A 57671-nucleotide genomic window follows, 5' to 3' on the forward strand; every position below is an offset into this window, starting at 1 on the left:
CGATCGAGCGGATGCTGCAATCGGCGGACGTGCCCTCGTCGAAGCTGGTCGGCATCGGCGTCGCCGTGCCCGACGACCTGGAGTTGGTTGCGCTACCGGGGCGCCCTCCGGAATATGCCGCCTGGAACGGCATCGACATGGCCTCGCTGTTTACAGAGCCGTTCGACCTCCCGGTCTTTGTCGAGAATGACGCAGCGGCTGCGGCGAGCGGAGAGATGCAGCTGGGCCTTGGCCAGAAGTACAACAGCTTCTTCTACGTGCTGCTTTCGTCGGGACTCGGCGGGGGCTTCGTGGTGGATGGGGCCTATGTCCGCGGCGCCAACGGGCGCAGTGGCGAACTCGGCTTCATGCTGGCCCCGGACGGGAACGGCGGACGGGAGACGGTGCAGACCCTGGTCTCCCTGTCAGGCTTATCGCGGCATCTGGAGGCCGCCGGCTTCAGCCTGGCGGACATCATGCATCGCACCGAGCGCGCGCCCGAGGTGCAGGCCTGTGTCGACGCGTGGATCGAGGCGGCGGCACGGCGGCTGTGCACGCCGATGGCGGCGATCTGCTGCCTCATCAATCCGGCGACGGTGCTGGTAGGAGGGCGGCTTCCGACCGCCGTGGTGGAGCAGCTGGCAAACCGGGTGAACGCCCTGATGGAGGATCAGGCCGACGTGCTCCCGGCGATCGCGCCGGTCGCGCGTGCCGCCCTTTCCGAAGACGCGCCTGCGGTCGGGGCGGCGGTGCTGCCGTTCAGCCACTTCCTGCTGCCCAAGCCCGGCGCCTTGTGGAAGACGCCGGCCCTGGTCGGGGGAGAGGCGGCGACGGCGTTTTAGTCGCCAATCGCCGGCGAGCCCGGCACGTAGATCAGCGAAGGCGCTTCGGCCACGAACCGGTCGAGCACGTCGTCGGCGACCTTGATCGGCCCCTGCGGGCGCGTGGTGCCGGGGATCGTCTGCAACTTCTCGGCCTGGGCGGCGAGCGCCCGTGCCTGGGCGAAGAAGCCGGACGCGCGCGGGCTGCCCTGGTTCGCGGCCGAAAGCCCGCTCGTGGTCGCCTGGAGCGAACGTCCCCACAGCTGCAGCGCATCGAGCCAGGGCTGGCTCTGCGCAACGAACCCTTGGTCCGCTACCCCGGCCCGGATCGTGTCGGAGGCGGTGGCAAGTGCGTCCGCCGTCGCCTTCAACCGCTCCAGAGCCGCCTCACGCGCAGACGCATCGTCGCTGGTGATCGCATCGGTCACTTCGTCCAGCGTCGCCTTCAGGCGAGGCGCGGAGGGCTGCCAGGGCTGGCTGCCGAAGGTGGGGGCCAGGTGCTGCGCGTCGAAGAACACCATCAGCGCCTCGGTGGTGGCGGCATCGCCCGACGCCAGCATCCGTGCCGCCGCCTTCCAAGCCCGGTCGGCATCATAGCCGCGATCGTTCCACGCGAATGCGGCGCTGCCGAACACCGCGACGCGGCTCGGCGCCTCCTGGTTCATCGGGTTGGCCAGGATCCCGCTCAACTCGCCCGAAAGCCCCGCCTCGCGCCGCGCATAGGGTGCCATCAGCAGACGGCCGGTGGACTCGCCATAGTCGTTGACCGGATAATTGTCCCACAGCAGCGTCTTGCGGCCGAACGCCTTCGTCGCCGCCTTGGCGTCACCGATGGAGATCGCCGGCGGCACCACGTCGGTGCCCGTCCACTGCACGAACACGGCCGGGTCGACCTCCCGCAGCGCCGCCTTGTAGGGCGATTCGGTCGTATTGAAATATTCCGTGGGCACGATCATCAGTTCGGCCTGGTCGCCGTCCTTGGTCTTCAGCCAGCGGTAGATGGTGTTCGACAGGTTCGCCTGCGCCAGGCCCGCCGCACGCTGGCCCGGCTCGCCCAGCGCTGCGCGATCCTCGTCGCAATTCCACTTGGTATATTCGATGTCGTCGAACGCGATGTAGAAGGACCGCACGCCCATGGAGCTGAACACCTCGAACTTGCGCTGGAGCGCCTGCACGTCGGACGGCCGCGAGTAGCAGATCGATGGACCCGGCGAGATTGCATAGGTGAAGCGGACATGGTGACGCCGCGCCTGATTGATCAGCGTCTTGAGCGAATCGAGCGTCGCCTGCGGATAGGCCTCGCGCCACTTGTCGCGCGCGAAGGGGTCGTCCTTGGGACTGTAGACGTACGTGTTCGCCTTCACGCTGCCGAGGAAGTCGAGATGCCGGGCGCGGTCCTCCATCGACCAGGGCGCACCATAGAAGCCCTCGATCGTGCCCCGGATCGCCATTGCGGGCCGGTCGGTAATGGAGACCGCGGGCATGGTCCCACGCGCGGTCAGCTGCCGCAGCGTCTGCGCCGCATAGTAGAGGCCGTCCGCGTCCTGCCCGGCCAGCACGACCAGCGCGCCGTCTCCGTGCGCGCCGCTCAGCAAGGCATAGCCCTCGCGCTGATCCGGCAGGGTGCCGCCAAGGCGCGAGATGGCCGTGCGGACGGGAGCCGAGCGGGCGGTGCCGATCACCACGACGGTGCCGTCGGATTTCGTCGGGAGGGCGCGGGCGGTTCCGACCTTCTCCACACCGGCAGCGGCCAGTGCGCTGCGGACCAGCGCCAGCGTTTCCGCATCCGCCGTATCCGCGCCCACGATCGTCGCGTCCTTACCAAGCTCCAGCGCTGCGCCCGTCAGGCGCATCGAGACCGGCTGCGGGAAAACCGCAGGAAGCGTCCCCTGGGGCGCAGCCGATGCGGCAGCCGGAAGCAGCGCGGCGGCTGCGGTGGCGAGGAAAATCGATCGGGGGAGGCGGGTCTGAGGCACTTTGGTCTCCGAATGGTCACCAAAAGGTCTCAGATCATGCCGCGTCTGTCTAGGGGGCCGGTGCCTCCAGGGTGCGCCTTTGCTCTTCCCTCTGGTCCCGGCCGCCCTCGGCCCGGAGCTTTGCCGCGGCGGCGCTGCGAACCAGCACCGCCGTCGACAGGAGGATCGAGGAGACAAGGCCGCCGATCGCGAGCAACCCGGCCGGGGTCACCTCCACCGTCGCACGCAGTCCCCGACGCCGGCCCAGCTTCACGAACACGGCCGCGCGCTGGGGGCTGTTCGCCAGTGCCTGCGGCGCGGCGGGCGGGTTGCTCTCCACGATCATGACTCCGCGCTCTCCTTGAAGTCGAACAGCGCGCGGTATTGGCGCGGCTGTGAGCGGAGATACTGGTTGGCGGCGCGCACCCGCGCCCCCAGGTGCGCGGCTGCATGCCACGGCCAGCGCGGATCGTAGAGGATGGTGCGGGCAAGGCCGACGAAGTCCGCGTCGCCCGTGCCCACGATCGCCTCGGCCTGTTCGAAATCGGTGATCAGCCCGACCGCCACGACCTGAAGACCCGTCGCCTGCTTCACTGCCCGGGCGAGCGGCACCTGATAGCTCGGACCGACCGGTATCTGCTGGCGCGGATCCAGGCCACCGCTCGAGACGTGGATCAGCCCGCAGCCGCGCGCTTCCAGCGCCTTGGCAAAGGCGATCGTCTGCTCGGCGTCCCAGCCGCCCTCGACCCAGTCGGTGCCGGACACCCGCACCGTCACCGGCTTGTCCGCCGGGAAAGCGGCGCGCACCGCGTCATAGACTTCCAGCGGGAACCGCATGCGGTTCTCCAGACTGCCGCCGTAGTCGTCGGTGCGCTGGTTGGAGAGCGGCGACAGGAACTGGTGCAGCAGATAGCCGTGCGCCGCGTGGATCTGGATGGCGTCGATCCCCAGCCGGTCGGCGCGCCGCGCGGCATCGGCAAAGGCGTCGCGCACCCGGTCCATGCCGGCGCGGTCGAGCGCGGTCGGCGCATTCTCATGCGTCTCGAACGGGAGGGCCGAGGCGGAGACGGTCTGCCAGCCATTCGCATCGTCCGGCGGCAGCTGCGCGCCGCCCTTCCACGGCACCTCGGTCGATGCCTTGCGGCCGGCGTGGGCGAGCTGGATCGCGATCGGCATCGACGAGTGACGGCGGATGCTCTCCAGCGTGCGCGCCATCGCCGCCTCGGTCGCATCGTCCCACAGGCCAACGTCGGCATAGGTGATGCGCCCTTCCGGCACGACGGCGGTCGCCTCGATCGTCAGGAGCCCGGCGCCGGACAGCGCGAGCTGCCCCAGGTGGATCTGGTGCCAGTCGGTCATGCAACCGTCGACCGCGGAATATTGACACATCGGCGCGATGACGATGCGGTTGTCCATCTTCAGCGAACCCAGGGTCGCCGGCTTGAAAAGGGCTGGGGTGGTCATGGGAACTCCGTCAGGCGTCGGGAAAGTCGGTGGCGAGGCTGATGTCGCGATAGCGTTCGATCTCGGCGAGCCGCTCCTTGAGCCGCGCGACCACGGCCTCATGGCCGAAGCGGCCGAGCACCAGGTGGCGCGGCGGGTCGGGCTGCTCGGAAAGGGCGATCATCGCGTCGGCGGCGCGCGCCGGGTCGCCGGCCTGGGTTCCGCTCACCCCCCGGGTATCGTCCATCCGCTTGCCCGCAGTCTCGGCATAGTCGGCGATGCGGCTGGGCGTCTGGCGCAGCGAGCGGCCGGCCCAGTCGGTACGGAACGGCCCTGGCTCGATGCAGGTCACGTGGATGCCGAGCGGCGCGACCTCTGCCCGCAACGTATCGGACCAGCCTTCGACCGCATGCTTAGACGCGGCATAATAGCCCGAGGCCGGAAAGCCGATCAGCCCCGCGACCGAGGTGATGTTGAGGATGCGGCCGCTGCGCTGCGCGCGCAGGATCGGCAGCACGGCGCGGGTGAGGGCGAACAGGCCAAAGACGTTGGCGTCGAACTGGGCGCGGATCTCCGCCTCTTCGCCCTCCTCGATGCTGCTCTGATAGCCATAACCGGCGTTGTTCACGAGCACGTCGATGCGCCCGAACTTGTCCTCGGCGGCTGCCACTGCCCTGGTGATCTGGGCCTGATCCGTCACGTCCAGCGCCAGGGCCAGTGCGCGATCCTCGCGGCCTTCCACCAGATCGGCCACGCTGTCGCGGTTGCGCGCCGTCACCACCGCTCCCCAACCGCGCTCGAGCACGCGGGTTGCGAGTTCGCGACCGAAGCCGGTGGAACAGCCGGTGATGAACCAGACGGGGGAGGATGGGGGCATGGGGGCGTCCGCGTCGGGGAGGGGACCCGGTAGGTAGGCACCACCGCCCGCTCCGCAACCCACGACCCGCGTCGCGCATGCGCAAAAAAAGGGCCCGTGCTCGAAAGAGCGCGGGCCCAGGTCATGGGAACTTGGACGTCCGGATGGACGGGATCAGAAGTTGATCGTCGCTCCGACCGCGATCTGGCGGCCGAGGATATCGTACCGCGAAGAGATCGTGTTGTTGCGGAACAGGCCGGTCACGTCGCGCGAGTTCGGGAACACCGGCGGCGACTTGTCGAGGAGGTTGTTCGCAGCCACTCGCCACGAGAACTGCTCGTTCACGCGGAACGCCAGCGCCAGATCGAAGTAGCTGACCGCCTTGACCTCATAGAAGGTCGTACGATCATCGCCCGGCTTCCAGCCGAGGTTGGTGTCGCCCGAGTTCGACACGTTCGTCAGCGGGCCCAGGTAGCGCCAGTTGAGCGACGCGCTGAACACGCCGTCGTCGGTGGTGTAGGTGCCGCGCAGGTTGTGCGTCCACTTCGGGATGAATTGGCCGCAGCCGGCGCCACCATAATAGCCCACGCAGTTGCGCTTGTTGAGCGTCGGCGCGTCCTGTGCGCCGAGCAGCGTGGTCAGCGAGCCCGAGAAGTCGAAGTCGAGCTTGCCGGCCGAACCCATGCGCAGGGCATACTGGCCCTGGAAGTCCCAGCCGTACGACTTGCTCTTGTAGTAGTTGGTCGTGCCGCTGCGAACATAGCCGCTCTGCGCATTGGTGGTCGTCGGGCTGTAGAGCGTGCCATCCGCGTTGCGGACGAACATCGAGCAGAAGAAGTCGTTGCCGCTCGACAGGCAACCGTCACGGAAGAAGTCGTAGTTGTTGTAGCCGATCGAGTCGTTCAGGTCGATCATGTAGCGGTCGACCGACACGGTCAGGCCCGGCAGGAACCGCGGCTTCAGCACGATGCCGAAGGTCTTGGTGTAGGCGGTTTCCGGATCGACGGTGAAGCCGCCGCTGCGCGTGGTGCAGCCGACGTCCGTCGGGCAGAGCAGGGTCTCGCTGCCATAGAGATTGTCGGCCAGGCCGGTGGCTGCGCAGACTTCACGCGATGCCTGCGGGGCGCCGAAGACCGGACGCTGCTGACCCGAGCCATCGTTTTCGTAGCGCAGGATGGTCGGCGCGCAGAAGTCGTTGAACGACTGCGGGTCGATACGATCGTAGCTGCTGTTGCTCGCCTGGAACGCCTCGACCACCGTGGGTGCGCGCTGCGCGCGGTTCATCGACGCGCGGAAGGTGATATCCGGGATCGGGGCCCAGATCGCTTCCGCCTTCCAGGTGGAGAAGGTCTTGGGATTGCTGCTGTACTTCGACAGGCGATAGGCGCCGTTGAACTGCAGCAGGTCCGCGAACGGCTTGTTTTCGACCAGCGGCACCTGGACTTCGATGTTGCCTTCCCAGACGTGCTGCGAAAGGTGCTGGTCCGTGCCGCCGTTCTGCTCGCGCCACACTGCGTTCGCCGTGGAGTCGAGCTGGTCCTCGCGATATTCGGCGCCGATCGCAATCGCGACGCCCTGCTCGGCCCAGGGGCTGGTGATGCCGTGCTGGCCCAGGTCGCCCTGCACGGTGGCGATGGCGTTATAGAGCGTGTTGACGGTCTTCTGGGTGCCGTAGCCGCCGACCATCAGATAGTCGAACAGCGCCTGGTCGTTGACCGCGGAGTTCGGGCTGAACGGGTTGAACGGCACGCAGCCGTCGCTGGTGTCGCGGCAGATGATCGAGCCGTTGCTGCTGACGGTGTCGAGCGCGTTGTTCACGCGATCGAAGTCCGGCATGCCCCAGGTCATGTTCATCTGGTTGCGCGCGTAGACGCCGCCGACGTCGTAGCTCCAGCCCTGCGCGATTTCGCCACGCACGCCGCCGGTGATGCGGAGCCCCTTGTTGATGTACGTGTCTTCGATGGGGTCCGCGCCGTTGGCGCGATACCGCAGCTCCACCGGGGCGGTGGTCGCAGTGCCCGCGGCGCCGCCGCAGATGATCTGCGCCTGAGCGGCCGACATGAACGGATTGTTGCAGCTCACCGTATAGGGCGTCGTGCCGTCGCCGTAAGCGGTCGAGCTGAGCACGCGCGCCGGGAACGGGTTCGACGACTTGTCGCGGAACCACATCGTGCTCGCATAGACTTCGGCCGCAGGCGAAATCTCGAACGATGCGAAGCCGCCGGCATTCCAGCGCTTGTTCGCGCGCTGGAAGGCGTAGCCGTCATACGGGTTGGCTGCGTACTCGGTCGAATAGGGCAGCAGCGTCCCCGAGCCGTCGGGGTTGTTCACATAGGTGTTGCCCTTGTTCGGGCCGCTGCCGGGCGAGATGTAGCCGAACGGCGTGTAGGTGGAGGTCGTGCACCCCAGCGCGCCGTCCTTGACCGGCTGGGTCAGTTCGCAAGCGGCGATCTCGCGAGCGCTGAACGGTACCAGCTCGGCTTCGCGGTAGTTGACGTAGCCGGAGATGTGGAAGCGATCGTCGAACAGCTTCTTGCCGGCCGTGATCGAAACGTCGGTGCGGCCACCGTCGAACGCATTGCCGCGTGCCGGCTGCGCGAAGTTGTAACCGTTGGCGACCTCAGTCGCCAGGCCCGGCTTGTTGTTGTGCGCGTAGAAGTTGTAGTTGCCGTTGATCTGCACGCCTTCGAAATCGTCGTCGAGGACGAAGTTCACGACGCCCGCGATCGCGTCCGAACCATAGACGGCCGATGCGCCGCCGGTCAGAACGTCGACGCGCTTGATCAGCGACGTCGGGATCATGTTGGCGTCGAGGCCGTTCACCGTGCCCAGACGCTTGCCGTCGACCAGGACGAGCGTGCGCTCGAAGCCCAGGTTGCGCAGCTTGATGCGCTGGCGGCCGTCGGAGTCCGCGTAGTTCTGCTGGCTGTCGGGGGCGACCTGCGGGATGCGGTTGAGCACTTCCTCGATGTTCACCGCCGCCTGCGCACGGATGGACTCCGAGGTGACCGAGGTGATCGGCGCTGCTGCGGTGACGTTCGGGCGGCTGATGCGCGAGCCGGTGACGACGATGGCGCCGCCGCTGTCGGCAGGGGCTTCTTCATTCGCCTGGGGCGCTTCAAGCGCAGAGTCGGTCGCAACCGGGCCACCGGTGACATTGGCTTCCTGAGCCATCGCCGGCATCGCTGCAACGCCCGCGATACAGGTGGATGCCAGCAACAAACGCGTCATCGTCTTCATCAATCGTCCCTTTAGTTCTTTGCGCCCGCCGGCCCTTTGAGGCTCTGTGCGGCGTGGATGCTGGTCCTGCCTGAGGTGTCGGTAACGGCGTAGGTGAAGCCCGGCAGGTGCGCGAAGGCCCCGACCTGGCCCCTGGCGTCGATCGCCAGGAACGCGACCTGCGCGTCCCGGACGGCCTCGCCGCGAAGCTTTGCAATGTGCTGCACGGCCTCGCGGCAGGCAGCCTGCGGGGTCATGCCCATCCGCATCGAGCTGGTGATCCGGGCGGTGCCGGCGATGCGGGTGACTTCCTCGCCCACGCCCGTCGCGGTCGCAGCACCAACGCCCGGCTCGACCATCAGCCCGCAGCCGGCCTGCGGGGAATCACCGACACGGCCGCGCAGCTTGAACGCCATGCCCGACGTCGTGCACGCGCCCGCCAGTCGCCCGTCCGGGCCGCAGGCGATGATGCCGATGGTGTCGTGGTCGAGTGCGGAGCCGCGCTGGTTTTCGATGTTGGCGACCGGCTGGTACTTGGCGGTCTTCAGCCAGTCGCGCCACGCCGCCTCGGCTTCCGGCGTCAGCAGCTTGGTGCGTTCGAAGCCTTCGGCAACCGCGAACTGGCGCGCGCCTTCGCCCACCAGCATCGTGTGCGGCGTCTTCTCCATCACGCGCCGCGCGACCGAGATCGGGTGGAGAATGTCTTCCAGCGCCGCAACCGCGCCGACTTGACCCCGGTCATCCATGATGATGGCATCGAGGGTTACGTGTCCGTCGCGGTCCGGATAGCCGCCATAGCCGACCGAATGGTTGGTGGAGTCCGCCTCGGGCACCTGCGCCCCGGCCTCGACCGCGTCGATCAGCGTGCCGCCTGCCTGGAAGCGGGCAAAGGCAGCGGCGTTGGCCGCGGCACCGAAGTCCCAGGTGGAGACGATCAGAGCGCGGCTGGCGGGCGCTGCCCGCGCCACCGAGGCGGACGCCATGCCGGCAAGACCGATAGCAAGCGTATCCCTGCGCGAAACGATCACGACATGGCCTCCCCGATGCCCCGACCGCGTTCTGATCTCGGTCGGCCCATATGAGCGCTACCATCTTTGGTACCGCTGATCTGAAACAAACCTGTCATAGGCGACAGATCAATACAATACCAAAAACGTTAAAGGTTCTAATCGCCCCGCACTGAAGGCGGCAGGTATTGGACACAAGAGAAAGGCCGCGGACTCAGCGTCCGCGGCCTTTGCGAAGTAGGATTGTGCCAGCGCTACCGCGTTGCAGTGAATCCGCCGATCCCGGCGATCGCCAGGCGCGGCGTGGGCAGCGCCGTCTCCGCGAAGCGCAAACGCAGGTAGCGGGCATTGCGCGGCGCGTCGAAGGTGATGCGCTGGGTGGAGAGCGCATAGGCGATGTTGCTGAACTCGCCGGTGGCCGCCGGCTGCCATTGCTTGCCGTCGACGCTGGTCTCCGCGACGTAGCCCCGCGGCGGCGCCGCATTGGTCATCACCTGGCGCGACGGGGTCAGGCTGAAGCCTGCGAGCAGCACCGTCTCGGGCAACGCCACGGTGACGCCGGCGGGTTTCCCAGCGCCCGGCGCCGGCTGCGCCCAGATGGTGCCCGCATCATTGTCGAGCAGCTTCTCCGCTCCCGGTGCGCTCGCCTCGACGATCTTCCAGCCTGCCGTGTCGAGCACGGTCGGGTCGGAAGAAACGATCGCCGGCACGTCCACGGGCGCCACGGACCGAAACAGCGCGAACTCGCTGATCGCAGGAGCCACCGGCGCCTCCAGGATGCGCAGCCGCACGCGCCGGGCGGCGATCGGCTTTTCCAGCCGCACGATCCGCTGGGCGGAGATGCACGCGTGCTCGGCCAAGGTCTGCCAGCGTCCATCAACCTCCGCGTCGATCGCGAAGCGCGTCACCCGGACGCCCAGCGGCAGATACTCGCGCAGCCGGATCACGTCGAAGCTGCGGCCCGGCGGTAGGTCCAGCGTCAGGCTGGGCGTGGTGACGCCATCGGGCGCCGACCAGTAGCTCTCGCGGTCGCCGTCGAGCACCCGCGCCGGCTCGAATCCGCGGCCGCGGCTGTGGCTGGCGCTCGCCACGGCGCCCTTGGCGAGATCCTGCGCAAAGGTCGCGCGGATCGCATCGCCGAACGACTTCAGGATCTTCATGTCCTGGTCGGCGATGCGCCCACGGCGGTCGGGTGGGATATTGAGGTTTAGATTGGTTCCGCGGCCTACGGACTCGTCGTACAGCCGGATCAGCCGCTCCGGGCTCTTCACCTTGGAGTCCTCGTCCGCGTGGTAGAACCAGCCTGGCCGGATCGACACGTCGGTTTCGGCCGGCCACCACAGCTCTGCCCCGCGCACCCCGCTGTTGCCGTCCTTCTGGTCATACGGCTTGTTCGGCATGGTCGGCCAGCAGGGATCGCCCGCCACGCCATCCTCATTGCCCACCCAGCGGATGTCGGCACCCAGCGGATCGAAGGTGCAGGCATTGGGCTGGAGCTTGTGCACCAGCGCGATGATCGAGGGCCAGTTGTAGTAGCGCGGCGCGTCGATCTTCCGCGCCTCGCGCGCGCCGCCGTAATATCCGTCGCCGCCGTTGGCGCCGTCGAACCACACCTCGAACAGCTCGCCATAGCGCGTGCACAGCTCGGTCAGCTGCGCGCGATAATAGGTGATGTATTCCGGCCGGCCGTACTGCGCGTGGTTGCGGTCCCAGGGCGACAGATAGAGGCCGAAGGGAAGATTGGCGCGGCGGCAGGCATCCGCCATCTCGCGCACGATGTCGCCCTTGCCGTCCTTGTACGGGCTGTTGCGGATGCAATGCTCGGTCAGGGTCGTCGGCCACAGGCAGAAGCCGTCATGGTGCTTGGCGGTCAGGATCAGCCCGCGCAGGTCCGCCGCCTTGGCCGCGGCGACGATCTGGTCCGCGTCGAAGTCGGTGGGGTTGAACAGCTTCGGGCTCTCGTCGCCGAAGCCCCATTCCTTGTCGGTGTAGGTGTTGATCGAGAAATGGACAAAGGCATAGGCCTCGCGACCATGCCAGCGCCATTGGCGGGGCGAGGGGACGGCACCCCAGGGCTGCGGCGCCCGCGGCTTGGTTGCGGCACGGGCGCCGGCGGGAAGAGTGCCTGCCACCAGGGTGGTGGCGAGCAGCGTACGCCGCGAAACATCGGTCATGGGATACTCCGAAGGGGCAGGTCAGGCAGGCGTGCTGCCGTAGGAGGGCGGACGGTCGGCCGGCGCCCGGCCGAAATCGCGGTTGGGCGTCGCGCTCATGGTGAAGCGCAGGGTGCCGCCCTTGGCGAGTTCGCGGTGCGCAATCCAGCTGCGGGTCCAGGGGCGACCGTTCCAGTGGACGGCCGCCACATAGGGCGTGTCCGCGCGATTGCCCGGCGCCTCGACCACCAGCTTGGCGGCCCCGCCCAGCTTCACCTCGGCCCGCTCGAACAGCGGCGATCCGAACACATAGGCCGCCTCGACCGGATCGACCGGATAGAAGCCGAGCGCACTCATCACGAACCAGGCGCTCATCTGCCCGCAATCGTCGTTGCCGATGACGCCGTCGGGATCCGCCTTGTACATCTCGTTGAGCAGCCGGCGGACCATGGCCTGCGTCTTCCAGGGCGCGCCGGTATAGGCATATAGATAGGCGACGTGATGGCTCGGCTCGTTGCCGTGCGCATATTGCCCGACCAGACCCGAGATATCCGGCGGCGCATTGTCCGGCAGCGTCGACGGTGCCGAGAACAGCGCATCGAGCTTCGCCTCGAACGCGGCCTCGCCGCCGAAGTGCGCGATCTGGCCATAGATGTCGTGCTGGTTCAGGAAGGTCGCCTGCCAGCCGTTCGCCTCGGTATAGTCGCGATACTCCGACACCTTGTGGCCGATCTGGATCGGATCGTAGGGCGTGATCCAGCTGCCGTCGGCAAGCCGCGCGCGCGCGAAGCGGATCTTGGGATCGAGCACGTTGCGGTAGTTCAGGCTGCGCTTGCGCAGGGCCGCCGCATCCTCATCCGCGCCCGCCGCCTCGGCCAGGTGCGCCATCGCCCAGTCGTCATAGGCATATTCCTGGGTGCGGCTGACGGACTCGTCCACGCGGTCGGCCGGCAGATAGCCGAGCTTCGCATAGTCGCCGCGCGCGCGGGTGCTCGCGACGTCCGGCGTGGTCGGCTCGAACGCGCGGGCACGGATCGCCGGCCAAGCGGCGGCATAGTCCGCCTGGATGCCCTTGGCATGCGCCTCCGCCAGCACCGCGACCGCGTGCCAGCCGATCATGGTGCCGGTCTCGACACCCTGCAGCGGCCACACCGGCGGGCCGAAGGGGCTTTCGATGCTCTGGCGCAGCAGGTCGTGGGTGAACTCGGTCGCCCGATCCGGCGCGATCAGGGTCAGCAGCGGGTGCAGCGTGCGGTACGTGTCCCATAGCGAATAGGTGCTGTAGGCGCGCTCCTTGGCTGGAAGCTGATGCACCTTCTGGTCCAGCCCCATGTAGCGCCCGTCGACGTCCGAGAAGAGCGTCGGCGCCAGCTGCGCATGATAGATGGCGCTCGCCAGGATCGTTCGCTGCTCCGGGGTGCCGCCGGACACGCGCACCGTGCCGAGCGCCTTGTCCCACGCCTTGGTGGCCGCGCGGCGATGCGCGTCGAAATTCCAGCCGCGGCCTTCCGCCTCCAGGTTCGCACGCGCGCCCGCCACGTCGACGCCCGACAGGCCGCACTTGGTCAGGATCGGTGCCGAGCCGGCATCGTCATAGTGCAGCACCAGCTTGAGCTTGTCGCCCGACACGGTGCGGGTGCCGTCCGGCTGCGCCTGGTCGTTGACATAGAAGGTCACGCGATCGGGCGTCCGCGACAGCTTCAGCGCGAAGTGGATCTTGCGTCCCTTGGCCCAGCGGTAGACCGAGCGGCTGCCCGTGATGGTGCCATCGGCGGCGATCGTCAGCGTCGCGTCGCGCACCAGCCGGTAGGTCGGCGGCTGCACCGGCGGCATGTGCCAGAAGTCGAGCAGCACATGGCCCGGCCCCTGCGGGAAGCGGTGGCGCTGCCAGCCGGTCCGCTCGGTGGCGGTCAGTTCCGAAAAAACGCCGCTTTCCAGCCGCACGCGGTAGTAGCCGGGCTCCGCATGCTCCTCGGAGAAGCGCTGGCGATAGCCCTTGTCCGGGTCCTCGCGCGGTCCGGGAACGAGCTCGACCGGGCCACGGGTCGGCACCACCAGCACGTCCATCAGGTCACCGATGCCGGTGCCCGACAAATGGGTGTGCGAGAAGCCCATGGTCGAGGTGTCGGTGCGGTGGTAGCCCGAGCATCCCCCCCATCGCGTGTTGTCCGTATCGGGGCCGACCTGGACCATGCCGAACGGCATCGTCGGTCCCGGATAGGTATGGCCGTCGCCACCGGTGCCGACGAACAGGTCGGGCGGCGTCTTCTCGACCCGGCGCGCCAAGGCGGAGCCGGGCAGGCCCGCAGCGGCTGCGGCCATGCCGGAGGTGGCGAGCAGGGTGCGGCGAGTGATCGCGATCATGTCAGAATGTCTCGGCAAGCAGCTTCGGGCGACGGTCGGCCAGGGTGACGAGCAGTTCGCCGAACAACCCGTTCGCCCAGGCGAACCAGTCACGGGTGAACTTCGTGGGATCGTCCTGGTCGAAGGCCTCGTGGATGAAGCCGGTGCCGCCATCGGTGTCGCGCAGCATCTTCAGGCAGCTGCGGATCGTCGCGTCATCCTGGGCGACGAACGCGCGCTGGATCAGCGACATCGGCCAGATCTGGCCCAGGCCGACGTGCGGTCCGCCGATCCCTTCTGCCGCGCGTCCACGCGACCAATAGGGGTTCGCGTCGCTCCACGCGGCGTCGGCGGTACGGCGGAACAGCGGATCGCTCGCCGGCATGCAGCCGAGATAGGCGAGGCTCGAGAGCGACGGCACATTGGCGTCGTCCATGAAGATCGCGTTGCCGAAACCGTCCACCTCGAACGCCCAGACCTCTCGCCCGTCGCGTAGCCGCATCTTGCCATATTCGTGGAGCGCCGCCTCGACCTCTGCTGCCAGGGCGACGGCATCCTGCGCCAGCGCGGTATCGCGCCGCGCCTCGTTCGCGACCACCGCCAGCTCGCGCAGCGCGGTCACCGCAAACCAGTTGGCCGGGATCAGGAAGGGATAGACGCAGGCGTCGTCCGATGGCCGGAAGCCGCAGTGGATCAGCCCCACCGACTTGGAGGGCGGCCCCCAGCCGTCGAGCATCATCGTCTCGGTCGTACGGTTGCTCACCCGCTGAAAGCGATAGGGGCCGCGATCGGTCTTGCGCTGCTGCTCGCGGAAGGTGCGGACGCTCGCACGCGCCGCTTCCGCCCATTGCGCGTCGAACGGCGTCGGGTCGCGGGTCGCCTGCCAATAACCGTGCGCCAGCCGCATCGCGTAGCACAGGGAGTCGATCTCCCACTTTCGCTCGGCGACGCCCGGCTTCATCTCGGTCTGGTCGGTCAGCGCCCAGCTGAGCTCGGTCTTGCCGTTCGGATCCTCCAGGAACGCGTTGGCGTAAGGGTCGATCAGGATGCAGCGCGCCTGGCGGTGGATCAGCCCCTGGAACAGCGTGCGCAGCTTGGGGTCCTGCTTCACCAGGTGCAGGTACGGCTTCACCTGCGCGGCGGAGTCCCGCAGCCAAAGCGCGTCGATGTCGCCGGTGATGACGAAGCTGTCGGGCTTGCCGTCGACGGTGCCCATCTTCACGGTGGTGTCGAGCGTGTTGGGATAGCAGTTGGCGAACATCCAGCGCAGCTTCGGATCGGCGATCTTGGCCGAAACCCGCGCGATCTCGCGCTCCACCGCCTTGCTGGTGAAGCGGCGCTCGGCAAGCGCCGGCCGCTTGCTGGCGAGCGTCGGTGCGGCGCGCGCGAAGGCGGGCGTGGCGGCGAGCGCGACGCCTGCGCCCAGGACGGTACGACGACCGATCATTTCGCAAGCTCCCGGGCGTCGCCCGTCAGGGTGAAGTCGGTCCAGGCGCCGACGCCGTCGCCCGGCTGGCCGCCGCCGACGTAGAGGCGATAGGCGCCCGGCTGGACGGTGCGCGTGCCGTCGCGCGCGACCGTGCTGAGGCTGCGCGGATCGATCTCGAAGCGCACCGTCTCGGTCTTGCCCGGCTTCAGCGACACGCGCCGGAAAGCGACCAGCTGGCGCTGGAGGACCGGCGTGGTGAGCCCGCTTCCCTTGCCCGCGGCTGGCGGCACCAGATAGGCCTGCACCACCTCGTCGCCGGCACGCTGGCCGTCGTTGCGCACGGCCACGCTGACGGACACATTGCCCGTCGTATCGCCTGCCTTCGCAACCGGCGTTCCATAGCCGAAGCGGGTGTAACTCAGGCCATGGCCGAAGCCCCACAGCGGCTGGCCCGTGAAGAAGCGATAGGTCCGCTCCTTCATGCCATAGTCGGTAAACGCCGGCAGGTCGCTGACCTGACGGTAGAAGGTGACGGGCAGGCGCCCCGACGGATTGTTGAGGCCCGCCAGCGTCTCGGCAATTGCGGTGCCGCCGGACTGGCCGGGGTACCACGCGGCCAGGATCGCATCGGCCATGTCCGGATCAACGGAGACCGCGCTGCCGCTGGTCAGCACCACCACGACCGGCTTGCCGGTTTCCCGCAGCGCTGCGAGCAGCTTCTGCTGCGCGAACGGAAGTGCGATGTCGGTGCGGTCACCGCCGACGAAGCCAGGCACGCTCACCTGCAGCGCCTCGCCCTCCAGGTCCGGCGACAGGCCGAGCACCGCGACCACGACGTCCGCGTCCTTGGCCGTGGCGACTGCCTCGGCGAGCAGCGGCTCGGCGGGCGGCATCCACATTAGGCGGATGCCCTCGTCCTCGCTCTGGTGGTCGAGCTCCAGGCGAATGTCGACGGCGCGCCCGTCGCTGGTGAACGGCACCTCGACGCGGCCTTTGGCGATCTCGCCCGCGGTTAGCGGCTTGCCGTCGACCCACAGCCGCACGGCATCATGCGACTTGCAGTATTTCCAGCAAGCCGGCGCGTCGATCGCGAGCCGGTACGTGCCCGGACCCGGCGGCACCAGCTGCCCGGTCCAGCGGACCGCAAAGCCCTCGGGCGAAAGCTGGGGCAGGGGCGCGGCACGGTTGTAGTCGAAGTCGATGCGACGATCCTGCCGTACCGCCACCGGCGTCCCGGTCACCGTGCGGCTCGCGAAATACTCGCCGCGCAAGCCCGGCTTGCCATCGGCACGCAGCGCGGTCTCCGGGACCACCACCGGCGCACCATCGGCCAGTACCGATCCCTGCGCATAGCGGACGTTGCTTGGCCCGAACTGCTTGCGAATGCCGTCGAGCGGGGTCACCGGCTCCCCGGCGGTGCCGTGATAGTTCGCCTGAAGCACGCCAAGGTCGTCGGCATTGGTGCCCACCACCGCGATGCGGCTGCCGGCCTTCAACGGCAGGCGATCGGCATCGTTCTTCAGCAGCACGATCGCCTTGCGTGCTGCTTCCAGCGCCAGCTTGCCATGCGCCGGCGCGCCCAGTGCCGACGACTTGATCTTCGACCAGCGGCTGTCCGCGCCGAACGCGATGCCCAATGCGCGACGAGCCTCCAGCGAGCGGATCAGGGCGGTGTCGACTTCCGCCTCCGTCACTAGGCCCTTGGCAACCGCCTCCGGCAGTGCGGAGAAGGTCGTGCCGCAGTTCAGGTCGGTGCCGCCCTTGATCGCCGCTGCCGAGGCCGATGCCGCGTCGAGGCGATAATGATGGAACAGGTGGATGTTCGCAGCCGCATCGCAATCGGTCACGGTGAAGCCGCGGAAGCCCCAGTCGTTGCGCAGCCGATCGATCATCAGCGACGGCAGCGCGCAGGCGGGCGTGCCCCCGATCGAGTTGTACGCGCACATCAGCGACTGCGCCTTGCCCTCGGTGATCGCCATGCGGAACGCCGGCAGGTAGGTCGACTCCAGGTCCTGCGGGCTCACGTCCACGTCGAAGCTGTCGCGTCCGGCCTCCGGTCCGCTGTGCACCGCGAAGTGCTTGGGCGTGCCGATTACCTTGGGGTGCGCGGCATCCGGTCCTTGCAGTCCCTGGATGAAGGCGGTGCCGAGCTTGCCCGTCAGATACGGGTCCTCGCCATAGGTCTCCTGGCCGCGGCCCCAGCGCGGATCGCGGAAAATGTTGATGTTGGGCGACCAGATCGTCAGCCCTTCATAGATGCGGCGGTCTGCGCTCGCCGGCTTGCGGTTGAAGCTCGCCCGCGCCTCGGTCGCCACAACGTCGCCTACGTCCTGCAGCAGCTCGATGTCCCAAGTGGCGGCCATGCCGATCGCCTGCGGGAACACGGTGGCGACGCCGTTGCGCGCCAGGCCGTGCAGCCCCTCGTTCCACCAGTCATAGGCGGGCAGCTCCGCCTTGGGATCGGCGGGTGCGCTGCTCTGGAGCTGCGCCGCCTTCTCCTCGATCGACATCTGCGACACCGTGGCCACGACCGGATCGGCAGGCGCCTCGACGCCGGCGAGAAGCAGGGGAAGAAAGATCATGGCTGGGTGCTCAGGGTCCGGAGGGTAAGGGCGCGCGCGAGCGCACGGGCGGAGGCTTCGGACGCCACCTCGATGGTCACGCTTTCACCGGGCAGCAGGTCGAAGCCGTCGTCGCTCGGCTGGGCGGCCACCGCGCCGAAGTCGAGCATCACCGCGCGGGCAAGGTTCTTGGCGGTGATCGTCACCCGCTTGTCCTCCCAGCGGGCAGTCAGGCCCGGCGCCGGATAGGCCACGTCCTTGGGCAGCATGCGCTCGAACACCTGTCGAGACGCGGTCTTGCCGTCGATCACCAGCTCGGCGACGGCATAGCTGGCGTTGGCCGCAGCGCTGCCGAACAGATCCGCGTCGGCGACGCTCGCGATGTCGGTGGCGGACAGCGGGGCGAGGGTGGTCGTGCCGCCCTTGTCGCCCAGCGGCCGGCCGGCCATGTCGAAGCTGCGCACCCGCCACTCCGCCGCGATCGGCTGGGTCGCGTCGGACACCAGCGCGATCCGCGTCTTGCCGCCGCGGTTCTCGGCGACGATCGCCTGGGGCGCAAAGAAGCGCCGCGCAGCATAGTTCAGCAGCTTCCACCGGCCGTGATAGTCGATGCTCGCCCAGGAGATCGAAGGCCAGGTGTCGTTCATCTGCCAGTAGAGCGAACCCATGTTCGTCGGGCGGCAGGCGCGATGGTGGCGGGCGGCCATGTCGATCGCCTGCGCCTGGTTGACCTGGGTCAGGTACACCGTGTCGGCAAAGTCCTTGGCCGGGCGCAGTCGCTGGTCGAGGTACATCTTCAGCCGCTCATTGCCTTCGCCGGCCAGGAACTTCTGGTGGCCCTTCAGCACCGGGCTGTCGAGCGCGAGCGGTCCGTTGCCGGCGAACTCGCGGATCGTCGCCATGTCCGGCATCGCCTGGAAGCCGTACTCGGACATGAAGCGCGTGCAGCTGTCGAGGTAGTTCTCGACCGGCTTGGAGCCCGACCACACGTCCCAGAAGTGGCGGTCGCCCGCCGCATCCGTGTCGACCGGGCCCTCATAGTTGGTGGAGGGCGATCCCGGCCAATAGGGCGTGCCCGGCGAGCGGGTGAGCACCGCGTCGCGCAGCACCTGGTTGAACAGCACGGCCATGCCCGCGCCGATCCGCTCCTGCTCGTCGGCTCCGATGCGCTTCTTGAACGCCTTGCGGTCGGACCAGTTCTCCCAGCCCGACAGCACCTCGTTGCCGCCCGACCAGGCGATGACCGACGGATGCGCCTGGAGGCGGGCGACCTGCTGCTCGGCCTCGACGCGCACGTTCTCGCGGAACTCGGCATCCGGCGGCGTCACGGCACCGCCGAACATGAAGTCCTGCCAGATCATGATGCCCATCTCGTCCGCCATCGCGTAGAAGGCGTCGTCGAGATAATAGCCGCCGCCCCAGATGCGCAGCATGTTCATGTTGGCGTCGACCGCGCCCTGCAGGATGTGCCGCATCTGCGCGGCCGGCACCCGGCTGGGGAAGTTGTCGAACGGGATGACGTTCGCGCCCTTGGCAAAGATCGGGATGCCGTTGACCTGAAAACCAAACCCGCCGTCCTTGGTCAGCAGTTCCACCGTCCGCAGGCCAATCCGCCGCTCGGTCCGATCGGTTTCAGAGCCGCCTTCGACCAGCGCCGCCTGCACGCGATAGAGCGGCTGCGCGCCATAGCCGACCGGCTGCCAGCGCTGCGGATTGGCGATGGTCAGCGGCACCGTAATGCGGTTCTCGCCGGCCGCGACCTGCACCTTCCGCTCCACACCCTGCGTCTGCCCGTTGGCACCGACGACGTTGGTGCGCAGCGTCACGCTGCCGGCGGTATCCGCCACCAGTGTATAGCGCGCCGTCAGCTGTGCCTCGGCATCGTTGATGGCTTCCTGGTCGACCTGAAGCGTCTCGATGCGCACATCGTCCCAGGCCTCCAGACGCACGGGACGCCACACGCCGATGTTGATGATCCGGGGACCCCAGTCCCAGCTGTAGTGATACTTGGGCTTGCGGATGTAGGGCGAGCTCTGCTTGCCCTTGGGCTCGTCTCCGAACGCGGAGTCATACTCACCGGGAAGCGAATTCGCCTCCTTCAGCACCATCGGCTGCAGCGTGCGCACCGGCGAGGCGATCGACACCAACAGCTCGTTGCGCCCGAGCTTCAGTGCGGGCTTGGCATCCACCCGCCACTGGCGATGGGCGTTGGCCGTCGTGAGCAGCTGCTGTCCATTCACCGACACCGTCGCAAAGGTATCGAGCCCGTCGAATGCCAGCTCCAGATGATCACGCTGAAGCATCTCGGCCGTGACGTCGATGGTCCGGCGGAACTGCCAGTTGGTGAGCCCCGCCCACTGGATCTTGGCTTCGTTCAGCCCCTGGAACGGGTCCGGCACGCGCTTGGCAGCGATCAGGTCCTGCTGGACGCTGCCGGGCACCTGCGAACGGAACCACTTGGCCTCGCGCGGATGCTGGCCGGCGGCAGTCTCATCCGCGGGATCGATACGGACCTGCCACGCACCATCCAGGGAAACGCTGGTGCGCGGCGCGCTCCAGGCCGGCAGTGCGGCGAACAACAGGGGCAGGGCGAACCAACGCTTCATCGTGCGGTCTCCGTCAGCGTCGCCCGTTCGACGGCATAAAGGGGATCGGAAATCGGGGAGGTGAATTGGAAGCAGAGGTCGCGATCGCCCTCCAGCTTGGGGAGCGCGCCCGTGACGCGGAAGCGCGCGGGCGAGGTCGCGGGGTCGGGCAGCGGAAAGGTGCCGAGCGGCATCGGCTTGGCCGCCTTGTCGTCGCCGCTCCCCGGACAGCCCGCCGTCACAATCAGCTCGCCGTGCGGGGTGACGTTATAGTGGCGGCGGACCTTGCCCGTGTCATGCGCCAGGCCGAAGTTCCGCGGCAGCCGCGCGACTTCGATCGTGAAGCCGCTTGCGACATCGACCGGCGCCGCCGGATAGACGCTGCACGTGTCGAAGACGTTGACGTTATAGACTGGGCCATTGGCGGTCGCATCGGCGGTGAGCGGCAGCCGCAGCCACAGCGCGCCGCTGGGACAGCCGGTCAGTTCGGAGGAGGTCCGCGTGAGCAGTGCCGCGCGGCTGGTGTCGAAGCTGCGCGCCGACGCCGTCGCGTTGCCAGCGGCGTCGAAGCCCGCGGCGCGGATGGTGACGCCCGGCGTCAGGCTCAGCGGTGCCTTGTAGACCTTCGACCGCCCGGTCGGCGCCTTGCCGTCGAGCGTGTAGCGGATCGTCCCGTGCGGCGCCTGGGTGCTCAGCGCGACCGTCGCCTTGTTCGCCCGCAGCGCATCGCCGCGGCTGCCCTGCACCTTGAAGTCGACGGCGAAGGCGCTGTCCGCCACCTCCAGGCCCGAACGCTTCCAGCGCTCGACCTGCGGTCCGACGCGCTCCAGGAAGCCACCGAAGTCGCGCTTGTCCTTGGGCGACCAGTTGATCTCGGCCAGCGCCGCCGCACGCGGGAACATGGCATGCTGCACCTGATAGGGCGTCACCAGATACTCGCTCCAGGCATTCGCCTGGGCGCCCAGCACATGCTTCGCCTTGTCGGCGGCGATGCCGGCCGGCATCGGATCATAGCGATAGACGCTTTCGAGCGACTGGATGACGAGGCGGCCGGGCGGCTCGTCCCCGCGGTCGCTCTGCAGGCTGTCGAGATAGAGGGTGGGCGCCGGCGACAGCACCACGTCATGGCCGAGGTTCGCGGCCTCGATCGCGCCCTTCTCGCCGCGCCACGACATCACCGAGGCCGAGGCCGGCACGCCGCCCTCCAGGATCTCGTCCCAGCCGATCAGCCGCCGGCCCTTGCTTGCCAGATAGGTGCCGAACTGCTCGATCAGCCAGCTCTGCAACTGGTTCTCGCTCTTCAGGCCCAGCGCCTTGATCTGCGCCTGCACCTCGGGGGAACGCTCCCACTGGTCCTTGACCGCCTCGTCCCCGCCCAGGTGAATGTAGGTGCCCGGGAACACCGCCATCAGCTCGTCCAGCACGTTCTTCACGAACTCGACGCCCTTGGGGCCGGGGTTCAGCAGATAGGGGTTGATGCCCCAGTCCGGCGATACCTCGGGCCGGTCGCCCAGCACGCCGAGCTCGGGATAGGCCGCGACCAGTGCCTGCGCATGGCCCGGCAGGTCGACTTCCGGCACGATGGTGATGCCGCGCTCCGCCGCATAGGCGACCAGCTGCTTCAGCTCGTCCTGGGTATAGAAGCCGCCGACCTTCGCCCCCGCCGCCCCGCCCGAGGAAGGCGGGGTGCGCCAGGCGCCGACCTCGGTCAGCTTGGGATAGCGCTTCACCTCGAAGCGCCATCCCTGGTCGTCCGTCAGGTGGAGGTGCAGCGTGTTGAGCTTCACCGACACCATCTGGTCGACGATGGTGCGGATGGCATCCAGCGTGATGAAGTGCCGCGTGGTGTCGATCATCAAGCCGCGCCAGGCAAAGCGGGGCGCGTCCTCGATCGTGACGGCATCGACCTTCACCGGCTTGCCGAACGCGCGATCGGGGCTCAGCAGCTGCGCGAGCGTCATCGCGCCATAGAGAAGGCCGCGGTCACCCGACGCAGCGATGCGGATGCCGCTGGCGCCCACCGTCAGTCGATACGCCTCTTCTCCCGCGATCGCCGCGTCGCGCACCAGCGCAATTGGAGCCTCGCCGCTCGTCTGCGAAAGTGCCAGGCCGCGTTCGGTGCGGACATGGGCGATCAGCATCCGCGCCGCGGCCTCGGCTGCGGTGTCGCCGGATGGCGTCGCGATCGCAGCGCCATCACGAACGGTGAAGCTGGCGCTGCCGGGAACGACCGAAGCCGGTAGGGGTACCAGCGGCAGCGGACCCGCCAGGGCCGGCGTGGCCGTGCCGAGAAGCAGAAGTACGGTGAGCACCTGCCGCCCGGATCGAGCGAAACCTGCTGCCATTGTATTCTCCCCCGTTAGATCGGACGTTCCGCGCCCTGGTCTTGTAACTGTGTAACCAATATAAGTCCTACGGCGCAACAGTGCTGTTCCAGCACAGCAGGATGCCGTCGATGCGGGGGACCCGTGCCGGCAATACCATTGCAGGACCGGGCCGGTTGCTCCCCGCTTCCGCTTACGATAGCTCTTCGCCGGCGCGGCGCGAACGGGTGCCGCTGGGGGGAGTGTAAGAATGGCCTTTTCGGATCAGGTGGGACGGTTTCGGGACGACAATCCGTCGCCGCTGTACCTGCAACTTCAACAATTGATCCGGGACGGCATCAGCAAGCAACTGCTCGCCCAGGGCGATGCGATCCCGCCGGAGCGCGACCTCGCGACCGAATACAGCGTTTCCCGCATCACCGTCCGCAAGGCGATCGAGGGGCTGGTCGAAGAAGGGCTGCTCACGCGCCGGCGCGGCGCCGGCACCTTCGTCGCCGGTCGCGTGGAAAAGAGCTTCTCCAAGCTTTCGTCCTTTTCCGAAGACATGGCCGCGCGCGGCCGCACCGCCAGCAGCAGCTGGATCTCGCGCGCCGCCGGCATCGTCAATCCAGAGGAGGCGATGGCGCTCGGCCTCTCGCCCGGCGCGCCGGTCCTGCGCTTCAACCGCCTGCGCTTCGCAGACGAGGTGCCGATGGCGTTGGAATATTCCACTATCGCGGGATACTGCCTGCCCTCGGTCGAGGCGGTGGGCGACTCCCTGTATGCGGCGCTGGACGCCGCCGGCAACCGGCCCGTGCGCGCGCTTCAGCGGCTGCGTGCCGTCCCCTTCGGCGCGGAGCAGGCGCGGATGCTGGAGGTCGACGCCGGTGCGCCAGGGCTGCTCATCGAGCGCCACGGCTTCCTGCGCGACGGTCGCGCGGCGGAATTCACCCGTTCCTACTATCGCGGCGACGCCTATGATTTCGTGGCGGAGCTAAGCGACCTTTGAGGGTCGTCCGCCGTTCGTGACCCGTGCGGCCCTCGCGCCGCCACCCGGAGGATTTTGCATGCACCGACGCCAGCTTCTGGCGGGGGGCGCAGGGCTCGGTGCCCTGATCGCCACTCATCCGCAGCGCGCCTTGGCGGCGCCCGCCAAGCGGCTCGGCCACGACGGCTTCCCGATGCCGCAGCCCGCCCGCACGCTGCCGCAGCCGCTGCTGGTGCAGGATCCGTCACGCACCTTGCTCGAACGCGGCTGGCGCTTTCAGGAGGGCGATGTGGTCCCGCCGATGCCGGACACCCACAACGCCACCTACCTGAGCGTGAAGGCCGGCAACGCGCTCGGCGCCGCCGGCATGACCTTCGACGATTCCGATTGGAAGGCGGTGCGGCTGCCGCACGACTGGGCGGCTGCCCAGCCGTTCCTGGAGACCACCAACGTGTCGCAGGGCTACCGCCCGCGCGGCATCGCCTGGTACCGCCGCACGCTACAGCTCGACCCCGCCGACCGCGGCAAGACCATCGAGCTGCACTTCGACGGCATCGCCACCAACGCCACCATCTGGGTCAACGGCAGCACGGTCGCGCACAACTGGTCGGGCTACAACAGCGTTCACATCGACCTGACGCCCTTCGCCCGCTTCGGCGACGAGACCAACGTCATCGCGATCCGCGTCGATGCGAACGCGATGGAAGGTTGGTGGTACGAGGGTGCGGGCCTCTATCGCCACGCCTGGCTGGTGCGCCGCGCACCGGTCGCGATCGTCACCGACGGCGTCCGCTGCGATCCGCGCAAGGGAGAGGACGGCCGCTGGCAGGTGCCCGTCACCGCCACCCTCGCCAACACCGGGCGCGATCCGGCGATCGTCACCGTCGAGGCGCTGCTGCTCGACCCGGACGGCAACACCGTCGCCAGCGGCCGCACCGACGCAAGCGTGCCGGTGCTCCAGCGAGCCGAAGCCATGCTGAAGCTCCACGCGGGCAACCCCCAACTTTGGTCGGTCGAGACGCCGACGCTCTACACCGTCGTCACGCGCGTGCTGCGCGACGGTGCTCCGGTGGACGAGCGCCGCACGCCGGTGGGCTTTCGCACCATCCGCTTCGATGCCGACCGCGGCTTCTTCCTCAACGACCAGCCGGTCAAGCTGAAGGGCGTCTGCCTGCACCAGGACCATGCCGGCGTCGGCGTGGCCGTGCCCGATGCGCTGATCGCCTGGCGCCTCGAACGGCTGAAGGCGATGGGCTGCAACGCCATCCGCTGCACCCACAATGCTCCCAACGCCGAGCTGCTCGACCTGTGCGACCGCATGGGCTTCCTCGTCATGGACGAAAACCGGCACTTCAACCCGGCGCCCGACTATATGGAGCAGCTCGAGTGGCTGGTGCGGCGGGACCGCAACCATCCGAGCGTGATCCTGTGGTCGGTCTTCAACGAGGAACCGATGCAGGGCACGGAAGCGGGCGTGGAAATGGTGCGCCGCATGGCCGCGACCGTCCATCGCCTCGACGGCGCCCGGCCCGTGACCGCCGCGATGAACGGCTCCTTCTACGATCCGATCAACGTCTCGACCGTCGTCGATGTGATGGGCTTCAACTATTACCAGGCGGACTATGACCGCTTCCACCAGCTGAACCCCACCAAGCCCATCACCAGCTCCGAAGACACCAGCGCGTTCGAGACGCGCGGCGCGTATGAAAGCATTCCCGCCGGCCACGTCATCACCTCCTATGACAAGGAGGCTGCGAGCTGGGGAGGGACCCACCGCGATACCTGGCGGGAGATCGCCAAGCGCCCGTTCGTGGCAGGCGGGTTCGTCTGGACCGGCTTCGACTATCATGGCGAGCCGACGCCCTATGACTGGCCGACCATCGCCAGCTTCTTCGGCATCCTCGATCTGTGCGGCTTTCCGAAGACCGCGTTCGATATCCACCGCGCCCACTGGATCGACGGCGAGGCCGTGGTCGGCATCGCGCCTCACTGGACCTGGCCGGGCAGGGAGGGCCAGACCATTCCCGTCTTCGTCAGCAGCAACGCCGAGACATTGCTCTTGCGCCTGAACGGCCGCGACCTGGGCGTGCAGAAGGTGGACCGCATCATGGGCAACGAATGGCAGGTCCCGTACCAGCCCGGCCGGATCGAGGCGCTGGCGATGCGCGGCGGCAAGGTGGTGGCGACCGCCGTCCACGAGACCGCCGGCGCACCCGTCGCCCTGCGGCTCACGCCCGCGCGCACGGTCATGGCGGGGGATGGCGAGGATGTGCAGCCGATCACCGTCGATGCGATCGATGCGCGTGGCCGCCACGTGCCGACCGTCAACCAAATGGCGCAGTTCACCGTGGAGGGTGCCGAGATCATCGGTGTCGGCAACGGCGATCCGAACAGCCACGAGCCGGAGCAGGGCGACCGCCGCTCGCTGTTCAACGGCCTCGCGCAGCTGATCGTACGCGCAGCGCCGGGGAAGGGCAGCGTCACCCTTCGCGCCACCGCGGACGGGCTCAAGCCGGCGCGCCTGACGATCAGCCGGCTCGCAACCCGGGCCCCGCCGCAAGTGCCGGTCACCCCGCCGACGATGACGATCGGCGAGTGGCGGCGCTCGCCGGCCATGGCCGAGCGACCCGACCCGTCGATCGCACCGCCGGACGGCGACAACAACAGCTGGGCGTTCGTGCGCAGCGGGACGCCCACGCGACCTGAGGCGAGCGCCGGCTGGCGCGTCTATCGCGCCGCCTTCCGCCCGTGGAAGCGGGTGGGGGCACAGGGCGGCACGATCCGCTTCGACAGCATCGGCGGCACCGCCGAGCTCTGGCTCGACGGCCAGAAGCTCGCGGCCAAGGCAAGTGCCGCGCCCGGCCCGCTGGTGGCGGACATCCCCGCCGGCACCGGCCCACGCCGCGTCGCCCTGCTGGTCTCCGCTCCCGCGAACACCCCCTCGGGTATCCTGGGCAAGGTTACGGTCACCACCCGCTAAGCGACGATCGCGCGCTTCCCTTCCACGTGCCCCGGCGGAGGCCGGGGCCCAGTTGGGATAGCCTCAGCGATCCACGCAGGACGCGCACAAGCGCAGTTACAGCTGGTGCGTCTGAAACCCCTGGGCTCCTGCCTTCGCAGGAGCACGGAGGGGGCGGATCGGCACCCGATCTTCGACGGCTACAAAAGGGGCGGCCCCGTGATCGCGGCGCCGCCCCTTAGACGGTTCGTCGAACCTCAGCGCGCGAGCAGCACGTCCAGCTTGCCCGGCGCAACCACCAGGTGCGCGACGCCTTCCGCCGGCAGCGCGACCGCGCGCACGCCAAGCGCTGCCAGCGCCGCCTGCTCCGCGCCGCCGCTCTCGGCCAGCTCCACGCGGATACGGTTGCCGTGCACACTGACCGCGCAGACGTTCTCCGCGCCGCCCAGCGCGGCGACCAGCGCCGGCGCCAGCCGCGCGTCGCCGGCCTCGGCGACTGCCGCCTCGGTGGGCGCAAGCGCGATCGGCATCGCCAGCGCGTCGCGGATCTCGACCGCGACAACGTCCGCGATCGGCCCAAGCACCACCTGCACCGCCTTATCGGACGGCCGGATCACACCGCGCGCGCCCAGCGCCTTCAGCGTAGGCTCGTCCACCTTCGCCTGATCCACGACGATCAGCCGCAGCCGCGTGGTGCAGGCGCCGACCTCGCGGAGATTGGCGGCACCGCCCAGCGCCTCCGCAAAGGCGGCACCCCGTCCGCCTGCGGCGACCGGCGCTACCGCCGTGGCGCCCGGCACCTCCGGCTCCCGGCCCGGCGTCTTCAGGTCGAACCGGCGGATCACGAAGCTGAAGATGCCATAGTAGAGCGCGGAATAGACGAGCCCCACCGGGATCAGCATCAGCGGCCGGGTCGATTTGCCGTAGTTCAGCGCATAGTCGAAGAACCCCGCCGAAAAGCCGAAGCCCAGCTTCACGCCCAGCACGTCCATCAGCGCCATCGACAGGCCGGTCAGCACCGCGTGCACCGCATAGAGCACGGGTGCCAGGAACATGAAGCTGAACTCGATCGGTTCGGTCACGCCGGTCAGCATCGAGGTGAGCGCCAGGCTGAACAACATGCCGCCCACGGCCTTGCGCCGCTCCGGCAGCGCCGTGCGGTACATGGCGAGGCACGCCGCCGGCAGGCCGAACATCATGACCGGGAAGAAGCCAGCCATGAAGCTGCCCGCGGTGGGATCCCCTGCAAAGAAGCGCCGCAGGTCGCCGTTGGCGCCGTTGAAATCGCCCTGCACGAACCAGAAGACGTTGTTCAGGATGTGGTGCAGGCCGGTGACCAGCAGCAACCGGTTGAACAGGCCAAAGAGGAACAGGCCGACACCACCCGCATTGGCGATGCCATGGCCCATGGCGTCGATGCCGCTGCTCAGCGCCTGGAAGCTCGTGCCGACGATCACCGCCAGCGCGAGGCCAGCGACGCCGCTCACGATCGGCACGAAACGCCGACCGCCGAAGAAGGCGAGATACTCAGGCAGCTTGATGCCCGAAAACCGATTGTAAAAGATCCCGCCGACGAGGCCGGAGAGAATCCCGATCGGCACGTCGAGCCGCGCGATCGCCTTCGCCTTCCAGGCCGCGCTCGCGATCTCCGCGGTGGCCGCGTCCATGCCCTGGGTCGCGTCGCCCGGCACGATCAGCAGCACCTTGGCCGCCTCGGTCGCCACCAGGAAGCAGACGATGCCAGCAAGGCACGCCGCGCCATTGCCGTCCCGGGCATAGCCGGTGGCGACCCCGATCGCGAACAGCAGGCCCAGGTGCGAGAACAGCGCATCGCCGGCCGCGCTCAGGAACGCGATGTCGAGCAGGTCGGGCTGCCCCAAGCGGAGCAGCAGCCCCGCCACCGGCAGCACCGCGATCGGCAGCATCAGCGCGCGGCCGAGCGGCTGCAGCGCTTCCAGGATCGACTTCATGCGCGGAACTCCCGGGCGAGGATGCGGACTTCGGCCGCCGATCCGCACTGGAGCGCGGCGGCGGCATGGGCGCGGCAGGCGTCCATGGACAGGCTGGCGACCAGCGCCTTGATCTCGGGCACCAGCGCCGCGGTGGCGGACAGTTCGGTGACGCCCAACCCTACCAGGATCGGCACGGCGAGCAGGTCGGAGGCAAGGCCGCCGCATACGCCCGTCCAGCGGTCATGGCGTGCGGCCCCGCGGCAGGTCTCGGCGATCATGCGCAGCACGGCAGGATGTAGGCCGTCGATCGCGCCTGCGACCGCCGGGTTCCCGCGATCCATCGCCAGCGCGTATTGGGTAAGGTCGTTGGTGCCGACCGACAGGAAATCCGCCTCCCGCGCGAGCAGGTCGGCGGTGACCGCGGCGGCCGGAGTTTCGATCATCACGCCGACGCTGACCGGTTCGGCGATGCCCAGTTCGGCGCGCACCCGGTCGACAACCTCGCGCACCCGGCGCAGCTCGTCGATAGACGCGATCATCGGCACCATGATCCGGCACTGGCCGATCGGCTGCACGCGCAGGATCGCGCGGATCTGGTCTTCCAGCAGCTGCGGATGGGCAAAGCCGACGCGGATGCCGCGCAGGCCCAGCGCCGGGTTCTCCTCTGCCGGGATCGGCAGATAGGGCGCAGGCTTGTCGCCGCCGATGTCGAGCAATCGCACGATCAGCGAGCGGCCACCCAGCGCGTCGGCGATCGCCTGATATTCTGCCGTCTGCTCGGCGAGCGAGGGCGCGGTCTCGCGCTCGAGGAACAGGAATTCGGTCCGCAGCAGGCCACAGCCCTCGGCACCGTTCGCGACCGCTACTTCGGCGTCGGCGCGCGAGCCAAGATTGGCGAACACCTCGATGCGCTCACCGCCCGCCATGTGGCAGGGTGCGGCGGCGTTCGCCTGCGCCTCCAGGCGGCGCGCACGCCGCTCGGCCACCAGCGCGTGCGCCTTCGCCAGCGTTTCAGCGTCCGGTCCGATCTGGAGCGAGGCCGCATCGGCGTCCAGGATCAGCATCGATCCCTCCGCAATTTCGTGCAGCGCCGGGCCCATCGCGACCAGCGCAGGCAATCCCATGCTCGCCGCCAGGATGGCGACGTGGGAGGTCGGGCCGCCCTTCTCGACGCAGAAGCCGACAACATTCGCCGGGTCGAGCGCCATCAGCTGGGACGGCAGCAGATCCTCGGCCAGCAGGATCGTGTCGGGCGGGAAGGCGATCGGCGCGTCCTCGACGCCCACCAGCAGCGAAACGATGCGCCGCTCCAGGTCGCGCATGTCGTCCGCGCGCTCCGCCAGATGGGCATCGCCCGTGGCGCGCAGCGCTTCCGCCTGCGGCCGGATCGCCGTGCGCCATGCCTGGCCGGCGCTGGCGCCCGCCGCGATCGCAGCGGCTGCGGCCTCGCGGAGGCCCTCGTCCTCCAGCATGGCGCGGTGCGCGGCCAGGATAGACCGTCGTGCGCCGGAGGCGGTGGCCGTCTCGCCCTCCAGCCGCCGCCCGAGCGTGCGCAGCGCCTGGTCGAGCCGTGCCTGCTCCTCCTCGGCGCCGACGCCCGCGGGATCGATCTCGATCTCGGCGAGGTGGAGCGTGCGGGCATGGCCGATCGCAAGGCCCGGCGAAGCCGTTACGCCTGCCAGCCTGCCGTCGCTGGAGATGACCGACGCCGGGGCAGGGGCCACCGCCGGCTGCGGCGCCGCCGGTGCCTGCTGCGGGTCCGCGGCCTCGCCCATGCCGCTTGCGATCAGCGTCGCGATCGCATCCACCGCCGTTTCCGCGTCGGCGCCGTGCGCTTCGATCCGGACGAGGTCGCCTAGTCGTGCGCCGAGGGTCAGCAGCGCGACGGGGCTGCGCGCATTGGCACTACGCTCGCCCTTGATCATCGAGATTTCTGCGGAGAAGCGGACGGCCGTCTCGCGGATGCGGGCTGCCGGCCGTGCATGGATGCCATGTGCCAGCGGCAGCTGCAGTTCGCGCGCCACCACCTCACCCTCATAGGGAGCCGGCGCTTCTGAGGCGGAGGCTTGCTGCGGGACAAGCGCGAAGATCGGATCCCCGACCGCGACCGGCCCCTCTGCCTCCCCGAGCGGGGACACGGCGTATCGATCACTGTCGAGCAGCAGCACCGGCGTGATCACCGATGGCGCCCCCTGGACCAGCAGGTCCAGGTCGAAGCGGATCAGCGGGTCTCCACGGCGCACGCGGTCGCCGGCGGCAACGAGCGGCGTGAAGCCGCGGCCCTCGAGGGCGACCGTATCGACGCCGACATGGATCAGCACCTCGGCGCCTTCGGCCGCCGCGATGGTCACGGCATGGCCGGTCGGCTGCAAGGCGCGGATGGTCCCGTCACAAGGAGCGTGCACCGTGTCGCCGGTGGGATCGATTCCCACGCCCGCGCCCAGCATGCCCTGCGCAAACACGGGATCCGGTATTTCCGCCAGCGCGCAGCGCCAGCCCTGCATCGGCGCGTGAAGGACGATGGAGCCCCCGGCCTGTTCGTCGATCATCTCGGTCGGCGTGGTCGTGCTCAGGGCGTCCTCCAAGGGGTCAGGCGATGGGTGCGCCGGCGATCCAGGTGCCTGCCGGCTGCAGGTCGTGGGTGAGGCAGACCCAGTCCGCGCGCAGCCCGGGCGCGAGCGCGCCGCGATCGTGCGAGAGGCCCAGGAACGCCGCAGGGGCGGTGGCGGACATGACCGCGGCTTCTTCCGGGGTCACCCCGACACGGTTCACGACGTGGCGGAACGCCCCGGCCATGTCCAGCGCGGAGCCGGCCAGCGTCCCGTCCGCGCCCAGGCAGCAGCCGTTCTCGACGCGGATGGTCTGGCCGTGCAGCACGAAGCTGTCGACGTTCGCGCCGACGCACGACATCGCATCGGTCACCAGCAGGAAGCGGTCGCGCGGGTGCGCGCGCATGGCGATGCGCAGGGCCGCATCATGGACGTGGAAGCCGTCCGCGATGATGCCGCAATAGACGTTCTGATCGTCCAGCGCCGCACCGACGACGCCGGGCTCGCGGTGCTTGAGCGGCGACATCGCATTGTAGAGGTGGGTGACACCGGTCATGCCGGCGGCGAATGCCGCGGCGACCGTGTCGTGGTCGGCGTCGCTATGGCCGACGCTCAGGATCACGCCCGCTGCGGCCAGGCGGCGGATGTCCTCGTGCGACACCATCTCTGGTGCCAGCGTCAGCAGCACCTTGCCCAAGCGGGGGCGGGTGAGCAGTTCGATCAGCGCGTCGTCCAGCCGCCGGAACTTCTCCGGGTCGTGGATGCCCTTGCGGGCGGCGTTGATGATCGGGCCTTCGATGTGGACGCCCACGCACCCCGGCACGCCCGCCGCGATCGCTTCCTCGGTTGCGTCCAGGGCGCGGGCGATCGCCTCCGGCACGTCGCTGATCAGCGTCGGCAGGAAGCCCGTGGTGCCGAACGGCGCATGGCCGCGGCCGATCGCATCGATACCCTCGACGGTGGGCGCGTCGTTGAACAGCACACCGCCGCCGCCATTCACCTGCACGTCGATGAAACCCGGCACGATCCAGCCGCCCGCCAGGTCGATCTCGCGCTCCGCCGCCGGCGCCGTCGCGTCGATTGCGGCAATCCTTCCCCCCGCCAGGGTGAAGGTCGCGCCATCGAGGGTGCCGGCCGCCGTCACGACGCGGCCGTTGGCGAAGCGGATCGTGCTCATCGCGTTTCCGTAACCTTGCGCAGGTGCTGCGGGCGATCCGGGTCGAAGCCGCGGGCCACCGCCAGCGCGTTCGTCATCAGGTAGAAACTCTGCACCATCAGGATCGGCTCCACCGCGGGATGGCCTGCGATCGCGGGAAGCGTTGCCGCTTCTCCGGCCTGGGCATCGGCCAGGCAGACGCGCGCGTCCCGGCCGGCGAACTCGACGGCTGCCTCACGCACGCTGTCGCCCGCGGCGTCCGAGGTGGCAAAGCCCAGCACCGGAAAGTCCTTGCCGACGATCGCCATGGGCCCGTGCCGCACCTCGGCGGCGCTGAACGCTTCGGCATGAAGGCCGCAGGTTTCCTTGAACTTGAGCGCCGCTTCCTGGGCGATGCCCAGGCTGTAACCGCGGCCGATCACGAACAGGTTCCGCGCGTCCACCAGCGCGTCCTTGGCCGCACTCCAGTTGAGGTCCCGCGCCCGCTCCAAGCCGGCGGGCAGCGCCGCCAGCGCCGCGCCCAGCGCCGCGTCCTGGCTCCAAGCCGCGACGATCGCGGCGAGCCCCGCGAGCGAGGCGATATAGGATTTGGTCGCCGCGACCGACGTCTCGGGTCCGGCCTTGAGGCCGATCAGCGTGTCGGCCAGGCCTGCAAGCGGTGAGCCTTCGTCGTTGACCAGTGCCACCACGTGCGCGCCCGCCGCCTTCTGCGCCCGCACCGTCTCCAGCAGGTCGGGGCTGCGCCCGCTCTGCGAGATGGCGATGCACAGGAAATCGCCCGGCGCAACCGGCGCGGTGAAGATGCTCGCCACGGATGGCGCGGCCGAGGATACGGGCACCCCCACCAGCGTCTCGATCAGATACTTGCCATAGGTGGCAGCATGGTCGGACGATCCGCGCGCGCACGTCACCACCACCCTGGGCGGGTTCGCGCGCAAGGTCTCGCCCAGCGCCGCCAATGTCGATGCATTGTCGGTCAGCAGGCGGCGGACCGCATCCGCGGCTTCGCGCGCTTCGCTTGCCATCAGGGTGGCGCGCGCGTCCACCATCGTTGCCCCTTGTTCCATGCCGCGGACGATAAGTTACAGATTGGTACTGTTCAAGGTCCTATTGTAGCGGAGAGACAATCTCCTTGAGACGGCGCACCCGCTCCGGGTCGGTCCGCAGCCGTCGCCCCGTCTGGAACCCGAAGCGGCGCTCGATCTCTCCGGCATCCTTGCCCGGGCTCCGACAGGAGGCGTGGAGTTCCCGGACCCCGGTCGCCAGGATCGCAGGCGCGCACGCCGCATCGATCCCGCTGCCCGGCAGGATGCCGATGCGCCCGTCCGCCCGGCGATGAAGTTCGGCCAGCATCGGCAACGCGTCGACGGCGCGCGGCTCGCCCCCCGAGGTGAGGATGCGATCGAACCCGAGTTCGACCGCTGCTTCCAGGGCGGCGGGAAGGTCCGGGCACAGGTCGAAGGCGCGATGCAGCGTCAGCGAAAGCCGCTGGCCACGTGCTTCCCCGGCCGCGCGTGCGTGCGCCACCAGCTCGACGAGCAAGGGGATGTCGAGCCGCCGGTCCGGCGCGCTTGCGCCGATCACCACGCCCGCCAGGCCCGCCTGCGCTGCAAGACTGATGTCCTCCGCGATCAGCGCCGCTTCCGCCGCGGTGTAGCAGAAGTCGCCGTCGCGCGGGCGGGCCAGCAGGTGCACGGGGATGGGTGCCTCCGCCGCCAGCCGGACCAGCGAGGCGGGCGGGGTCAGCCCCCCGACCGACAACGCCGCACACAGCTCGATGCGATCGGCTCCGCCCGCGACGGCGGCCTCGATGCCCGCGGGTTCGTCGATGCAGACCTCCAGCATGCCCATCAGCGCTTCGCCGTGCTCATCGAGTAGGGCCGGGCGCTTGCCGCCTTGCCCCAGCTGCGGTTCGGCGTCGCCTGCATCACGAAGCGGAGCTCGCCGCCGGCCATGATCTCGTCGTGGCGCAGATAGGTACGCGGCAGCGGCTTCCCGTTCAGCAGCACGTTGCCGACGTAGAGGTTGGCATTGCTCAGCCCCTTCGTGACGACGGTGAAGCGCTTGCCGTTCGGCAGGTTGAGCGCGGCGCGGTCCACGAACGGCCGCCCGATCACATATTCCAGGCTGCCGGGCGTCACGGGATAGAAGCCGAGCCCGGTGAACATCAGCCATGCCGACATCTGCCCCAGGTCGTCGTTGCCCGACAGGCCGTCCGGCGTCGGCTTGTACTGGCTGTCGACGATCTGCTTCAGCCGCGCCTGCGTCCGCCACGGCTGGCCGGCATGGGCGTAGAGATAGGCGACGTGGTGGCTCGGCTCATTGCCATGGATGTACTGGCCGATCAGCCCGGCAATGTCCTCGGCATGGCTGTAGTCGAGCTTGGAATTGTCATACTCGAACATCGCATCGAGCTTGGCGACGGTCTTGGAGTCGCCGCCCAGGGCGCGGAACAGCGCCGCCTGGTCCTGCGGTACGAACCAGCTGTATTGCCAGGCATTGCCCTCGGTGTAGTCGGACCCATAGTTGATCGCAGTCGGATCAAACGGCGTGCGGAACGCGCCGTTGCTCTTGCGCGCGCGGACGAAGCCGGTCTTCGGGTCGAAGCTGTTCCGCCAGTTGCCGGCGCGCGCATAGAAGCGCTTGGCGACATCGGTCCGGCCCAGTTTCTCGGCCATGCGCGCGATGGTCCAGTCGTCGTACGCATATTCGACGGTCTTGGACGCCGCCTCCGGCTCCCGGTCGATCGCGACATAGCCGAGCTTCTGATAGTCGCCCAGGCCGCCATAGGGCGCATAGGTCGCGCTCGCGACCATCGCGTCCAGCGCCTCGTTCGCATCGAAGCCGCCGATACTCTTCATGTAGGCATCGGCGATCACCGGCACCGCGTGATAGCCGATCATCGTCCAGGTTTCGCGCCCGTGGAACTGCCACACCGGCAGGATGCCGTCGGGGCTCACCTTCCGGCTGGCGATCAACGAGCGGACCATGTCGCTGTTCGCCTGCTCCGGCGCGACCAGCGTCAGCAGGGGATGCTCGGCCCGAAACGTGTCCCACAGCGAAAAGGTCGACCGGAAGGTGAAGCCCTCCGCCTTGTGCACCGCGTTGTCCGGCCCGCGATAGCGGCCGTCGACGTCACCCGCGACCGAAGGAGCGATCAGCGTGTGGTAGAGTGCGGTGTAGAGGTTGCGGCGCATCGGGGCAGGGGCCTCGATCTCGACCGCGGATAGCGCCTTTTCCCAGGCGCCACGCGTGGCACTGCGCACCGCATCGAACCCGCCGCTCTCGCTGTCGAGGTTGGCGATCGCGCCGGCCTCGTCCACCGAAGAGATCGCGACCTTCACCTCCAGCGGTGCATCCAGGTTGCCAAAGTCGAGCCGCCCAACCAGCGCCTGGCCGCTCCGCTCCGCCAGCGCGTCGCTTCCGCCGCCCGGCGCCTGGAAGCCCTTGTACTTCACGTTCTTCTCGGTGCTGACAAAGGCATGGCTCTTCACCGGTGCCGAGAAGCGCATCGCGAAGTAGAGCTGTCGTCCGGCCGCCCAGCCGCGGGTCGTGCGCGATCCGGTGACGGTCCCGTCCGGCCGCATCCGCAGCGACGACCACAGGATCTTGCCGGGATAGTTGTAGAGCGAGCTGCGCAGGTCGAGCAGCAGGTGCGCCGCCTTGTCCTTGCCAAAGCTATAGCGGTGGACCCCCACGCGCGTACCCGCCGTCATCTCCGCCCGTACGCCGGGGTCAGTCAGCGTCACCGCATAATAGCCGGGCTGCGCCACCTCGTCCGCGTGGCTGAAGCGCGAGCGATAGCCCGAGCCCGGCTGCTTGGGATCGCCCGGCTCCAGCGGCACCGTATCGCCTGCGGCCGGCATCACCAGGAAATCGCCCAGATCCGAATGGCCGGCGCCCGAGAAGTGCGTGTGCGAGAAGCCCTGGATCGTCGGATCGTCGTAGCGGTAGCCCGCGGCATGGCCGTAGCACTCGCGGATCTCGCAACCCGTGTCGGTGTCCGGGCTCAGCTGCACCATCCCGAACGGCGCCACCGCGCCGGGGAAGGTGTGCCCTTCGCCCCCCGTGCCGATCCGGGGATCGACGTCGTCATAGCCGTTGGCGAGCAGGATGGGCATTGCCAGCGCAAGCGCGGCAACAGAGGCGAAGCGGGTGCGGAGCCTGTTCATGACGCGAGTGTAACCAGTACCAAGCCGGACGGAAGAGCCCGCGACGAAGATTCCACAATTCGTTTGCCGTATTACTCGGCGCGCAGGCTCGCGTTCCAGTTCGGCGTCTGCTCATGGCGTAGCTTCCGCACGAAGAAGTCGAACTGGCGGCGCTGGACATAGTCGATCGGGCCGGTCGAACGGCCGACGCTATGCTCCTCGTTCGGCACGACCAGCAGCTCGAAGTCCTTGCCCGCGCGGATCAGCGCGTCGGCGACCTGCATCGTCGAGGCGGGATCGACATTGCTGTCCTGCTCGCCGACGATCATCAGCAGCTCGCCCTGGAGCTTGCCGGCATGATCCACACCGGAGGCTGCCGCGTAGCTGTCGTCCACCGGCCAGCCGAGCCACTGTTCGTTCCAGCTGATCTTGTCCATGCGGTTGTCGTAGCAGCCGGCATAGGCGACCCCCGCCTTGTAGAAGTCCGGGTGGAACAGCAGCGCGTTGAGCGTGCTCTGGCCCCCGGCCGAGGCGCCGTAGATGCCGACGCGGCTGATGTCGTAGGAAGGATCCTTCGCCGCCAGCGCCTTGTGCCACAGGATGCGATCGGGAAAGCCGGAGTCCGCCAGGTTCTTCCAGGCGATGTCATGGAACGCCTTCGACCGGTTGGCGGTGCCCATGCCGTCGATCTGCACGACGATGAAGCCCAGGTCGGCCTGCGCCTGCATGCCGATCACCTTGTCGCCGCCGGAGTGATAGCCGAACGGCCAAAACGCCTTGGGCACGAAGCTGTCGTGCGGTCCGGCGTAGATGTTCTCGATCACCGGGTAGCGCTTGGCCGGGTCATAGTCGCGCGGGCGCACGATCAGGCCCCAGATGTCGGTCTTGCCGTCGCGACCCTTTGCGACGAACGGCTCGGGCGGGCGGAAGCCGGCTGCAAGCAGCCGGCTGATGTCGCCGCGCTCCAGCGTCGCGATCAGCCGCCCGTCGCGGGCGTCGTGCAGTTCCGAGATCGTCGGCAGGTCAACCCGCGAATAGGTGTCGACGTAGCGCGTCATGTCGGGGGAGAAGCGCACCTCGTGCGTCGCGTCCGCGCTGGTCAGCGCCACCAGGTTGCGACCGTCGAAGTCCACGCGGAAATAGTGCTTGTAGTACGGGTCCTTGCCCGGGCGCATGCCGCTTGCCGCGAACCAGATCTGGCGCTTGTCGTCATCGACATGGACCACCTCGCGCACCACCCAGTTGCCGCGGGTGACCTGGTTCTTCACCCGCCCGGTGCGGCCGTCGATGAGGTAGAGGTGGTTCCAGCCATCGCGTTCCGACGTCCACAGGATCTCGCGTCCGAGCCCGCCAACGTCATGGCTGAACCGGCGATCCCAGTAGAAGAAGGTCTTGGTGTCTTCCGTCACCGCCGCATGGGCCGCGCCGGTCTCGGCATCGACCGCAATCACGCGTGCCTGCTGGTGGCCGCGGCGCAGATACTCGAACGCAAAGCTGCGCCCGTCCTTGCGCCATTCGACGTCGGAGAGCTGATAGGGGTTGGGGAACAGCGTGTCGGCGACCTCGATCCGCCGCCGGGCCGCGACGTCGAACAGCACCGGCCGCTCCTGGTCCACCGCGTCGCCGGGCTTGGGGTAGAGCTGTGTCCGCACCTGCGGCTGGAGTGAGTCCGGCGGCGCTGCCGCCACGCGCGTGACCTGCCGCTGGTACCCCGGCCGCACCCGATAGGCGACGAGCCGCCGCGAGTCCGGTGACCAGCGGATCGTTTCGGGATCGTAGAAGTCGCCCGGCGTCCCGTCCGTGCTGAGCGCCACCGCATTGCTGCCGTCGGCGCTGCGCACCACGACGTTATCGTCCACCACCAGTGCCTCATACCGCCCGTCCGGCGAGCGGCGCGGATGGTTGTCGGCCGGCACGCTCAGGTCGCGCACCACGCCGAAGCCGCGCGGCCGACCGCGATCCTCCGATTCCTGCTTTCCGCAGCGGTAGGTGGCCAGGTCGCACTGCCAGGGCTCATAGCCGATGGCGAAGCGGATCGTCGCTTCCTCGCCAAAGGCGAGGCTCTCGAAGGGCAGGCGCAGCGGATCGACCTTGCTGCCCATCGCCTGCCCGAGCGCGGCCGCCAGCCGCGCCGCATCGAACGACGGCGTTTTGGCAAGCGTCTGCGCGTCCACGGTCACGAACGCGAAGCCGCCCTCCACCGTCTTGCGATAGGCGAAGCGGCTCCCGTCCTGGCTCCAGGAGGCTTCCCCCGCCACATCGCGGGTTAGGAACATCCAATCCTGGCGCAGGTCGATCGAGCGTTCGAACGCCGCGCGATCGGGTGCCCCTGCCAGCGCTGGGACAGGCAGCGAAACGAGCGCGGCAAGGGCAGCGCCGGCGAGCAGCTTGGAAAGGGTCATGTCAGTTCCTGGAAGCTTCGGGCCGGATCTCGAACGCGAAGCTGCGCGGCTCCAGCGGGATGCGGTATTTCACATGCGGCCGGCCATCGAGGTTCCAGCCGGTGTCGCCGCCGACGCCTGTCTGCACCGCGTCGATCAGCAACGTGCCGTTGCCATGCGGCCGGATGTCCGAGCTGTGCGCCTCGCCGACCGGCTTCATCTCCAGATCGGAGTAGGGGAACGCCAGCGCATTCACCGAAAGCGGCTGCGCGCCCGTTACCCGAACGCCGCCGGCTTTGCCGGACAGCGCCACCCAGCGAACATCCTGCTTGGCGCCGGTCTCCTGCGGCCGGATATAGTCGTGATATTGTTCAGCCAGCGTGCCGGCGTGCACCGCGATCAGCCCGCCGGTCTTGCGGTCCGAATAGGTCTCCTGCGGCCCGCGCCCATACCATTGCACCTGGTCGAGCGCTGGCGGCGTCGCATAGGCAAGGCCGATGCGCAGCGGATCGGGCAGGTCGTCGCGGAGCGGCACGAAGCGCGCCTCCACCCGCACCGCGCCGTTCCTGGCCATGCGATAGCGCGTCTCAAACCGCACCGCGCCCGCGCCGATGTTGTAGCTGACTGCAATGGCATCACCGTCGATCCGGGCGGACGTCAGCGTCCGCTTCTCGGAGAACAGCTTCCACATGGCATGCGTCTTGGGGATGCCGGTGCCGATGTCGTTGTCCGTCGGTGCCCGCCAGAAGTTCGGCGCACCACCCGTGAGCAATTCGCGCCCGTTCGCCGCATAGCGCTCGAGCAACCCTGTCTTCGCGTCCACCTCCAGCACTGCTCCGGCTGCCGCCAACTGCAGCGTGCCCGCGCGCGCCACCGGCTTCACGCCCGCGCCGGCAAAGTCGGGCAGGGGGCTCGCTGGGCCTTCCAGCGCGAACTGCTCCCACGCCATCACCGTGCCTTCCGGCACCATCGGCACCGTGTCCGCGCCGGCATTGACACGCAGCACCACCCGATATTCGGCGTCCGTCTTGGTCCGCGGCGGCAGCGCGATTTCCATCGGCGTACGCGCACCGGCCGGGGTTGCCCGCGCCGTCGCGTCACCGCGGGCGACGGCAACGCCATTCTCCAGCAACTCCCAATCGAACCGGAATCCCTCCAATCCGATGTGGTCGTGCCGGTTCACCAGCGTGAAGCGGCCGGCGCGTGCGTCCACCGCCTCGAACGCGATCGGTGCATACACCTTCGCCACCTCAAAATACTCCGGGTCCGGTGTCCGGTCCGCCTGGATCACGCCGTCGCCGATCGTGCTGTCGTCGCCGATCGGGCTGGGGCCATAGTCGAACCCCTGCGCCCAATAGTCGCGCCCGTCCTTGTCCTTGCGCAGCATGGACTGGTCTACCCAGTCCCACAGGAAGCCGCCCTGCAGCTTCTTGTGAGCGCGGATCACGTCCCAATAGTCCTGCAGATTGCCCAGGCTGTTGCCCATCGCATGCCCGTATTCGCACTGGATCATCGGCTGGGTGAATTCCGGCGAGGTCGCATAGTCGACCATCTTCTCGATGTCGTCGTACATCGGCGCATAGACGTCGACATAGTTGTTGGGATCATGCCGCCAGATCAGCGTGCCCCAGCCGAGATAATTGAGCAGCCGGCTCGGATCCCGCCGCTTGGCCCAGCGGCCCGCCGCCTCGAAGTTCGGCCCGATCCCGGCCTCGTTGCCCAGCGACCAGAAGACGACGGAAGGGTGGTTCTTGTCGCGCTCCACCATGCGCTGCACCCGGTCGAGGTGGGCGGCTGCCCATTCCGGCTTGAAGCCCAGCTGGTGCTTGGAGCGATCGGGGCTGGAATTGCCCATCGCCATATAGGTGTGGCTCTCGATGTTGGCCTCGTCCATCACGTAGAGACCGTATTCGTCGGTGAGCGCATACCAGCGCGGATCGTTGGGATAGTGTGAGTTGCGCACCGCGTTGACGTTGGCGCGCTTCATCAACTCGATGTCCTTGCGCATGCTCTCCTCGGACAGCACGCGGAAGCTGTGGGGATCATGCTCGTGGCGGTTGACGCCGCGGATCATCACCCGCTTGCCGTTCACCCGCACTTCGTTGTCGACGATCTCGATCGTGCGAAAGCCGATGCGCTGCCGCGTCGCCTCGATCACTTCGCCCCTGGCGTCGAGCAGTTCCACCACCAGCGTGTAGAGATCCGGCCGCTCCGCCGACCAGGTGCGGATGCCGGGCAGGGTGGCCTGCACCCGCGCGGTCCGGTTCGCGCCGGTCACGCCGACCTCCCGGGTCAGCAGCGCCGTCTCGCCGTCGAGCACCGTCGCCCGTACCCGCGCCGGAGCCTTCTTGCCCGCAAGCTCCACGGACAAGTCGAGCGATCCGTCGCGATAGTTGTTGGTCAGCCCCGCGCGCGCCTCGAAATCGCGGATGCGGGTTTTTGGCGCCGCGTACAGCGTGACGCTCCGCTCGATGCCGCTCAGCCGCCAGAAATCCTGGTCTTCCAGATAGCTGCCATCGGCATAGCGATAGAGTTCGATCGCCACGACGTTGCGCCCCTCGCGCAGGTGCGGCGTCACGTTGAACTCGGACGGCAGCTTGGAGTCCTCGCTGTATCCGACGCGCTCGCCGTTGACCCACACGTAATAGGCCGCACCCGCCGCCCCGATCGTCAGGAATACATCGCGGTCCGCCCAGTCGGCGCCGACCTCGAACTCGCGCCGGTAGGAGCCGACCTCGTTCATGTCGTGCCGCACCCAAGGCTGGTTCGCCCCGAACGGATAGCCCGCCCCGCTGAACAGGGGCTGGCCATAGCCAAGCGCCTGCAGGATGCCGGGCACCTTCACCGTCTTCCAACCCGACACGTCATAGTCGGGGCGGTAGAAGTCCTTCGGCCGCGCGTCGGGATTGGGCGAAAAGGCGAACTGCCACTCGCCATCCAGAGAGCGATGATAGCGCGACTGCTCGGGCTTGTCGGCGAGCGCTTCCGCTCGAGTGGAGTAGCCGCGGAAGGTCGCGTGCGCCGCTTCCTTGCCGATCTGGAAGACCCCGGGCTGTTCCCATTCCGGCGTGCCTTCGGCAGAGGCGGGGCCGGCGTGTGCGGGAACCACCGCCAGGGCGGCCACCGCCAGCGTTGCAAGGAGCGCGGTGCGGCGGCGGGCTGGGGTCACGATCGTTCCTTTGCGATGCACGTCATGCGCGCAGAGGCGATCCGCTGCGGACCGCCTCTGCCGTTTGCTGGTGCGGCAGGCTCTCCATCGAAGATCCTGCCGCATGCGTCTTAGAAGTTGGCGCTGATCCCCATGAACAGCGTCCGCCCTGCGACGTCGTACACACCCGGATAGGTGTTGCCGTTGCCGAACGAGTACAGGTTGCCCTGCGCCAGCGCGGGCGGATCCTTGTCGAGCAGGTTGTTGATGCCGGCGCGGAAGACCACGCCTTCCTGCACCTTCACCGTGCCGGCCAGGTCGAAGTAGCTGTACGCCTTGATGCGGCGGTTCAGCTCCGAATAGCCGCCGCTCGTCAGGAACGGATCGTCGGTGTTGGTGCTGAGCTTGGTGGAGCCGATGTAGCGCCAGTTGAGCGACAGGGTGCCGATCTTCTCGGCATCGGTCCAGGTAAGACGGGCCTGGTGGCGCCATTCCGGGGAAGGCTGGCCGCAGGTCGGGCCGAACAGGCCCTTGCAGTCATAGGAGCCGAGGCCCGGGAGCGGCTCGTTGACCAGCTCGTTCAGCCAGGTGCCGGTGAGGTCCAGGTTGAACGTACCGGCGTTCTCGGTCGGGACGCTGTAGCTGCCCACCACGTCGATGCCGGAGGTCTTGAGCGAACCGGTGTTGAGGTTCGTCGAGACGACATAGCCCTCGCGGCCGAACAGGACGCCGGTGCGCGGGTCGCGATGGAAGAGGCCGCAGAAATACGGATCCCCGGTCGAGAAGCACTGGCTGATCGCGAGCGAGGTCGGGACCGAGCTGATGTAGTCCTTCACCTTGATGTTGAAATAGTCCACCGACAGCGAGAAGCGCGGCAGGAAGCGCGGCGTCAGCACCGTACCGACGGTGAAGGTGTCGCCCTTTTCCGGCTTCAGGTTCGGGTTGCCGCCGCCCAGCGCGCTGCACGTCTCGGACGGGCATTCCAGGATCTTGCCGTACTGCTCCGGCGTCACGCCGCTGGCGAGGCACTGCTCGAGCGTCGCGTCGGGCCTCGTGCCCGAGCAGGGATCCTGCGCGGAGACGTTGCCGACCTGCTGGCCCGCATAGAGTTCGCTGATGTTCGGCGCCCGGATCGCGCGGTTGTAGCTGCCGCGGAAGCGGATGTCGGACACGGGCGCATATTCGACCTCGAACTTGTAGGTCGAGATCTTCTTGGCCTGGCTGCTATAGTCCGAAAGGCGATAGCCCGCGTTGACCGTGAGCGACTTGGCGAAGGGCAGGTCCTGCAGGACCGGCACTTCAATTTCGCCATAGATCTCGCTGACGTTGAACTTGCCCTGCGACTCCGTCGTCCCCTTGGACTGCGCAACCTCGTCGGCCTCGAACTTCAGGGTCTCGCGGCGATGCTCGACGCCGATCACCACGCCGATGCCCTGGCTCGCCCAAGGGCTGGTGATGCCATAGCTGGTCAGGTCGGCGCTGACGTTGCCGCTGTAGACCTGCTCGGTGTCCAGTCCGCGGGTGTAGGTCGGGACATAGATATAGTCGAACGCCTCCTGCGAGATCGCGCCATAGCCGAACACGTCCAGCGGCACGCAGTTCGGGTCCGTCCCGTCGATGACCGAGGTGCAGGTGGGGGTGCCGTTGACGTCCACCACCTGCAGGCCGCGGTTCGCACGGCGGGCGTCGATGTCGTTCTGGTAGTTCTCCCGGAACAGCACGCGGGAATAGAGCGCGTTCACGTCGTAGCGGATGCCCTCGGCGATCTGCCCGCGCACGCCGCCGGTGATGCGGTAGTCGGTGTGGCGCAGGTCGTCGCGACGCGGACGCGCGAGACCGGCGACCGGGCGATAGCCGATGAACAGGTCCTGGGTCTCGGGCGTGCCATAGGCCGATCCGCACAGGATCTGCCCCTGCTGCGCACTCATCAGCGGGTTGTCGCAGTTGATGGTGTAGGTATCACCCTGCCACAGCGCGGAGGGCGCCACCTGCGAATAGCTGCGGTCGTCCATGAACATGCCGCTGGCATAGATCTCGGCGGCCGGGCTGATTTCGAAATGCGCGAAGCCGCCGGCGGTGTAGCGCTCGTCCGAGCGCTGGAAGTAGTTCAGCGGCGCGGTGTTGTAGCGATACGCCGGGCCATAGGTGTCCCAGGTCTTCCGGCCGTCCTTGGTGTTGACATAGGTGGTGCCGAAGCCCGGGCCCGACAGCGGGTTGAACAGGCCGTACTGGTTGTTCGACGATCCGCCGCACACCAGGCCGGTGGAGTCCGCATTCGGGTCGAACGCGCAGGCGGAGACGTCGCGGTCGGACTGCAGGATCGGCTTGACGTTGCGATAGCCGAAATAGGCGGTGATGTTGCCGCGGCCGTCGGCGAAGTCCTTGCCCGCCGCCAGGTTCACGTCCAGGCGCTGGCCGTCCAGCACGTTGCGGTTCGCACGGTCGTAGCCGGCGTCCTGCACGATCTGGCGGGCGGCATCATTGTTGTTGTCGTGGAAGGCGAAGCCATACTGCACGTCCGCGCGGACGCCGTTCAGGTCCCGCTTCAGGATGAAGTTGACCACGCCCGAGATCGCGTCGGAGCCATAGACGGCCGAAGCGCCGCCCGTGACCACGTCGACGCGCTCGACCAGCAGCGAGGGGATGAGGTTGAGGTCGGTCGCCTGCACCGGCAGCAGGCGCTGACCGTCGACCAGCACCAGGTTGCGGTTGCTGCCGAGGTTGCGGAGGTTGACGCGCGCCGTGCCGTCCGAACCGTTGGAGACGTTCTCGTTCGCGTCCGCAGTCACCTGGGGCAGCCGGTTCAGGACGTTCTCGACATTGGTCGCGCCCTGAAGCCGGATCTCCTGCGCCCCCACCACGGTGAGCGGGCTGTTGCTGGTCAGGTCGGGGCGCTGGATGCGCGTGCCGGTGACGGTGATGGAGCCGCTGTCCGACTCCGCCGCGGAGGGAGGGGCTACGTCCTCGATCGTCGGTCCGGTGCTTTGTGCCGCTGCCTGGCCGCCGGCGGTAAGTGCGGCCGCAACGGCGATCGTCGACGCATATCGCCGGAAATCGCGGTGGCGCATCGTGTTTCTCCCCTTTGAAAAATCCCTCGGGCGGAGAGAACACTAATCGAATACGAAATGTCAAATACGTTATACGATTCTGACATTCCTCTGCACGGATGATGTCTGAGTGTTGCTTCGACGTTACGGTTTCGGGAATTGGCGGCCTGACCGTCCGCTTCGCCGAGAGCCCTCGGCTGTCATTTCGGTGTCATCGACGTGCCACGGGACTGTCTTTCGACGTGCCTAGGGAGCCGGCGGCCGCCGCGACGTCTGCGCCGGCCGCTTCCTGGGGGACTATCGCGTGCGAAACGCTCGAACTGCCCGCGCCATGCTGCGCACGGCTCTGCTTGCATCCACCCTGGCGCTTGGCGTCGCCGTTCCGGCCGCCGCGCGGGAGGTAACCGGAACCGTCGTCGACGCCAGCGGCACCCGCAGTCTGAGCGGCGCCGAACTCCGCATCGTCGAGCTCAACCGCGTCGTCGAGGCGAACCGCGACGGCCGCTTCCGCTTCGTGGACGTGGCGCCGGGCGAATACACCATCGTCGCACGCTACATCGGCGCGGCCGACGAGACCCGTCACGTGACGGTGGTGGACGCCAGCGATCTGGTCGCCGATTTTGCTCTCGCGCCCGCCGGTGCGGCTGCGGACGACGCCGGCAGCATCCTGGTCGTCGGCCTCGCCGCCAACCAGGCCAGTGCCCTGTCGCAGAAGCGCTCCGCCGACGGCGTCGAAAGCGTGCTGTCGCGCGACGCCATCGGCCAGAACCCGGACCAGAACGTGGCAGAGGCGCTGCGCCGCGTTCCCGGCATCTCGGTGCAGGACGATCAGGGCGAGGGCCGCTTCGTGGTCGTCCGCGGCCTTGCGCCCGAGCTCAACAACGTCTCGATCAACGGCGCCCGCATCCCCTCTCCCGAGGCCGAGAACCGCGCGCTGGCGCTCGACACCATCCCCTCGGAACTGGTCGGCTCGATCGAGGTCAAGAAGACGCTCACCCCCGACATGGACGCCGACACCATCGGCGGCTCGATCGAGGTCAAGACCACCAGCGCCTTCGATCGCAAGAAGGACCTGCTGAGCTTCAGCTTCGAAGAGTCCTACAACGACCTGCGCGACCGCGCCTCGCCGAAGGGCTCGGTGGACTTCTCCAAGCGCATCACCCCCGATTTCGGCATCTCCGGCGGCGCGTCCTACTATCGTCGCCGCTTCGGCACCGACGGCGTGGAGGCATCCGACTGGACGCGCAGCGATGCTGGCGTCGCCTATCCGGAGGAGGTCGACTATCGCGCCTATGACGTGACGCGCACGCGCATGGCGGGGTCGCTCTCGCTCGACTGGCGCCCGGCCGCCAGCACCACCCTGTACGCACGCGGCATCGTCAGCTCCTTCCGCGACGACGAGCTGCGCAGCCGTCTGCGCTTCACCTTCGGGGGTGAGCCGGCCAGCGGCGACGCGGGCAGCGCCAGCTTCCTCTCCGGCGCAGGCTCGGACAACCGCATCCGCGTCCGCCGCGAGATGAAGGACCGCACCGAGATCCAGAACGTCTATTCCGGCACGGTTGGCGGCAAGACCGAGGCGGGTCTTTGGACGATCGACTACTCGGGCAGCTATTCCTATTCCGAGGAGAGCGAGCCCAACCGCCAGGACACGATCTTCGATCGCCGCTTCCAGGCAGGCGCCAGCCAGCTCGGCGTGACGCTGTCCGGCCTCGACACGCAGACGCCCGAATATAGCGTGAGCGACCAGGGCCGCTTCACGGACGGAAGCGATCCCATGAGCGCCATCGAGACGACGGATGGCCTCAGCACCGACGACGAATGGGCCGCGCGCCTGGATGTCGCCCGCGACATCCCGCTCGCCTCCGGCACGCTGCAGGTGAAGGCAGGCTTCAAGGGCCGTTTCCGCACCAAGCAGTACGACCTCGACTTCAACAGCTATGACGAGCTGACCGACGGCGACTTCCCGGCGCTCTCCGGCCTTTCGCGCTCGATCGGCAGCAAGGGGCTGGTCGACATGAACCCCGCCGTCGATCCGCTGGCCGTGCGCGGCTGGTTCCAGGCGAACCGGGATCGCCTGGTCCGCAACGACGACGACAGCATCCTCTCCAGCCTGTCGGCAAGCTATGCCGTCGATGAGGACATCTACGCCGGTTACGGCCAGCTCCGCTACGACAGCGGTGCGCTCCGGGCGGTCGGTGGCGTCCGCATGGAGCACACCGAGAACAAGATGCGCGGCTTTGCAATCGACACGGACACGGTGGAGGCCACGCCCGTCACCTTCGACCGCAGCTACACCAACTGGATGCCCAGCCTGAACCTGCGCTTCGAGCCCACCACGAAGCTGGTGCTGCGGGCGGCGGTGACCCGCAGCCTGGTGCGCCCCAATGTTTCCGATCTCGCGCCGCGTTTCTCCTACAATGCCACGGACGGCGAGGGCGAGTTCGGCAATCCGGAGCTCAAGCCCTATCGCTCCTGGAACTTCGACGCATCGGCCGAATATTATTTCGCCGACAACGCGCTCGCCGAGGTCGCGGTGTTCCACAAGCGGGTATCGGATTTCATCTTCCAGTCGCGGATCGACGACTACGACTTCGGCGGCGTCGTGATCGACGAAGCGACCGTCCCCTTGAACGGCGACACCGCGAAGGTCTCGGGCGTCGAGCTCAACCTCCAGGCCGCGCTGAACTTCCTGCCGTCGCCGCTCGACGGGCTGCTGGTCGGCGGCAACTATACCTATGTCGATACCAGCGCGACGCTCTACGGCCGCGAACTGACGCTGCCGGGCAGCTCCAAGCACATCTGGAACGCCTTCGTCGGCTATGACAAGGGGCCGCTCCAGCTGCGGGCCAGCGGCACCTATCGCGGCCGCTACCTCGACGAGGTCACCGCCGATGGCGACGGCGACATCTATGTCGACCATCGCCTGCTGTTCGACGTGGGCGCCAAGCTCCGGGTCGCGCCGGGCGTCCAGCTCACCGCCGACTTCGTCAACATCGGCACCGAGCCGTTTGATCGCTACTATTCGGGCACCGATGCCGGCGGTCGCCGCATCGCCCAGCACGAGGAATATGGCTGGACGGGCAAGTTCGGCTTCAAGATCACGATGTGAGCGGCAGGAAGGTACCCGACATGAACCAGTATCTGGCAGGCGCTGCGCTCGCGATCCTCGCGCTCGCGCAGTCCGCCGTCGCCCAACCCGCGCCGGACGCACCGCCTGCGGGCGCTCTCAAGCTCGATCGCGTCGTGCTGCTGATGCGGCACGGCGTGCGCCCTTCGACCAAGTTCCCGGCGACGCCGGTCGGCACCACCCGCGATCCATGGCCGGCCTGGTCGACGGCCGCGGGCGACCTCACCCCGCACGGCGCAGAGGCGATCCGTCGCCTCGGCGCCTATGACCGCGCGCTGTTCGCGCAGCAGGGCCTGCTCCCCGCGTCCGGCTGCGCTGCCCCGGGCACGGTCGTCGCCTGGGCCAGTTCCGCTTCCCGCGCGATCAAGACCGGCAAGGCGTTCCTGGAAACGCTCCAGCCTGGCTGCGCGGTTCCGCTCGACCATCCCGTCAACGAGGATGACGACGCCGTCTTCCATCCGCTCGACGGCAGCATGGAGATCGACGGGCAAAAGGCACTGGCCTCCGCCCAGGCGCTGCTGCCGCCGGTTGGCATCGCTGGGGAAGTCGCACGCAACGCCGACGCCTTCGCCGTGCTGGAGCGCGTCATCGGCTGCTGCCCGGGCGACGCGTGCGCGGCGACTGCCGCGAAGCACCAGCCGGTCTGCACGAGCCACCGTGAGACCCGGCTGGTGGCGGAGCAGGGCGATAAGCCCGACCTCGACGGCGCGCTCGGCTTTGCCTCCACCGCCGGCCAGACCATCCTACTCCAGTATCTGGAGGGGATGCCGATGCGCTCCGTCGGCTGGGGTCGGGCTTCCAAGCGCGACATCCAGACGATGCTGCGTTTCCACCCGGTCAAGTTCCGCTACGAGACCCGTCCGGCGTATGTGGCGGAGCGCGTGGCGGCGCCGATCGCGCGCCGCATCGGCATGGCGCTGAACCAGGGCGATGCACGGGTGACGCTGCTGTTCGGCCATGACAGCAACCTGGCGGCGCTGGGCGGCTTCTACGATCTGCACTGGACGATGGCCGATTATCCCGCGGACGACATCGCGCCGGGCGGGGCGATCGGGTTCGAGCGCTGGAGCGACGCCGCCGGCAACGGCTTCGTCCGTGCCTTCGTCCAGGCGCAGACGATGGATCAAGTCCGCACCCTCGCGCACCTTGGCAAGCGCAACGCGCCCGACCGTCGCTACATCGCCATTCCGGGCTGTGCCGACGCCGAAACGCCGTGCTCGCTCGCGGCCTTCAACCGCATCACCGCCGCCAAGCTCGCGAGCCCGGCGGAGCGCTGATCGAGCGGATCAGCCGGCGACGCGCGCCTGGTTCGGAAGCCAGGCGCGCAGCCGCTCGATCGCTTCCTGCACCAGCGGCGTCGCCACGGCGAAGCTGAAGCGCACGAACTGGTGGCCGCGCACCGGATCGAAGTCGACGCCGGGCGCGGTCGCGATGCCGGTATCCGTCAGCATCCGCTTGCAGAAGCCGATGCTGTCGTCCGTCAGGTGCGCGACGGAGGCGTAGATGTAGAAGGCGCCGTCCGGCGGCGCGATCTCGCCAAGGCCAAGCTCAGGCAGCGCGTCCAACAGCAGTTCGCGGTTGCGGCGATAGGTCTCGACATGCCCCTCCAGTTCGTCGGGCGCGTCGAAGGCGGCGAGGGCGGCATGCTGGCTCAGCGACGGCGGCGTCAGGAACAAATTGCCCATCCGCTTGCGCGCTTCCTCCACCAGGTCGGCCGGCGCGACCATCCAGCCGAGCCGCCATCCGGCCATGCTGAAATATTTCGAGAAGCTGTTGAGGATGATCGCGTCCTCGGCGTGGCGCAGCATCGTGTCTGCCGCCATGCCATAGCTCAGCCCGTGGTAGATCTCGTCGGAGAGGATGCGGATCCCGCGTGCCCGGCACAGCTCGGCGATGCCGGCAAGCTCATCGCTCGGGATGATCGTGCCGGTCGGATTGGCAGGGCTCGCCAGGATCAGCCCCTTGGGAGCCGGGTCGAGCGCCGCCAGCGCACCACGCGACATCTGGAAGCGCACCTCCTCGCCGCAGTCGATCTCGACCGGCTGCATGTGTAGCGCGCGCAGCGTGTTGCGATAGGCGACATAGCCCGGCCGCGCCGTCGCGACCCGGTCGCCCGGCCCGAAGGCGGTGGCGAGCGCCAGCACCAGGGCCGGCGACGCGCCGCAGGTCAGAAGGATGCGTTCCGGCGCGACCTCTACGCCATAGCGCTCGGCATAATGCCGGGCGATCCGCGCCTTCAGCGCCGGGCTTTCCCAATAGCCCATCGCATCGCTGTCGAGCACCTGGTGCGCAGCCGCGATCGCGGTGCTGGGTGCGCCGGTGGAGGGCTGGCCGAACTCCATATGGATGATCGACCGCCCCTCCTGCTTGAGCCGGTGGGCAAGCTGGCTGATGGCGATGGCATGAAAGGGTTCGACGGTGCTGCTCATCCGCGCCCCATTCCACGACACCGCACCGGGCGCCAGCCCCTCGAGCAACCGAGCACCCCGGCGAAGGCCGGGGCCCAGTGGGAACGTCCCCGCAATACGGCGCCCTAGCCGACCTGTGCCTCAACCAGCGCCTGCAACGCCTCCCCGAACTGCCCGATGCTCGCCTCGCTGAACCCGGCGATGTTGATGCGCCCCGACGCCGCCATGTAGATCGCATGGTGCTCGCGCAGCCACGCCACTTGGGTGCGGGTGAGGGGCAGGGTGGCGAACATGCCCTTGCCGCCGGCGATCGGCGCCAGGTCGATGCTCCCGATCGTCCCGAGCGCGCTGACACCCTGGCGCAGCGTCACCAGCCGCTCCCGCATCGCGTCCAGCTCCGCGCGCCACTCGGCAGCAAGGCCCGCATCCTCCTGCACGATCCGCGCCGCGGCCGCCCCATGGTCGGGCGGCATCGACCAGTTGGCCCGTGCCAGCGCGAGCAGGTTCGAATAGAGGATCGCGCTCGCCTCGGCGTCCGGCGCCACCGTCCACAGCGCGCCCGTCCGCTCACGATAAAGCGCGAAGTTCTTGTCGCACGAATAGGCGAGCAGCCCGTGCCGGCAGCGCGCCAGCACCGTCCGCGCGCCCGCCGCATCGGCGTCCCAGCCGTCGCCCAGTCCCTGGTACGCCAGATCCACGAACGGCACGAGCCCCCGCGCCTCGACCCGCCCGGCAATCTCCGCCCACAGCGCCGCATCGGGATCGATGCCGGTCGGGTTATGGCAGCAGCCGTGCAGCAGCACCGCGTCGCCCGGCGTCGCTTGGTCGAGCGCCGCCAGCAGCGCCGCCCCGTCCAGCGTCTGGGTCGTTATGTCGAACGCGTCGAATGCTTCCGGCTTCAGCCCCGCCGCGGCAAAGATCGGCGCATGGTTCGGCCAACTCGGCGTCGCGATCCAGATGCGCGACACGCCGGCGCGCGCGAGCAGTTCCGCGCCGAGCCGCAGCGCGCCGGTTCCGCCCGGAGTCTGGATGCCCGCCAGCCGCTCGGCCGGCACGGCATCGCCCAGCACCAGCGGCGCGAGTGCGGCGACGAAGCCCGCATCGCCCTCCGGCCCCAGGTAGGACTTGCTGTCCTGTGTCGCGAGCAGCCGTTCCTCCGCCTTCTTCACCGCCCGCATCACCGGCGTGCCGCCCGCTGCATCGCGGAACACGCCCACGCCCAGGTCCAGCTTGAACGGCCGCGGGTCGTCGCGGTACGCGCCGATCAGCGCCAGCAACGGGTCGGCAGGCAGGAGCGAAAGCTGTTCGAAGGCCATGATCTCTTCCGGATGGAGCAACGCGCCACCACGGCCGCGTCGGATAGGCCGCGACGGTTACCCCCGCGGCAGGGCCCGGCGCAATCGCCTTGCAGCCATCCGCAGCCCCCGGCGTTGGGCAGCCCAGCAGGAGGCACTGGATGATCACCGTTCACCATCTCGAGAATAGCCGATCGCAGCGCGTGCTCTGGCTCCTGGAGGAGCTCGGGCTCCCCTATGCCGTGCAACGCTACGAGCGGGACAAGGCGACGATGCTCGCGCCGCCAGAGTTGCGCCGGGTCCATCCGCTCGGCAAGTCGCCGGTGATCCAGGACGCGGCCGGCGCGGGCGGCAGCCCGGCGGTGATCGCGGAAACCGGGGCGATCGTCGAATATCTGGTCGAAAAGGCGGATGGCCGGCTCGGCGCGCCTGCGCATCGCGAATCCGCGCTGCGCTACCGCCATTTCCTGCACTATGCGGAAGGGTCGCTGATGCCGCCGCTGCTGGTGAAGCTGGTGCTCGGCCGGGTGCCGGTGTTCGGCAGGGCGGCGCAGCGCCGCATCCAGCCGATGATCGACGTCCATCTCGATTTCATCGAGGCCGAACTCTCCCGGCGCGACTGGTTTGCCGGCGACGAGTTCACCGCCGCCGACATCATGATGAGCTTTCCGCTGGAGGCGGCGCGCAACCGGGCGGGTCCCGACGAGTCCCGTCCGACCACGATCGACTGGCTGGAGCGCATCCACGCGCGCCCGGCCTATGGCGCGGCGCTGGCGAAGGGCGGGCCCTACGCCTACGCCTGAGCGGGCTCAGCCGATGTGCCGGAAGCTGTCCGGGGCATCGGCGCGCGGCGTGCCGGAGGGCGCTTGCGGCGGCTCGATCTCCGCCGGCTCCGGCGCATCCAGGCCGCCCTCCCACTTGGCGATGACGGTCGCCGCGATCGCATTGCCGATCACGTTCGTCGCCGTCCGGCCCATGTCCAGGAAATGGTCGACCGCCAGGATCAGCAGCAGGCCGGCTTCCGGGATCTTGAACATCGACAGCGTGGCCGCGATCACCACCAAACTCGCGCGCGGCACGCCGGCGATGCCCTTGGACGTGACCATCAGCACCAGCAGCATCGTGATCTGCTGGCCGAGCGACAGCTCCACGCCATAGGCCTGCGCGATGAAGATCGACGCGAACGTCATGTACATCATCGAGCCGTCGAGGTTGAACGAATAGCCCAGCGGCAGCACGAAGCTCGCGATGCGCGGCGGAACGCCGAACCGGTCGAGCGCCTCCAGCGTGCGCGGGAAGGCCGCTTCCGAAGAGGCGGTGGAGAAGCCGACCAGGATCGGTTCGCGCAGGTAGCGGATCAGCTGGCCGATCCGAGGGCCGATCATCAGGAAGGCGATGCCGAACAGCAGCAGCCACAGCGAGGCGAGGCCGGCGTAAACGCTCGCCATGAAATATGCGAGCTGCCCGATCACGCTCGGGCCCTGCTCGGCGAGCGTCCCGGCGACCGCTGCGAACACCGCGATCGGTGCGAATCGCATCACATAGTCGGTGATCTGCAGCATCACCGACACCAGCGCCTCCAGCGCGCGGGTGAGGGGGGCTGCCTTCTCGCCCAGCGCCGTCATCGCGACGCCCACGAACACTGAAAAGACGACGATCTGCAGGATCTCGTTGGTCGCCATCGCCTCGACCATCGAGGCCGGCACGATGTGGCTGATGAAGTCCTTGAGGTTGAACGAAGCCTTCGCCAGCCCCGCCGAAGCATCCGCCGGCGGCATCGGCAGTCCCAGGCCGACACCCGGCTGCAAGAGGTTCACCAGGATCAGGCCGACCGTCAGCGACAACAGGCTCGCCCCCACGAACCATGCGAACGCACGCAGGCCGACCCGCCCGAGTGCACTGGTGTCGCCCATGTGCGTGATGCCCACCACCAGCGTCGAGAACACCAGGGGCGCGATGATCATCTTGATCAGCCGCAGGAACAATGCGGTCACGATCGAAAAATAGCCGGCGATGTCCTTCAACTGCGCGGTGCCGGCGCCGCCTGCATCATCCAGGGACGCGTTCAGCACCCAGCCGACGACCAGGCCCGCGACCAGACCGAAGAGAATATAGGCGGTAAGCCGCTTGGCCATTCAGAAAAACCCCCGGGGAAGAAGGCCGGCAACCAAGGGGAATGCGCAGCCCGGGTCAAGCCGATTGTCCTTGGGGGCCGCGAAGCCGTGGCCCTTTTTTCAACCCGTGGGAACCTTTGGCGAAAGAAGACAACGGACGTCCGCGCGGATCGCTTGGCAAGGTCGCGGCTTGCTTCTAATCAGCGCGCATGATCTCGACCAACGATGTTCGCCGCTCGTTCCTCGACTATTTCGAGAAGGAGGGGCATGCGCGTGTCCCGTCTGCGCCGCTGGTGCCGCAGAACGACCCGACGCTGATGTTCGTGAACGCCGGCATGGTGCCGTTCAAGAACGTCTTCACCGGGCTGGAAACGCGCCCCTACAGCACTGCGACCTCCTCGCAGAAGTGCGTACGTGCTGGCGGCAAGCACAACGACCTCGACAACGTCGGCTACACCGCGCGCCACCACACCTTCTTCGAAATGCTCGGCAACTTCTCGTTCGGTGACTATTTTAAGGATCGCGCGATCGAGCTCGCCTGGAACCTGATCACCCGCGAATGGGGGATCGCCAAGGACCGGCTGCTCGTCACCGTCTACCACACTGACGACCAGGCGGCAGAGCTCTGGAAGAAGATCGCAGGCCTTTCCGACGATCGCATCATCCGCATCGCCACCAAGGACAATTTCTGGGCAATGGGCGACGACGGTCCCTGCGGCCCCTGCTCGGAGATCTTTTTCGACCACGGCGACCACATCGCCGGTGGCCCGCCGGGATCGCCAGACGAGGACGGCGATCGCTTCGTCGAGATCTGGAACCTCGTCTTCATGCAGTATCTGCAGGCGGGGAACGAGATCATCGGCGAGCTGCCGCGCCCGTCGATCGACACCGGCATGGGCCTGGAGCGCGTCGCGGCCGTGCTGCAGGGCGTCCATGACAATTACGACACCGACACCTTCCGCGCGCTGATCGACGAATCGGGTGCGCTCACCGGTGCGGCCACCGATGGTCCGATGCAGGCGAGCCATCGCATCATCGCCGACCATCTGCGCGCCTCGGGCTTCCTGGTCGCCGACGGCGTCCTGCCGGCCAACGAAGGCCGCGGCTATGTGCTTCGCCGCATCATGCGCCGCGCCATGCGCCACGCGCACCTGCTAGGCGCCAAGCAGCCGCTGATGCACCGCATGGTGCCTTCGCTGGTGGCCGAGATGGGCGCCGCCTATCCCGACCTCGTCCGCGCGCAGCCGCTGATCGAGGCGACGCTGCTCCAGGAGGAGACCCGTTTCCGCCAGACGCTCGACAAGGGCCTGCGCCTGCTCGACGAAGCGACCGCCGGCATGGCGAAGGGCGATACGCTCGCGGGCGAGACCGCGTTCAAGCTCTACGACACCTTCGGCTTCCCCTATGACCTGACCGAGGACGCGCTGCGCAGCCAGGGTCTGGGCGTCGACCGCGCCGGCTTCGAGACGGCAATGGCCGAGCAGAAGCGCGCCGCCCGCGCCGCGTGGAAGGGATCGGGCGCCAAGGCCTCGGACGAAGTCTGGTTCGACATCGTCGAGGAAAGCGGCGCGACCGAGTTCACCGGCTATGCGGTCGCCGAAGGGCAGGGCGAAGTCATCGCGTTGGTCCGCGACGGCGCCCGTGTCGACCGCGCCGAGGCCGGCGAGGAAGTATTCGTCGTCACCAACCAGACGCCCTTCTATGCGGAAAGCGGCGGCCAGGTCGGCGACAGCGGCACGATCGACACCGACAAGGGCCTGTCAGCGGTCGTGCTCGACACGTCCAAGCAGCTCGGCAAGCTCCACGTCCACCGCACGCGCATCGACGCCGGTACGCTCGCCGTCGGCGATAGCGTGCACCTGGCGATCGACACCGCACGTCGTGGCCAGATCCGCGCCAACCACTCCGCCACCCATCTGCTGCACGAGGCGCTGCGCGAGCAGCTCGGCACGCACGTTGCGCAGAAGGGCAGCTTGGTCGCGCCCGAGCGGCTGCGCTTCGACTTCTCGCAGCCGACGCCGATCTCCCCCGCCGACATCGCCGAGGTCGAGGCGCAGGTGAACGCACAGGTGCGCGGCAACGGCACCGTCACCACGCGTCTGATGACCCCCGACGACGCCATCGCGATGGGCGCGATGGCGCTGTTCGGTGAAAAGTACGGCGACGAAGTCCGCGTCGTCTCGATGGGTGAGGATGCGGAGGGCACCTATTCGATCGAGCTGTGCGGTGGCACCCATGTCAACGCGCTCGGCGAGATCGGTGTGTTCAAGATCATCGGCGAGGGTGCCGTTTCGAGCGGCGTCCGCCGTGTCGAGGCGCTGACGGGCGAGGCCGCGCGCCAGTGGCTCGCCGGCCGCGACGAAAAGCTGCGCGAAGCCGCTGCCCTGCTCAAGGCTACCCCGGACGAGGTGCCCGGTCGCATCGCGACGCTGGTCGAGGAACGCCGTCGCCTCGAGCGCGAGCTTGCCGAGGCCAAGAAGGCGCTGGCCCTTGGCGGCGGTGCCGGTGCGGCACCCGCGGGTCCGGAAACGGTCGGCGGCGTGGCGTTCGTCGGCCAGGTGCTCGACGGCCTTGAGGCAAAGGCGCTGCGCGGCGCAGTGGATGAAGCCAAGCAGCGCATCGGCTCCGGCGTCGTCGCGCTGGTCGCGGTAAACGACGGCCGCGCCTCGGTCGCAGTCGGCGTCACCGCCGATCTGGTCGGCACCCACAGCGCCGTCGACCTGGTCAAGGCGGCGGTCGCGGCACTCGGCGGCCAGGGCGGCGGCGGCCGTCCCGACATGGCCCAGGGCGGCGGCCCGGACGGCGACAAGGGCGCCGAAGCGGTTGCCGCAGTCCGCGCGGCACTGGAGCCGGTTGCAGCCTGAACGGGCAGGGGAGCGGATCACGGTCCGCTCCTCCGTCGCGACCATGCGCCTAGCGGCGGGGCGCTCCGAGTGGGTGCCCGCGAAGTAGCTCAACTTGGGGGCCGGAACACGTCCCGGTGATCCCTAGGGCGAAGCCGTACCCCGGCGAAGGCCGGGGCCCAGGGTCACACGCGCTGTCGATCCAGCATCGTGCACTGATTGCCACCAGCGATACGGTAAGAAGAGCGGCCGCTATCCGACCGCAAGCGTGCAAGAACTTGCAAGCAAACGCAGCGCTTGCGGCCCTGGACCCCGGCCTCCGCCGGGGTACGATGCCTCCACCGCGAGCGCCGGCACCACTCGACCGCGAACCTACCCCGCAACCTCGCTCCGCCGCGTGCGCCGCAAGCGGGGCTCGCGCTCCAGCCCGGCACCCTCGCGGATCTCGCGGCGCAGTTCGTCCCGCTTCTCGTGGATGGAGGCGATCACGGGTCCCATCGCCACCCCCATTTCGACCAGCACCGCCTCCGATAGCTGGAGCGAGCTTTCCAGCGTCTCCGGCACCGCTTCGGTCACTCCCGCCGCATAAAGCTCTGCCGCATGCGCCGCATCGCGCGCGCGCGCGACGATGGTGAGGTTCGGAACCCAGCCGCGCACCCGCCGTGCGATCCGCACCGTCAGCACGGGCTCGTCCATCGTCAGGATCAGCGCCGTTGCGCGGCCCAAATTCAGGCGATCGACGAGTTCCGGCCGGACCACGTCGCCGAAGATCACGGGGTATCCGTGCCGCCGGGCCGCCGCCACCGTGTCGATATTCGATTCCACCGCGATGAACGGCTTGTCGTGCGCACGCAGCATGTCCGCGACCATGCGCCCAACCCGGCCGAAGCCGATGATGA

The 57671-nt window shown here is 68.4% G+C and carries 32 protein-coding genes (2 of these 32 cut by a window edge); 7 read left to right on the plus strand and 25 right to left on the minus strand.

Annotated features, from left to right (window positions below):
* Window positions 1-821 carry the 3' portion of an ROK family transcriptional regulator gene (locus ABDZ92_RS08345; RefSeq protein ID WP_125962055.1) on the plus strand. Its footprint begins 403 nt before the window's first position, so the window shows 821 of its 1224 coding nt (coding positions 404-1224); its start codon lies beyond the left edge, outside the window; the stop codon is at window positions 819-821.
* Here the strand turns inward: ABDZ92_RS08345 and ABDZ92_RS08350 are convergent.
* The 12 genes from ABDZ92_RS08350 to ABDZ92_RS08405 all read right to left on the minus strand — a co-directional run bounded on the left by ABDZ92_RS08350 (window position 818) and on the right by ABDZ92_RS08405 (window position 22696).
* Window positions 818-2776, minus strand: coding sequence for a glycoside hydrolase family 84 protein (locus tag ABDZ92_RS08350; protein ID WP_125962054.1), 1959 nt, complete (start codon window positions 2774-2776; stop codon window positions 818-820). The genes ABDZ92_RS08345 and ABDZ92_RS08350 overlap by 4 nt on opposite strands.
* 49 nt (window positions 2777-2825) lie before the next feature.
* Window positions 2826-3101 carry a hypothetical protein gene (locus tag ABDZ92_RS08355; RefSeq protein ID WP_125962053.1) on the minus strand — a complete coding sequence of 92 codons (276 nt, stop codon included), beginning with the start codon at window positions 3099-3101 and terminating at the stop codon, window positions 2826-2828.
* Window positions 3098-4219, minus strand: coding sequence for an NADH:flavin oxidoreductase/NADH oxidase (locus ABDZ92_RS08360; protein ID WP_125962052.1), 1122 nt, complete (start codon window positions 4217-4219; stop codon window positions 3098-3100). The genes ABDZ92_RS08355 and ABDZ92_RS08360 overlap by 4 nt, the downstream gene beginning before the upstream one ends.
* 10 nt (window positions 4220-4229) lie before the next feature.
* Window positions 4230-5075 carry an oxidoreductase gene (locus tag ABDZ92_RS08365; RefSeq protein WP_125962097.1) on the minus strand — a complete coding sequence of 282 codons (846 nt, stop codon included), beginning with the start codon at window positions 5073-5075 and terminating at the stop codon, window positions 4230-4232.
* Window positions 5076-5228: 153 nt separating this feature from the next.
* A complete protein-coding gene (locus ABDZ92_RS08370) occupies window positions 5229-8294 on the minus strand; it encodes a TonB-dependent receptor domain-containing protein (RefSeq protein ID WP_241211758.1) in 3066 nt (1021 codons plus the stop codon).
* Window positions 8295-8305: 11 nt separating this feature from the next.
* Window positions 8306-9256, minus strand: a complete 951-nt coding sequence (locus tag ABDZ92_RS08375) for a glycosylasparaginase (protein WP_125959736.1) — start codon at window positions 9254-9256, stop codon at window positions 8306-8308.
* Window positions 9257-9534: 278 nt separating this feature from the next.
* Complete coding sequence (locus tag ABDZ92_RS08380; protein WP_125959716.1) at window positions 9535-11454, minus strand: alpha-L-fucosidase; 1920 nt, start codon at window positions 11452-11454, stop codon at window positions 9535-9537.
* Between the two features lie 21 nt (window positions 11455-11475).
* Window positions 11476-13797, minus strand: coding sequence for a GH92 family glycosyl hydrolase (locus ABDZ92_RS08385; RefSeq protein WP_343762391.1), 2322 nt, complete (start codon window positions 13795-13797; stop codon window positions 11476-11478).
* Window position 13798: 1 nt separating this feature from the next.
* Window positions 13799-15223 carry a glycoside hydrolase family 125 protein gene (locus ABDZ92_RS08390; RefSeq protein WP_125959714.1) on the minus strand — a complete coding sequence of 475 codons (1425 nt, stop codon included), beginning with the start codon at window positions 15221-15223 and terminating at the stop codon, window positions 13799-13801.
* Entirely contained in the window at window positions 15220-17787 is a 2568-nt protein-coding gene (locus tag ABDZ92_RS08395) for a glycoside hydrolase family 3 C-terminal domain-containing protein (protein WP_125959713.1), read from the minus strand. Before ABDZ92_RS08395 ends, ABDZ92_RS08390 begins: the two co-directional genes overlap by 4 nt.
* Window positions 17784-20372 (minus strand): beta-mannosidase, encoded by a 2589-nt coding sequence (locus ABDZ92_RS08400; protein ID WP_125959712.1) that lies wholly within the window; start codon window positions 20370-20372, stop codon window positions 17784-17786. Before ABDZ92_RS08400 ends, ABDZ92_RS08395 begins: the two co-directional genes overlap by 4 nt.
* Window positions 20369-22696 (minus strand): beta-N-acetylhexosaminidase, encoded by a 2328-nt coding sequence (locus ABDZ92_RS08405; RefSeq protein ID WP_125959711.1) that lies wholly within the window; start codon window positions 22694-22696, stop codon window positions 20369-20371. Before ABDZ92_RS08405 ends, ABDZ92_RS08400 begins: the two co-directional genes overlap by 4 nt.
* 229 nt (window positions 22697-22925) lie before the next feature.
* Here ABDZ92_RS08405 and ABDZ92_RS08410 point away from each other — a divergent pair, with 229 nt between their 5' ends.
* Together ABDZ92_RS08410 and galA are read left to right on the plus strand one after the other, a co-directional pair.
* On the plus strand, window positions 22926-23663 hold the full coding sequence (locus ABDZ92_RS08410) for a GntR family transcriptional regulator (RefSeq protein ID WP_125959710.1): 738 nt from the start codon (window positions 22926-22928) through the stop codon (window positions 23661-23663).
* Between the two features lie 58 nt (window positions 23664-23721).
* Window positions 23722-26622: a beta-galactosidase GalA gene (gene galA / locus ABDZ92_RS08415; RefSeq protein ID WP_125959709.1), complete on the plus strand. Its 2901-nt coding sequence runs from the start codon at window positions 23722-23724 to the stop codon at window positions 26620-26622.
* A 236-nt stretch (window positions 26623-26858) separates the two neighbouring features.
* Here galA and nagE read toward each other — a convergent pair whose 3' ends face one another.
* The 9 genes from nagE to ABDZ92_RS08460 all read right to left on the minus strand — a co-directional run bounded on the left by nagE (window position 26859) and on the right by ABDZ92_RS08460 (window position 45006).
* The gene (gene nagE, locus ABDZ92_RS08420) at window positions 26859-28571 is read right to left on the minus strand and encodes an N-acetylglucosamine-specific PTS transporter subunit IIBC (RefSeq protein ID WP_125959708.1); all 1713 of its coding nucleotides are present in this window, start codon (window positions 28569-28571) and stop codon (window positions 26859-26861) included.
* A complete protein-coding gene (gene ptsP, locus ABDZ92_RS08425) occupies window positions 28568-31102 on the minus strand; it encodes a phosphoenolpyruvate--protein phosphotransferase (RefSeq protein ID WP_272695545.1) in 2535 nt (844 codons plus the stop codon). Before ptsP ends, nagE begins: the two co-directional genes overlap by 4 nt.
* Before the next feature lie 40 nt (window positions 31103-31142).
* Window positions 31143-32279: an N-acetylglucosamine-6-phosphate deacetylase gene (gene nagA, locus ABDZ92_RS08430; protein ID WP_125959707.1), complete on the minus strand. Its 1137-nt coding sequence runs from the start codon at window positions 32277-32279 to the stop codon at window positions 31143-31145.
* On the minus strand, window positions 32276-33325 hold the full coding sequence (locus tag ABDZ92_RS08435) for an SIS domain-containing protein (RefSeq protein ID WP_125959706.1): 1050 nt from the start codon (window positions 33323-33325) through the stop codon (window positions 32276-32278). Before ABDZ92_RS08435 ends, nagA begins: the two co-directional genes overlap by 4 nt.
* A 40-nt stretch (window positions 33326-33365) precedes the next feature.
* The gene (locus tag ABDZ92_RS08440) at window positions 33366-34109 is read right to left on the minus strand and encodes a copper homeostasis protein CutC (protein ID WP_164521194.1); all 744 of its coding nucleotides are present in this window, start codon (window positions 34107-34109) and stop codon (window positions 33366-33368) included.
* On the minus strand, window positions 34109-36430 hold the full coding sequence (locus ABDZ92_RS08445; RefSeq protein WP_125959705.1) for a GH92 family glycosyl hydrolase: 2322 nt from the start codon (window positions 36428-36430) through the stop codon (window positions 34109-34111). The genes ABDZ92_RS08440 and ABDZ92_RS08445 overlap by 1 nt, the downstream gene beginning before the upstream one ends.
* Window positions 36431-36501: 71 nt before the next feature.
* Complete coding sequence (locus ABDZ92_RS08450) at window positions 36502-38811, minus strand: S9 family peptidase (protein ID WP_125959704.1); 2310 nt, start codon at window positions 38809-38811, stop codon at window positions 36502-36504.
* Window position 38812: 1 nt separating this feature from the next.
* Entirely contained in the window at window positions 38813-41959 is a 3147-nt protein-coding gene (locus tag ABDZ92_RS08455; protein ID WP_241211757.1) for a glycoside hydrolase family 2 TIM barrel-domain containing protein, read from the minus strand.
* A gap of 110 nt (window positions 41960-42069) precedes the next feature.
* Window positions 42070-45006, minus strand: a complete 2937-nt coding sequence (locus ABDZ92_RS08460) for a TonB-dependent receptor domain-containing protein (RefSeq protein ID WP_125959702.1) — start codon at window positions 45004-45006, stop codon at window positions 42070-42072.
* 310 nt (window positions 45007-45316) lie between these two features.
* On the opposite strand from ABDZ92_RS08460, the gene ABDZ92_RS08465 reads away from it, so the two are divergent.
* Window positions 45317-48094 carry a TonB-dependent receptor gene (locus tag ABDZ92_RS08465; RefSeq protein ID WP_343762406.1) on the plus strand — a complete coding sequence of 926 codons (2778 nt, stop codon included), beginning with the start codon at window positions 45317-45319 and terminating at the stop codon, window positions 48092-48094.
* Between the two features lie 20 nt (window positions 48095-48114).
* Complete coding sequence (locus ABDZ92_RS08470; protein ID WP_125959733.1) at window positions 48115-49389, plus strand: histidine-type phosphatase; 1275 nt, start codon at window positions 48115-48117, stop codon at window positions 49387-49389.
* Between the two features lie 9 nt (window positions 49390-49398).
* Here the strand turns inward: ABDZ92_RS08470 and ABDZ92_RS08475 are convergent, their stop codons facing one another.
* Entirely contained in the window at window positions 49399-50541 is a 1143-nt protein-coding gene (locus ABDZ92_RS08475; RefSeq protein WP_125959700.1) for an aminotransferase class I/II-fold pyridoxal phosphate-dependent enzyme, read from the minus strand.
* 104 nt (window positions 50542-50645) lie between these two features.
* Entirely contained in the window at window positions 50646-51836 is a 1191-nt protein-coding gene (locus tag ABDZ92_RS08480; RefSeq protein WP_125959699.1) for an amino acid aminotransferase, read from the minus strand.
* 140 nt (window positions 51837-51976) lie between these two features.
* Here ABDZ92_RS08480 and ABDZ92_RS08485 point away from each other — a divergent pair, with 140 nt between their 5' ends.
* The gene (locus ABDZ92_RS08485) at window positions 51977-52618 is read left to right on the plus strand and encodes a glutathione S-transferase family protein (RefSeq protein ID WP_125959698.1); all 642 of its coding nucleotides are present in this window, start codon (window positions 51977-51979) and stop codon (window positions 52616-52618) included.
* A gap of 6 nt (window positions 52619-52624) precedes the next feature.
* Here the strand turns inward: ABDZ92_RS08485 and ABDZ92_RS08490 are convergent, their stop codons facing one another.
* Window positions 52625-53950: a dicarboxylate/amino acid:cation symporter gene (locus tag ABDZ92_RS08490; protein ID WP_125959697.1), complete on the minus strand. Its 1326-nt coding sequence runs from the start codon at window positions 53948-53950 to the stop codon at window positions 52625-52627.
* A 188-nt stretch (window positions 53951-54138) separates the two neighbouring features.
* Here ABDZ92_RS08490 and alaS point away from each other — a divergent pair, with 188 nt between their 5' ends.
* Entirely contained in the window at window positions 54139-56793 is a 2655-nt protein-coding gene (gene alaS, locus ABDZ92_RS08495; protein ID WP_125959696.1) for an alanine--tRNA ligase, read from the plus strand.
* Window positions 56794-57144: 351 nt separating this feature from the next.
* On the opposite strand, the gene ABDZ92_RS08500 is transcribed toward alaS, so the two are convergent.
* Window positions 57145-57671, minus strand: the final stretch of a protein-coding gene (locus ABDZ92_RS08500; protein WP_125959695.1) for a cation:proton antiporter domain-containing protein. It continues 1246 nt past the right edge of the window; only the last 527 of its 1773 coding nucleotides appear in the window; its start codon lies off the right edge, out of view; its stop codon occupies window positions 57145-57147.

It is taken from the genome of Sphingomonas molluscorum, assembly GCF_039522995.1.
Classification (GTDB): Bacteria; Pseudomonadota; Alphaproteobacteria; order Sphingomonadales; family Sphingomonadaceae; genus Sphingomonas; species Sphingomonas molluscorum.

What these genes read in the sequence shown, in the direction of transcription:
- ABDZ92_RS08355 (WP_125962053.1), bottom strand. Translation starts at nt 3,101, where the DNA reads ATGATCGTGGAGAGCAACCCGCCCGCCGCGCCGCAGGCACTGGCGAAC.
- ABDZ92_RS08360 (WP_125962052.1), bottom strand. Translation starts at nt 4,219, where the DNA reads ATGACCACCCCAGCCCTTTTCAAGCCGGCGACCCTGGGTTCGCTGAAG.
- ABDZ92_RS08365 (WP_125962097.1), bottom strand. Translation starts at nt 5,075, where the DNA reads ATGCCCCCATCCTCCCCCGTCTGGTTCATCACCGGCTGTTCCACCGGC.
- ABDZ92_RS08370 (WP_241211758.1), bottom strand. Translation starts at nt 8,294, where the DNA reads ATGAAGACGATGACGCGTTTGTTGCTGGCATCCACCTGTATCGCGGGC.
- ABDZ92_RS08375 (WP_125959736.1), bottom strand. Translation starts at nt 9,256, where the DNA reads ATGGCGTCCGCCTCGGTGGCGCGGGCAGCGCCCGCCAGCCGCGCTCTG.
- ABDZ92_RS08380 (WP_125959716.1), bottom strand. Translation starts at nt 11,454, where the DNA reads ATGACCGATGTTTCGCGGCGTACGCTGCTCGCCACCACCCTGGTGGCA.
- ABDZ92_RS08385 (WP_343762391.1), bottom strand. Translation starts at nt 13,797, where the DNA reads ATGATCGCGATCACTCGCCGCACCCTGCTCGCCACCTCCGGCATGGCC.
- ABDZ92_RS08390 (WP_125959714.1), bottom strand. Translation starts at nt 15,223, where the DNA reads ATGATCGGTCGTCGTACCGTCCTGGGCGCAGGCGTCGCGCTCGCCGCC.
- ABDZ92_RS08395 (WP_125959713.1), bottom strand. Translation starts at nt 17,787, where the DNA reads ATGATCTTTCTTCCCCTGCTTCTCGCCGGCGTCGAGGCGCCTGCCGAT.
- ABDZ92_RS08400 (WP_125959712.1), bottom strand. Translation starts at nt 20,372, where the DNA reads ATGAAGCGTTGGTTCGCCCTGCCCCTGTTGTTCGCCGCACTGCCGGCC.
- ABDZ92_RS08405 (WP_125959711.1), bottom strand. Translation starts at nt 22,696, where the DNA reads ATGGCAGCAGGTTTCGCTCGATCCGGGCGGCAGGTGCTCACCGTACTT.
- ABDZ92_RS08410 (WP_125959710.1), top strand. Translation starts at nt 22,926, where the DNA reads ATGGCCTTTTCGGATCAGGTGGGACGGTTTCGGGACGACAATCCGTCG.
- galA (WP_125959709.1), top strand. Translation starts at nt 23,722, where the DNA reads ATGCACCGACGCCAGCTTCTGGCGGGGGGCGCAGGGCTCGGTGCCCTG.
- nagE (WP_125959708.1), bottom strand. Translation starts at nt 28,571, where the DNA reads ATGAAGTCGATCCTGGAAGCGCTGCAGCCGCTCGGCCGCGCGCTGATG.
- ptsP (WP_272695545.1), bottom strand. Translation starts at nt 31,102, where the DNA reads ATGATCGACGAACAGGCCGGGGGCTCCATCGTCCTTCACGCGCCGATG.
- nagA (WP_125959707.1), bottom strand. Translation starts at nt 32,279, where the DNA reads ATGAGCACGATCCGCTTCGCCAACGGCCGCGTCGTGACGGCGGCCGGC.
- ABDZ92_RS08435 (WP_125959706.1), bottom strand. Translation starts at nt 33,325, where the DNA reads ATGGAACAAGGGGCAACGATGGTGGACGCGCGCGCCACCCTGATGGCA.
- ABDZ92_RS08440 (WP_164521194.1), bottom strand. Translation starts at nt 34,109, where the DNA reads ATGGGCATGCTGGAGGTCTGCATCGACGAACCCGCGGGCATCGAGGCC.
- ABDZ92_RS08445 (WP_125959705.1), bottom strand. Translation starts at nt 36,430, where the DNA reads ATGAACAGGCTCCGCACCCGCTTCGCCTCTGTTGCCGCGCTTGCGCTG.
- ABDZ92_RS08450 (WP_125959704.1), bottom strand. Translation starts at nt 38,811, where the DNA reads ATGACCCTTTCCAAGCTGCTCGCCGGCGCTGCCCTTGCCGCGCTCGTT.
- ABDZ92_RS08460 (WP_125959702.1), bottom strand. Translation starts at nt 45,006, where the DNA reads ATGCGCCACCGCGATTTCCGGCGATATGCGTCGACGATCGCCGTTGCG.
- ABDZ92_RS08465 (WP_343762406.1), top strand. Translation starts at nt 45,317, where the DNA reads ATGCTGCGCACGGCTCTGCTTGCATCCACCCTGGCGCTTGGCGTCGCC.
- ABDZ92_RS08470 (WP_125959733.1), top strand. Translation starts at nt 48,115, where the DNA reads ATGAACCAGTATCTGGCAGGCGCTGCGCTCGCGATCCTCGCGCTCGCG.
- ABDZ92_RS08475 (WP_125959700.1), bottom strand. Translation starts at nt 50,541, where the DNA reads ATGAGCAGCACCGTCGAACCCTTTCATGCCATCGCCATCAGCCAGCTT.
- ABDZ92_RS08480 (WP_125959699.1), bottom strand. Translation starts at nt 51,836, where the DNA reads ATGGCCTTCGAACAGCTTTCGCTCCTGCCTGCCGACCCGTTGCTGGCG.
- ABDZ92_RS08485 (WP_125959698.1), top strand. Translation starts at nt 51,977, where the DNA reads ATGATCACCGTTCACCATCTCGAGAATAGCCGATCGCAGCGCGTGCTC.
- ABDZ92_RS08490 (WP_125959697.1), bottom strand. Translation starts at nt 53,950, where the DNA reads ATGGCCAAGCGGCTTACCGCCTATATTCTCTTCGGTCTGGTCGCGGGC.
- alaS (WP_125959696.1), top strand. Translation starts at nt 54,139, where the DNA reads ATGATCTCGACCAACGATGTTCGCCGCTCGTTCCTCGACTATTTCGAG.